Raw genomic sequence first — 54,125 nt, 5'->3', positions numbered from 1 at the left:
CGGCCATGTGCTGGGCGTCTGCAACGGCTTCCAGATCCTGTGCGAGGCCGGGCTGCTGCCGGGCGCGCTGCTGCGCAACGCCGCGCTGCGCTTCCTGTCCATGGACTGCCACATGCGGGTGGAACGCGCCGGCACGCCCTTCACCGCGCATTGGCAGCAGGGCGCGGTGTTCCGCGCCCCCATGGCGCATGGCGACGGCAATTTCTTCGCCGATGACGAGACCCTGGCACGGCTGAACGGCGAGGGCCTGGTGGCCTTCCGCTACTGCACCCCTGCGGGCGAGGTCACGCCTGCGGCCAACCGCAACGGCGCCCGCGACAACATCGCCGGCATCCTCTCCCCCAATCTGCGCCTCTGCGGCCTGATGCCGCATCCGGAGGATCTGGTGGATCCGCTGATGGGCGGGGAGGACGGGCTGCCGCTGTTTACCAGCCTTCTGGACCAGTTCGCCTCCGCCTGAGGCCCCTGCCCCGCGCGCCGTGCGGCACCTGCGGCGGGGCGAAACGATGCGACCCATGCCGCCCGGAGCCTCCGCCGCAATGCAGCTTCTGCCCGCCGACCGCGCCGCCCAGCTTGCCGCCGAGTTCGGCCTCAAACAGGACGAATACGCGCGGGTGCTCGCCATCCTCGGCCGCGCGCCGTCGCTGACCGAGCTCGGCATCTTCTCCGTCATGTGGTCGGAGCACTGCTCCTACAAATCCTCCCGCTACTGGCTGCGCACTTTGCCCACCAAGGCGCCCTGGGTGATCCATGGCCCCGGTGAGAATGCCGGCGTGATCGACATTGGCGACGGGCTGGCCGCCATCTTCAAGATGGAAAGCCACAACCACCCCTCCTTCATCGAGCCCTACCAGGGCGCCGCCACCGGCGTCGGCGGCATCCTGCGGGATGTCTTCACCATGGGGGCGCGGCCGATCGCGAACCTCAACGCGCTGCGCTTCGGCCACCCCGACGCACCGCGGATGAAGCGGGTGATCGATGGCGTGGTGCGCGGCATCGGCGGCTACGGCAATTGCGTCGGCGTGCCGACGGTGGGCGGCGAGGTGAATTTTCATTCCGCCTACAACGGCAACCCGCTGGTCAATGCCATGACAGTCGGCATCGCGCCGCGCGACCGCATCTTTCTCTCGGCGGCGGCGGGGCTGGGCAATCCGGTGGTCTATGTCGGCTCCAAGACGGGGCGGGACGGCATCCACGGCGCCACCATGGCCAGCGCCGAATTCTCCGCTGATTCCGAGGAGAAGCGCCCCACCGTCCAGATCGGCGACCCCTTCGTGGAGAAGCTGCTGATCGAGGCCTGCCTTGAGCTGATGGCCACCGACATGATCGTCGCCATCCAGGACATGGGCGCGGCCGGCCTGACCAGCAGCAGCGTGGAAATGGCCGGCAAGGGCGGCGTCGGCATCGAGCTGGTGATGGAGAACGTGCCCCAGCGCGAAGCCGGCATGACCGCCTATGAGATGATGCTCTCCGAATCCCAGGAGCGCATGCTGATGATCCTGAAGCCCGGCCGCGAGGCCGAGGCCGAGGCGATCTTCCGCAAGTGGGAACTCGATTTCGCCGTCATCGGCCACCTGACCGACACCGGCCGCATCGTCATCCGCCACCACGGCGTGCTGGAAGCCGACATCCCCCTGGCGCCCCTGGAATCCGAGGCGCCGCTGTACCAGCGCCCGACCGCGGAGACGCCGAAGCAGCCCGTGCTGGACGCGGCCGATATCGACGCCCCGATCGGGGCCCTGCCGGCGCTCGAAAAGCTGGTCGGCAGCCTCGACCTCTGTTCGCGCCGCTGGATCTGGGACCAGTATGACAGCACCGTCGGCGGCCAGACCGTGCAGCGCCCGGGCGGCGCCGATGCCGCCGTGGTGAAGCTGGAAGGCCTGCCCCGCGCCCTGGCGATGACCACGGATTGCACGCCGCGCTACTGCCAGGCGGACCCGGAGGCAGGCGGCGCCCAGGCGGTGGCGGAGGCCTGGCGCAACCTGACCGCCGTGGGCGCCCGGCCGCTGGCCATCACCGACAACATGAACTTCGGCAACCCCGAAAAGCCCGAGATCATGGGCCAGTTCGCCAGTGCCGTGCGCGGCATGGCCGCCGCCTGCCTGGCGCTGGATTTCCCGGTCGTGAGCGGCAATGTCTCGCTCTACAACGAAACCCAGGGCCGCGGCATCCTGCCCACCCCGGCCATCGGCGGCGTCGGCGTGCTGGAGGATGCGGCCCAGGCGGTCGGCCTCGCGCTGCGCCCGGGGCTGGACCTGGTGCTGGTCGGCGCCACCGCCGGCTGGCTCGGCCAGTCGCTCTGGCTGCGCGAGATCGCGGGGCGGGAGGAAGGCGCGCCGCCGCCGGTGGATCTGGCGGCGGAACGGCGGCACGGCGATTTCGTCCGCGCGCAGATCCTCTCCGGCGCCGTCGCCGCCTGCCACGACTGCGCCGATGGCGGGCTGCTGGTGACGGTGGCGGAAATGGCCATGGGCGGCGCCACCGGCGCCACCCTGGCCGCGCCGCCGGCCGGCATCGCGCCGCATGGCTGGTGGTTCGGCGAGGACCAGGGCCGCTACGTGCTGGCGGTGGCCGATGGCGCGGCGCTGCTGGCCGCCGCGGCGGCGGCCGGCGTGCCGGCCCTGGCGCTCGGCTGCAGTGGCGGCGGGGACTTGGTTCTGGCCGATGGCTCCTCCATATCCGTGGCCAGGCTGGTCGCGGCGCATGAGGCGACGCTGCCGGCGCTGATGCAGGGGGATGCGGGCTGATGGCGATGGAGCAGGCGGAGATCGCGGCGCTGATCAAGGCGGCGCTGCCCGATGCCCAGGTGACGATCGAGGACCTGGCCGGCGATGGCGACCATTACGCCGCCACCGTGGTGTCCTCCGCCTTCAAGGGCATCAGCCGCGTCAAGCAGCACCAGCTTGTCTATGCCGCCCTGCAGGGCCGGATGGGGGGTGCGCTGCACGCCCTGGCGCTGCAGACTTCAGCCCCCGAGTGAACCCGCTTCCGACCAGGGACCCGCCACGATGAGCAACCCCACCTTCGACCGTATCCAGAGCGAGATCACCGCCACCCCGGTTGTGCTGTTCATGAAGGGCACGCCGGTGTTCCCGCAATGCGGCTTCTCCGCCCGGGTGGTGCAGATCCTGTCGCACGTCGGCGTGCCCTTCAAGGGCGTGAACGTGCTGGAGGACATGGAGATCCGCGAGGGCATCAAGGCCTTCGCCAACTGGCCGACCATCCCGCAGCTCTACGTCAAGGGCGAGTTCGTCGGCGGCTGCGACATCGTGACGGAGATGTTCCAGTCCGGCGAGCTGCAGACGCTGCTGGAAGACAATGGCGTGATGCCGAAGGCGACCGCCTGAGCCTCTGCGGCGGCGGCCTTGCTGGCGGTTGAGGGGAAGGCGCTGCGGCCCTTCCTGGCCAGCCCGGACCACCTGCTGTTCGCACTGCGCCTGCCGGTCCGGCGGCTGGAATGGCGGGGCGGTGTCCTCGGCCTGGAGCTGATCCAGGCCGGGGCAGCGACGCCCCTGCCCCTGGAGGGGCTGCCGGGCGCCTCCCCGCTGCGGCACGGCCATGGCAGGGCGGTGCTGGTGGTGCGGCCCGCCGCGCCCGCCATGCCGACGGCGGAGCGCCTGATCTTCCTCAGCGGCGATTCACGCCCCAAGGACGCGGATTTCCACCATCGGCTGCGCGCCGCCCTGCCGCCCTACCTGGCCGATCGCGTCGAATCCGAGGGCGCCGAGACCGGCATCCCGCCGGAACAGGCCCTGCCGCGCAGCCTTGAGGAGCGCCTGGACTGGCTGACGCGCCTGGTGGAGGCGGCGCCGGACCCCGGGCGCCTGGTGCTGATGGGCCGCTCCTCCGGCGCCCGAATCGCCAGCCTGGTGGCGGAACGGCGGTTGGTTCGCGGCGTGGTCTGCCTCGGCTACCCCTTCCGCCACCCGCTGGGCCCGCCGGACCAGCCGGACCGCTACCGGCACCTGCCGCGGCTGCGCACGCCCCTGCTGCTGATGCAGGGCCTACGCGACCCCTATGGCGGCGCCCAGGTGCCGGAGCGCTACGGCTTGCCGGACAAGGCGCGCCTGGTGCTGCTGGACACCGACCATGGCTTCCGCGGCGAACCACCGGTCTGGGGGCGGGTGGCGCGGGAGATCCTGCTGTTCCTGGGGCACGAGGCCGGTGACGGGCAGCAACCGGCCCAGCAGGCCCTATGAAGCGCAGAGCGTCACGACGTACCAATCCTTCGTCGTGATATCGACGACATGCGTCTTCGCCTTCTGCTCGGTCTTCTTCGCCGCGCTTTTCCATTGATCCAGGATCGTGGCCTTGGACCCGGTCGAGGACACCAGGATCGCGACATGGTTGCCGGAGGAGAGGCTGGCGTATTTGCCCTCCGCATCGAAGCCGTAGCCGATGACCGTCCCGGCTGCGAGGCCGGCGATGCTGGTCTCCGTCACCTTCTCCGCCTTGCACCAGCGGGATGCCTTCGTCTTCCAGTCCTTGGTCGCACCCAGGGCTGGCACGGCCGCCTTGACGAGCGCCACGCATTGGCCGCTGCCCGCATCCGCGCCGGAACTCACGAAGCCATCTGCATCCGCCATCTTCAGGATCTCCTCGGCGGATTTCGGGGAGACATAGGGCTTGCCCGGCTGATTGATCTGCTTGGCCGTGTTCTGCTGCTGCAGCAGCCCGCAATGCCAGGCGGCGAAGCTGCCGCCATGGGCGCGGTAGACATAGCCGAGAAACGAGTTTCCACACATGACACTGTCGATCGACCAGGACATAGGGATCGCCTCGGTTCTTGAGCTGGTTTCCAGGAAACGCGACAAGGCTACCGCGAGTCTGGGGCGAGCCGATAGGCGAATCGGTACGCAACAAAAAAGCGCCGGCCCCTTGCGGGACCGGCGCTTTGCCGGGGGCCAGAGCCCGACCGATCAGCGCGAGTAGAACTCGACCACGAGGTTCGGTTCCATCTGCACCGGATAGGGCACGTCCGACAGCTTCGGCGCCCGCAGGATCCGGCCGCGCATCGCGCGGTGGTCCACCTCGATGTATTCCGGCACGTCGCGCTCGCCGGACTGCGCGGCATCCAGCACGCAGGTCAGCTGCTTGGACTTGTCCTTCACCTCGATCACATCCGTGTCCTTCACCAGGTAGGACGGGATGTTCAGGCGCTTGCCGTTGATCAGCACATGGCCGTGGTTGACGAACTGGCGCGCGGCGAAGGGCGTCACCGCCAGCTTCATGCGGTAGATGATGGTGTCCAGCCGGCGCTCCAGCAGCTCGATCAGGTTCTCCGAGGTGTCGCCCTTCCGGCGCACGGCTTCCTCGTAGTACTTGCGGAACTGCTTCTCGCCGATGTTGCCGTAGTAGCCCTTCAGCTTCTGCTTCGCCATCAGCTGCACGCCGAAGTCGGTCGGCTTCTGCTTGCGGCGCTGCCCGTGCTGGCCGGGGCCGTATTCGCGCTTGGCGATCGGGGACTTGGCGCGACCCCAGAGGTTCACGCCGAGACGGCGATTGATCTTGTACTTGCTTTCCGCGCGCTTGGTCATGCGCTGCTCCTGCCCGGCATCCTTGCGGGTCGCCGGTTCTTCCTTGTGCCGGCACCCTTGGGGGCATCGCGGCGGGTTGTCCCGGTAGGCCCGAGGCCAGCATGGCCAAGGGCGGGCGCAGGCCCCGGAGGCCTGTCCACGTTCCCGGAAGTGCGGCGCCTATAGGCGGGTGCCCGGCAACTTGTCAAACCGCCGGGCCACCCCTACTCCCCCGCCATGGTGACGCGCGAAGAGATCCTGGTGCTGGGGCTGACGGCCGGCGTGGTCGGCAGCCTGGTGGGCGGGCTGATGCTGGGTATCGGCCTGGGTCTGGTCATCGGCGGCCAGCACCTTGGCTGGCTGCTGGTGCTGCCGGCATCCCCAGTGGCGGGAATGCTCGGCTACGTGCTGGCGCGGAAGCTGGCCCGCAAGCTCAGTCGGGGGTGATTCCAGCGGTGCGGATCAGCCCGGCCTTGTAGGCCAGGTCCCGCTGCAGGAAGGCCGCCGTCGCCTCCGGCGTCGCCGCATGCACGGTATAGCCGGCAGGCACCAGATGCCGGTCGCGCACGGCGGGCGCCGCCATGGCGGTGGCGATGTCGCGCTGGATGCGGGCGCGCAGCGCCAGCGGCGTGGCGCCCGGGGCGAAGGCGCCGAACCAGGTGCGCGGATCGATATAGTCGAAGCCCGCCTCCGCCAGCGTCGGCACCTCCGGCAACGCCTCGAAGCGCGTCGGCCGGCCCACCGCCAGCGCCCGCAGCGTGCCGGCCTGGATGTGCCGGGCGCCGGAGGCGATGCCCGCCAGCGTCATCTGCACCTCGCCCGAAAGCGTCGCCAGCACCGCCGGAGTCAGCCCGCGATAGGGCACGTGCACCATTTCGATCTTCTCCCGCGCCATCAGCGCGGCGAAGCAGAGATGCGGCTGGCTGGCGATGCCGTAGGAGCCGAAGTTGAAGCGCCCCGGCGCGGCGCGCGCCGCCTGCACCAGCTCCGCCATGCTGCGCGCGCCGACGGAGGGGTGCACCAGCACCATCTGGTGCACATCCACCAGCAGGCTGACCGGCGCCAAATCCTTCATCGGGTCGTGCGGCAGGCTGCGGATCAGATGCGGGTTGGCGGTGATGGAATTGTCCGCGGTGATCAGCAGCGTGTGGCCATCCGGCGCCGCCTTGGCGACGATGTCCGTGCCCGGCACGGTGGATCCGCCGGGGCGGTTGTCCACCACCACGGCCTGGCCCCAGGCCCCTTGCAGCTGCTCCGCCAGCGCGCGCGCCAGCGCATCCAGCCCGCCGCCCGGCGGGAAGGGCACCACGATGCGCACCTGGCGGCTGGGGAAGCCATCGGCCTGCGCCCGGGCCAGCGAGGGCGGCAGGGCAGGCGCGGCGAGGGTGGCGAGCAAGGTCCGGCGGGCAAGGCGCATGGTCATTCTCCGAAGAAATGGGCCTGGAGAAGCGCCAGCGTCCGCGCCGGGGCTTCAAGCTCGGGCAGGTGGCCGATCCCCTCGGGCACCAGGAAGCGGGCGCCGGGGATGGCGGCGGCGACCGGCCTGCCCACACCCTCCGGCGGGTTCACCAAATCCTCCGCCCCGGTGATGGCGAGCGTCGGCGCGACGATGTGCGGCGCGAAATCCACCGTCACGTCCACGAGGTCCGTGCAGCGCGCCGCCTGCATCAGGCCGCGCGCATCGGTCGCGGCCACCATGCCCTGCACCAGGCCGCGCACCACGGGCCCGGCGCCGGGCGCCACCAAGCGGTCCGACCGCGTCCGCGCCAGGGCCACGCCGCCTTCCGCCACGCTGGCCTCGCGCATCGCCAGCATCGCAGCGCGATCGGCCTCATTCTTCCAGCGCTGCCCGCGGGAGGTGCCGAGCAGCGCCAGCCGCGCCACCCGCCCCGGATGCCGCGCCGCCAGGCAGGCGCCGAGCATGGAGCCGAAGGAGGATCCGGCCACCAGCACCGGCCCGGCGACGCCCAGCGCCGCCAGCAGCGCCACCGCCGCCTCCGCATAGTGCGCCGCCGCCGGCGCCGCCGCGGTGAAGCCGTCCGAGAGGAGATACCCCGGCGCGTTCCAGGCGATCACCCGCGCCCGCGGGGCGAGGCCCGCCAGCAGGAAGCGCCAGCCCATGCTGTTGGCGCCGATGCCGTGCAGCAGCAGGATGGTCGCGCCCCCCTGCCCGCCTCCATGGCCCGCCTCCATGTAGGACAGGCGCGGCCCCGCCAGCCCGAGCGCCACCGCATCCACCGCGCAGAAGCGCAGATCGGGCAAGGGCGGAACCGGGGTGCCGTCGGGGTGGATCATGAAGCCTCGTGCCAGGGCGGCAGCGGATCCTCGGCCGGGAAGCGGCCGCGCTGCATCCGGCCGCGCGACAGCTCCGTGACGATGCCGTGCAGCGTGCGCAGCTCCTGCACCGTCACCTCGCCGCGCTCGAACCAGTGGCGCAGGTTGCGCACCATGCCGGGGCGCTTCGGCGGGTTGTGCAGGAAGCCGGCGGCGTCCAGCTCATCCACCAGCCGGCCCAGGAAGTTCTCCAGCTCGCCCTTGGTGGCGATCGGCGTGCCGTTGGTCAGCAACTCGCGCTGCGGCGTCGGCTCCTCCGCCATCCACCATTCATAGGCCAGGATCATCACCGCCTGCGCCAGGTTCAACGAGCAGTGCTGCGGGTTCAGCGGGTAGCGCACCAGCGTGTCGCAGTGGGAGAGGTCCTCCGCCTCCAGCCCCGCGCGTTCCGGGCCGAACAGCACGGCGGCGCGCAGGCCGCGGCCGTTGATCTCGCGCAGATCCGCCGCCGCCGCGCGGGCGTCGCGCAGCGGCACGATGACGTGGCGCGGCCGCGGGCAGGTGCCCAGCACCCGGTGGCAGTCGGCGATGGCCGAGGGCACGTCCGGAAACGCCTGCGCCGCATCCAGGATGGTATCGGCGCCGGAGGCCGCGGCATAGGCGTTGGGCTGCGGCCAGCCATCGCGCGGCGCCACCACGCGCAGGTGGAACAGCCCGCCATTGGCCATGGCCCGCGCCGTGGTGCCGATGTTCATCGCCATCTGCGGCCGCACCAGCACGACGATCGGGCTTTCCCCCGGCGCCGGCGTCAGCAGCGCCCCGCCCTCCCCGCGCCCACCCGTCATCGTGGCGCGGTTCGGGCCAGGAAGGCGCGCAGCCGGGCGATCTCGGCCTCCTGCGCCTGGATGATCTCCTCCGCCAGGCGGCGCATCGCCGGGTCACGGCCATGGCGCAGCTGGATCTGCGCCATCTCGATCGCGCCCTGGTGGTGCGGGATCATGCCGGCGGCGAAGTCGCGGTCGGCATCGCCGGTGTAGGCAATGGCCATCTCCCGGTGCATGCGCTCCGCGGCCTCACGGAAGGCGCGGCTGCTGGCCGGCTCCTGCGCGGCGGCGGGGGCCGGGTGATGGGCGTGCTGGGCCTGGGCCGGCCCGTTCAAGGCCGGCGCGGTCAGGGCCAGGGACAGGGCGGTGGCGATGGCAAGGCGGGGCATTTCGGGTTCTCCGGGCGCGTGGCCGACGAACCCTTTGCGGCCTTCCCCGGGGGGTAAGGCAAGCCCCCGTTCGGCCGCCTCACGCACGGCGCCAGCTCGTGCCCTGCGGCCCGTCCTCCAGCAGGATGCCCTGGCGGGCGAGGTCCTGGCGGATGCGGTCGGCCTCCGCCCAGTCCTTCGCCTGGCGGGCGGCCAGCCGCGCGGCGATGGCGGCCTGGATTGCCGCCTCGTCCCCTGCGTCGCCACGGAACCAGGTCTCCGGGTCCTGGCCCATCAGGCCGAGCAGCGCGCCACAGGCCAGGATGCGCCCCTTGAGGTGCGGCAGCGGCGCGCTGGCGCCGCGGGCCAGGGCATCGTTCGCCGCCGCCACCAGGTGGTGCAGCGTGGTCAGGGCCAGCGGCGTGTTCAGGTCATCGGCCAGCGCCTGCTCGAAGGGCGGCGCCTCCAGCGGGTGCGGCGTGGCACCGTCATCGGCCACCACATCGGCCATCTTGGACAGGGCGCGGTAGATCCGGTCCAGCTCCCGTCGCGCCTCCTCCAGCCCCGCCTGCGTGAAATCCAGCGCGGAGCGGTAGTGGGTGCGCAGCAGCAGCAGGCGAAACGCCTCTCCCGCCCAGGGGCCATGCGCCAGGATGTCCTGCACGGTCAGGAAGTTGCCCACCGATTTGGACATCTTCTCGCCGTCCACCAGCAGCATGCCGTTGTGCATCCAATAGCGGGCGAAATGGCTGCCGGGATGGGCGCAGAGCGATTGCGCCACCTCGTTCTCATGGTGCGGGAACAGCAGGTCCGCGCCGCCGCCATGGATGTCGAAATCCTCGCCCAGATGCTTGGCCGACATGGCGGAGCATTCGATATGCCAGCCCGGGCGGCCGCGGCCCCAGGGGCTGTCCCAGCCCGGCTGGTCGGCGGCGGAAGGCTTCCACAGCACGAAATCCCCGGCGTCGCGCTTGTAGGGCGCCACCTCCACCCGCGCCCCGGCCAGCATCTCGTCCGGGCTGCGGCCGGCCAGCGCGCCATAGGCCGGGAAGCTGGCGACGGCGAACAGCACATGGCCCTCGGCCGCATAGGCGTGGCCGCTGGCGATCAGGCGCTCGATCATCGCCACCATCTCCGGGATGGTTTCCGTGGCGCGCGGCTCCACATCCGGCGGCAGCACGCCAAGCGCTGCCATGTCGCGGTGGAAATCGGCGGTGGTGCGGGCGGTCAGGGCCTCGATGCCCTCGCCGCTTTCGCGCGCCCGGTCGATGATCTTGTCCTCGACATCGGTGATGTTGCGGGCATAGGTCACGCGCGGGAAGGCCTGCCGCAGCAGCCGCACCAGCACGTCGAACACCACGTTGGGCCGCGCATTGCCCAGATGCGCCAGGTCATAGACGGTGGGGCCGCAGACATAGACCCGCACATGCTGCGGATCGATCGGCGCGAAGCGTTCCTTGCGGCGCGTCGCGCTGTTGTGGAGGTGCAATTCCATGATTCTGATTCTAGCCCGCGGCCCGCGCCAGGCGCCGTTGCGCCCGGTCGCGGCCGATGAAGGGAAGGAAGACCCGCAGGTCCGGACCGTGGTCCTCGCCCGTCAGGGCGCGGCGCAGCGGCAGGTACAGCGCCCGGCCCTTGCGGCCGGTGCCGGCTGACAGCGCAGAGGTCCAGGCCGGCCAGGTGGCCTCATCCCACGGCTCCTCGGGCAGGCTTTCCAGCGCCTGCCGCAGCAATTCGGCGTCGCCCGCCTCGGCCGGCGGTTCGATGTCGCCGGTGGCAATCTCCCACCAATCGCGGGCTTCGCGCAACAGATCCAGGTTGCCGCGCACCGCCAGCCAGAAATCCTCCCCCGCCCCGTCCGGCAGCCGGTCCCGCACCGCGTCGAAGGCCAGGCCATGCAGCCAGCGCCGGTTCAGCGCCAGCAGTTGCTTCGTGTCGAACCGCGCGGCGGAGCGGGAGACGCGGGAGAGGTCGAAGCCGGCGACAAGATCGGCCGGCATGGCCGGCACCGGGTCCGCCGAGGTGCCGAGCGCCGCCAGGTAGCCCACCAGGGCCGCCGGCTCCACCCCGTCGCGGCGCAACTGCCGCAGGCCGACGCTGCCGGTGCGCTTGGACAGCGGCCCGCCATCGGCGTCGGTCAGCAGCGGGATATGCGCGAAGCGCAGCCGCGCCGCGGCACCGCCCAAGGCGGTGAAGATATCCAGCTGGATGCCGGTGTTGGTGACATGGTCCTCGCCGCGGACGATGTCCGTGATCCCCATCTCCAGGTCATCGACCACCGAGGTGAAGGTGTACAGGAAGCTGCCATCGGCGCGAATCAGCACCGGGTCCGACAGGGAGGAGAGCTTGACGCCGCGGCGCCCGAGCACCCCGTCCTGCCATTCCGCCTGGCCGCCGGACAGCTTGAAGCGCCAATGCGGCACCTTGCCATTGGCCAGGGCGCGGCCGAGCTGTTCCGCCGTCATGCGCAGCGCGGCGCGGTCATACAGCGGCGGCTTGCCCTGGCGGATGCGCTGTTCGCGCTTGAAGGCCAGTTCCTCCTCCGTCTCCAGACAGGGATAGAGGTGGCCGGAGGCCTTCAGCCGCTCCGCCGCCGCGGCGTAGCTGGCCAGCCGGTCGGACTGGCGGGCGAAATCGTCCCAGTCCAGGCCGAGCCAGCGGAGGTCCTCCTCGATCGCCTGGGCGAAGTCGGGGCGGGAGCGTTCGGTGTCGGTGTCGTCCAGGCGCAGGAGGAAGCGGCCGCCACGGTGCCGGGCCAGGCACCAATTGGCGATCGCGATACGGGCATTGCCGACATGCAGCAGGCCGGTGGGGGATGGGGCGAAGCGGAGTTTCATGAGGCGGGCACAGGAACGGCAATCGGGCGCGCAAGGCAAGCGGCCTGATACAATTCAGGCCATTGTCTGGGGTCGCGGCGTGCTAATTACCGGTGATGAGGAGTCCTGTCATGGTGAAGCTCAAGCCCGCCCTCTTCGCCTTCGTCCTGGCCACCGCGGCGCTGGCCGCGCCCGCCGCGCAGGCCGATTGGCGGCACCGCGGCCACTACCATGGCTACCATCACGGGTCCGGCGCGGCGGCCGTGGTCGGCGGGGCGCTGCTGGGCCTCGGTGTCGGCGCCGCGCTGGGCGCGCTGGCCGCGCCGCCGGTGATCTACGCGCCGCCGCCCGTCCTCTACTACGCGCCACCGCCGGTCTATTACGCCCCGCCGCCGGTGGTCTACGCGCCGCCGCCGGTCTACTACGCACCGCCGCCGAGGGTCTATTACGCGCCGCGCTACGTCGCCCCCGCGCCGGTCTATGCGGCACCGGGCTATGGCTGGGTGAAGTAGGGACCGGCGGGCGGAGGCGCTATTCCTCCTCCTCCGCCTCCCCCTCCTCGCGCCGCGGGTCCAGGATGCGCCAGTTGCGCTCCTCCGGGTCCGTCGCGCGGGCGGCGGCGAATGCCGCCAGTTCATTGGCGCTGCGCCAGCCCTGCTCCTCGGCGCCCACCACCTCGGCATCCAGGCCAAACTGGCCCCAGACCTCCATCACCGCCTTCGCATCCATGCCGGGCGCGCGGCAGATATCGACCGAATCGCGCACATAGCGCCGGGCGAAGGCGTTGGCGTGGGCGATCGTCTCGAAGCCGCGCACCACCTCCACCGGTTCGGCCCCATTGGCACCGGACAGGTCCATGATCCGCACCTCCAGCCCCTCCACCCGGCCGAAGCCGGCCAGGATGGGGTCTTCGTCCTCCGCCTCGTCGCTCATGCGATCAGCCCCGAAAAACCGTTGGTCAGGGGGTAGCGCCGGTCGCGGCCGAAGGCGCGTGGCGTGATCTTCACCCCGGGCGGCGCCTGGCGGCGCTTGTATTCGGCGCGGTCCAGCATCCGCCAGATGCGCAGCACCGTCGCCCGGTCATGCCCGGCGGCGACCAGCGCGTCCACATCCATCTCCCGCTCCACCAGCCCTTCCAGGATCGCGTCCAGCACCTCATAGGGCGGCAGCGTGTCCTGGTCGGTCTGGTCCGGCTTGAGTTCGGCCGACGGCGGCTTGGTGATGACGCGGTCCGGCATCACCGGCCCCGCCGGCCCCCGCGCATCGGGCGGGAGGTTGGCGTTGCGCCAGCGCGAGAGCGCGAACACCGTCATCTTCCAGACGTCCTTCAGCACCGAATAGCCGCCGCACATGTCGCCATACAGCGTGGCGTAGCCGGTGCTCATCTCGCTCTTGTTGCCGGTGGTCAGCAGCATGTCGCCGAACTTGTTGGACAGCGCCATCAGCGTCACCCCGCGCAGGCGGGATTGCAGATTCTCCTCGGTGGTATCGGCCGGACGGTTGCCGAAGGCCGGGGCCAGCATCCCCTGCATGGCCTCCATTGCCGGGCCGATGGCGATGCTCTCGTAGCGGATGCCGAGCAGCTGCGCGCAGCCTTCCGCATCATCCAGCGATTCGCGGGAGGTGTAGGGGGAGGGCATCATCACCGCCCGCACCCGGTCCGGCCCCAGCGCATCGGCGGCGACCGCGGCGGAAAGCGCGCTGTCGATGCCACCCGACAGGCCCAGCACCACGCCGGGGAAGCGGTTCTTGTCCACATAGTCGCGCAGGCCGAGCATCATGGCGCGGTAGATCTGCTCCAGCCGCGGCACCGCCGGCGGGATCGGCTGCGGCGCGCAGGCCCAGCCGGATTCACCGCGCGTCCAGTCGGTGATCGCCACCTGCTCGGCGAACATCGGCATCTGCACCGCCAGGCTGCGGTCGGCGTTCAGCACGAAGGAGGCCCCCTCGAACACCAGCTCGTCCTGGCCGCAGACCTGGTTGAGGAAGACGAAGGGCAGCCCCGTCTCCACCACCCGGGCCACGGCAAGCTGCACGCGGGTGTCCTGCTTCGCCGCCTCGAAGGGCGACCCGTTGATGCTGATAAGGATTTCCGCCCCGCTTTCGGACAGCGTCTCGCTGACCGCGGGGAACCACCAATCCTCGCAGATCATCAGGCCGAGCCGCACGCCGCGGAAGGACACGGGGCCGGGCGCGGGGCCGGCGATGAAGACGCGCTTGTCGTCGAAGACGCCATAGTTCGGCAGCTCATGCTTGGCGCGGCGGGCCAGGATGCGCCCGCCCTCCAGCAGGAACAGCGCGTTGTGCAGCCGGTCGCCGTCCCGCCAGGGGCCGCCGACGACGAGGCCCGGGCCGCCATCCGCCGTTTCCACCGCCAGCGCCGCGATGCGGGCCTCGCAGGCTTCGACGAAGGCGGGCTTCAGCACCAGATCCTCCGGCGGGTAGCCCGCGATGGAGAATTCCGGGGTGACCAGCAGGTCCGCCCCGGCCGCGGCGGCGTCCGCCCTGGCCTGGCGGATGCGGTCCGCATTGGCGTCGAGCGCGCCCTCATGCGGATTGATCTGGGCGAGCGCGATGCGGAGGCGGTTGGTCATGATGGCTGGAAGCTAGGGACCCCCCCGCCCCGGGTCAACGCGCGGCCGCCGCCGGGCGGATCACCGCCAGGATCATGCCGGCGGACACCAGCGCCACGCCGGCCAGCCCGGCCATGCCCAGCGGCTCGTCCAGCAATGGCCAGGCGGCCAGCGCGGCCAGGCCCGGCACCAGCGCGGTGATCGCCGTGGTGGTCGGCGCGCCCAGCGCGGTGACGGCGCGGGTGAACAGCAGCCCGGCGAGGAGGGTCGCCGCCACGCCCTGGTAGGCCAACTGGTACACCACGCCGCCCGGCGGCGCGGTGGCAATGGTGGAGGGCAGCAGCAGCCACCAGACCGGCAGGTAGATCGGCGCGCTCCACAGCGCGATGGAGAGCGTGGCCTGCATGGCGCCGATGCCCCACAGCCGGATCAGCAGGGTATAGACGGCCCAGCAGCAGGACCCGGCCAGGAACAGCAGGTCGCCCCGCCAGGCGCCGGGATGGCTGCCGAAGGTGTCGCTGGCCAGCAGGCCGATCCCGGCCGCGACGACGAGCAGGGAGGCCACCCGCCGCCGCGTCCAGCGCTCACCGAGGAAGGCGGCGCCCAGCGCCACGGTCAGGAAGGGCAGCGTCCCGGGCAGCATCACGCCACCATGCGAGGCGGGCGCGAAGGTGAAGCCGTGATAGGCCAGGATGGGGAAGCCGAAGGCGGCCATGGCCAGGATGGCCAGCAGCCGCCAGGGCGGCAGGCGCGGCACCCCCAGCACCGCCACCAGCGGCAGCGCGCCGAGGAAGGCGCCGGCATAGCGCAGCGCCGCCACGTCCCAGGGCGTGATCGCCTGGCTGGCGGACAACCGCGCGGAGATCAGGAATCCGGCCCAGACGAACAGCACCGCGAAGGCGCAGGCATAGCCCACGCGGCGTTCCCGCGCCGCCAGGGTGGCGCCTTCTGTCGCGGCAATCAGGGTGGGCGCTTCGCCGGACATCACCGACACTCTAATAGGAGAGCCTCGCCTTGCCCATCCACCGGAAGGACGCGCCATGCCAGCACCCACCCCCTTCCTGCCCGGTGACCTGCTGCCGGCCCTGTCGCTGCCGGACACGGCCGGGGCGCTGTTCGACCTGCACCACCAATCCATCGCCGGGCTCCATCGCGTTCTGATCCTGGGTCGCCACCCAGGCCCCCAGAGGCTGGAGGAGGCGGAGCGTGCCGCCGCTGACCGCGCCGGGCACCTGCTTCTGGTGGCGGCGACCCCGCCGCAACCGGCGGAGGCGCCGGGCGGCCCGACACGGCTGTTCGACCCGGAGCGCAAGCTGTTCGCCGGGCTCGGCCTGCCGGATGGCGGCGTGGCGGTGATCGCCCCGCGCGGACGCCTGCATTTCGCCCAGGCCGGCGAGACGGCGCTGCAGGCGGCGCTGGCCAGCCTGCCGGAGGTGCAGCGCCCGGCCGCCCCACGCCGGTCCGGCGCGCCGGTGCTGCTGATCCCCCGGGTCCTGGAACAGGCCGACATCGATGCGCTGCTGGCGCATTGGGACAGGGGCGAGAAGCTGCAGAACCGCGTCGCCTCCCGCGCCGGGGCAACCTTCGCGCCGCAGGCCGAGATCAAGCGCCGCAGCGACGTCTTCCTGGACGACCGCGCGCTGTACGCCACCTTCCAGCAGCGGCTGGAACGCCGCGTGCTGCCGGAGATGTGGCGCGCCTTCCGCTTCCGCGCCGCGCGCTTCGAGGCGCCGCGCATCGGCTGCTACGCCGCCGAGACCGCCGGCGCCTTCGGCGCGCACCGGGACAACCGCACCCCCTTCACCGCGCATCGGCGCTTCGCGATGAGCCTGAACCTGAACACCGGCGATTATCGCGGCGGCACGCTGCGCTTTCCGGAATACGGCACCGAGGAATACGAGCCGGAGGCCGGCGGCTGCGCCATCTTCGGCTGCGACCTGCTGCACGAGGCGCTGCCCGTCACCGCCGGGCACCGCTTCGCCATCTTCACCTTCTTCACGGATGCCGAGGGCGCGCAGCAGGAACAGAAACTGATGGCGGAAGCCGCCGCGCGTGGCCAGCGCGGCGTCCAGATGCGTTGATCAGCCCTGGCCGCGGCGCCGGGCGCCGTTGCGCAGCAGGAATTCGCGGCCGACCTTCACCCGCGGCACGCCATCATAGGCGACGATGTCGGCCGTGGCGTAGGTCTCGCTCCAGGCATCGGGGATGAAGGAGCCGGTGCCGACAATGTCGATCGGCGCCCTGGCCTCCGCCATAACGCGGCATTTGCCGACGCCGAAGCCGGAGGAGGCGACGATCCGCACCTTCTCGAAGCCGGCTTCGTCCAGCACCTCCCGGATCCGCCAGATGGCGGCGGCGGAAACGCCGGTGCCGACCAGGTGGCGCAATTCCGTCTCGCTGCGGTAGCGCCGCACCGCCTGGGGCGCGTGGCGTTCCAGCACGGCATAGGATTCGCCGGGGTCCAGCCCTTCCAGGAACCGGCCGCCATGGGTGTCCAGCCGCACCGCCATCCGCCCGGCCGCAGCCAGGTCGGGGAAGCGCCGGCAGACCGCCAGGCTGTCGGTGACCTCGCGCCCGAAATAGTCCACCAGCACGGTCAGGTCCTCGGCCGGGAAGGTCTCGTGGAACATCTCCGCCGCGCGGACGGTGGACCCGGCATAGCCGATCAGGGCGTGCGGCATGGTGCCGCGCCCGCGCGCCGCGCCGAACCAATGCGCCGTGGCGTCATTGGCATTGCCGAGAAAGCCCCTGGCGCCTTCGCGCCGCGCCGCCTCGCTGCCGATGGCGGCCGCATAGGCCATCATCTCCTGCATCTCGGCGCCGGCGCAGTGCCGCGCCTCCATGGCCAGGAAAGGCACCTGCGGCAGTTCCAGGCACATCTGGTAGGCGTTGTGCGCGGCGACACAGGCCGCACCCAGCTTCTGCAGCAGGATCGTCTCGAGGTCCGCCAGCCGGGCGAAGGAGCCCGAGAGATAGAAGATCGGGTCGCCGGCGCCGACCCAGTCGCCCTCCCGGTGCATCACCTCCACCTCGAAGCTTGTGTTCCGGCGTTCCGCCACGGCGGCCAGGAAATCGGTCGCCAGCCGCGGTGCCGAGATCACCGGGCGCCGCAGGAACACCGCATAGGTCACGCGGCAATCGCCGAACTGCTCCACCACCGCGCGGGTGCGGTTGAAGTAGCTGTCGGTCCAGGCCGGTATGTCGTCCAGCGCCGGCGGCAAGGCGCGGCCGGCCGGCGGTATCGCGGTCACTGTGCCGCCCGGGCCGGCAGCGTCGCCAGGCCAGGCCGGCGCGCCTTCAACTCCTCCGCGATCAGGAAGGCCAGTTCCAGCGACTGCTCGGCGTTCAGCCGCGGGTCGCAGAAGGTGGCGTAGTTGGCGGCCAGGTCCGCCTCCGTCATCCGGTGCGCACCGCCCAGGCATTCGGTGACATTCTGGCCGGTCATCTCGACATGCACGCCGCCGGGGGTGGTGCCCTCCGCCGCGTGGCAGTCGAAGAAGCGGCGGATTTCCGACAGGATCGCGTCGAAGGACCGGGTCTTGTACGCCCCGGCCTTCACCGTGTTGCCGTGCATCGGGTCGCACAGCCACACCACGTTGCGCCCGGCGCGGCGCACCGCGGCCAGCAGGGACGGCAGCTTGGCGCCCACCTTCTCCGCCCCCATGCGCGCGATCAGGGTCAGGCGCCCCTTCTCATTCGCCGGGTTCAGGATCTCGGTCAGCCGCACCAGCTCGTCCGGCTCCATGGTCGGGCCGACCTTCATGCCGATCGGGTTGGCCACCCCGCGCAGGAATTCCACATGCGCGCCATCCGGCTGACGCGTGCGGTCGCCGATCCAGAGGAAATGCGCGGAACAGGCGAAATGCCGGCCGGGATGGGTGGAGGGCTGGCGGGTCAGCGCCTCCTCGAAGGGCAGCAGCAGCGATTCGTGGGAGGTGTAGAACTCCGTCTCCCGCACCTGGGGCAGGTCGGACATGCCGCAGGCGCCCATGAAGCGCAGCGTCTCATCGATCCGGTGCGCCAGGCCCTCATAGCGGTCGGCCAGCGGGCTGCGGGCGGCGAAGTCCAGGTTCCAGCGATGCACCTGGTGCAGGTCGGCATAGCCGCCGGTGGCGAAGGCGCGCAGCAGGTTCAGCGTCGCCGCCGATTGCAGATAGGCGAATTCCATCCGCGCCGGGTCCGGCACCCGCGCTTCCGGGGTGAAGTCCGGCCCGTTGACGATGTCGCCGCGGTAGGAGGGCAGGGTCACGCCCTCGATCGTCTCGCTGTCGCTGCTGCGCGGCTTGGCGAACTGGCCGGCCATGCGGCCCAGCTTCACCACCGGCAGGGAGGCGCCGAAGGTCAGCACCACCGCCATCTGCAGCAGCACCCGGAAGGTGTCGCGGATGGTGTTGGCGTGGAACTCGGCGAAGCTCTCCGCGCAGTCGCCGCCCTGCAGGACGAAGGCATGGCCATCCCCCGCGCGTGCCAGCTGGGCTTTCAGCCGATCCGCCTCACCGGCAAAAACCAGCGGTGGAAATCGACGGACCTTATCCTCGATGGCCCGCAGATGGGCCGGGTTGGGATAGTCCGGAACCTGCCGGATGGGCATCGCCCGCCAGCTGTCCGGGGTCCACACACGCGCGTTCATTATGGTCCGTGCTCCACTCCTGGCGCCAAGCTTAGCGCCAGGGCGGCGATTATGAAACTCTGGCTATTCGGCGGCCTCCTGCCGCGGCGGCTGGACGCCGGCTTCGCGCGCCCGGGTCCGCAGGGTGACGAATTCCTCCGCCGCTGTCGGGTGGATGCCGATGGTGCGGTCGAAATCCGCCTTGGTGGCGCCCATGCCCACCGCGATGCCGATGCCCTGCATGATCTCCGCCGCATCCTCCCCCAGCATATGCGCGCCCAGCACCCGGTTGGTGCGCTGGCAGACCACCAGCTTCATCAGGGTGCGGCGGCCCGGGCGGCCGCTGATGGTGTGGCGCATGGGGGTGAAGCGGGTGACAAAGACATCCACCGGCCCGCGCGCCGCCGCTTCCTGCTCGGAAAGCCCCACCGTGCCGATCGGCGGGTTGGTGAAGACCGCGGTGGGCACGTTGTCGTAGGAGGCCCTGCGCGGCTTGTTGCCGAACAGCGTGTCGGCCAGCGCATGGCCGGTGGCGGTGGCCATCGGCGTCAGGTTCACCCGGTCGATCACATCGCCCAGGGCATAGATGTGGGGCTGGCTGCTGCGGTGTTCCTCATCCACCACCACGGCGCCGGCGGCGTTGGTCTCCACCCCGACCTTCTCCAGGCCGAGGCCCCGGGTGTTGGGGGCGCGGCCGGTGCAGAAGAACACCGCATCGGCCTCCCGCATGAAATTGTTGGACATGCCGACCATCAAATGCCCGTTCACCTGGGTGATCCGGGTGGGGGAGACGTCCGGGTTCAGGCGGATGCCCTGCTCGGTCAGCGCCTCCACCACCGCGGCGCGGATGTCGTCGTCGAAGCCGCGCAGCGGCAGGGCGGCGCGGTACATCACATCCACCTCCGCCCCCAGGCCGCGCAGGATGCAGGCGAATTCCAGCGCGATGTAGCCGGCGCCGATCACCACCACCCGCTTCGGCAGCGTCGGCAGGGTGAAGAGGTCGTCGGAGATCAGCCCCAGCTCCGCGCCCGGGATCTCCAGCCGCAGCGCCGTGCCGCCGGTGGCCACCAGGATGCGCTCCGCCGTCACCCGCCGGTCGCCGACCTGCAACGTGTGGGCGTCGATGAAGCTGGCGCGGGCATCGAAGGTGGTGACGCCGGCGCCCATCAGCAGCTTGCCGTAGATGCCGGACAGCCGCGCCACCTCCCGGTCCCGGGCTTCTGCCAGCCGGGCCCAGTCATGGCCCTTGACCTCGACATCCCAGCCGAAGGCGGCCGCATCCGCGGACCACTGGCCGTATTCGGTGGCGTTCACCATGATCTTCTTCGGCACGCAGCCGACATTGACGCAGGTGCCGCCCCAGAACCGCTCCTCCGCCACGCCGACGCGGGCACCGTGGCCGGCGGCGATGCGCGCGCAGCGCACGCCGGCGGAGCCGCCGCCGATGACGAAAAGATCGAAGTCGTAGGTCATCGCCAATCCCCAATCCGAGGTCGAAGCAGGTACTTCGATAGCACGCGACGCGTGGCGCGGGAGCGGGCCTCGACCCTGCCGCCCCCGGCTCGGGGAGAGTCTGCTCCCTCCCCTGCGCTGGTAGGTGGTGGGGTGGTGGGGGCCTCCGGCCCTCGGTCAGCCCCCGATGCCGCCCAGCGCCAGGTACTTGATCTCGAGATAATCCTCGATCCCGTACTTCGACCCTTCGCGCCCGAGCCCGCTCTGCTTCACCCCGCCGAAGGGCGCGACCTCGGTCGAGATCAGCCCCTCGTTGATGCCGATGATCCCGGCCTCGATCGCCTCCGCCACGCGGAAGATGCGGCCGATGTCGCGGGCGTAGAAATAGGCGGCCAGGCCGAACTCGCTGTCATTGGCGAGGGCAATCGCCTCCGCCTCGGTCTTGAAGCGGAACAGCGGCGCGACCGGGCCGAAGGTCTCCTCGCGGAACACCATGGCGCCGGGCGGCACGTCGGCCAGGATGGTCGGCTCGAAGAAATTGCCGCCGCGGGCGTGGCGCTTGCCGCCGGTCAGCACTGTGGCACCCTTCGCCGTCGCATCGGCGATGTGCTCCTCCACCTTCTTCACGGCATCGGCGTTGATGAGCGGGCCCTGGGTCACGCCCGGCTCCATGCCATCGCCGACCTTCAGCGCCTCCACCGCCACCTTCAGCTTGGCGGCGAAGGCGTCGAAGACGCCGTCCTGCACCAGGATGCGGTTGGCGCAGACGCAGGTCTGGCCGGTGTTGCGGTATTTCGACGCCATGGTGCCGGCCACCGCCGCATCCAAATCGGCGTCGTCGAAGACGATGAAGGGCGCGTTGCCGCCGAGTTCCATCGAGGTCTTCTTGATGGTCGGCGCGCATTGCGCCAGCAGCGTGCGCCCCACCTCGGTGGAGCCAGTGAAGGACAGCTTGCGCACGAGCGGGTTGGCGGTCAGCTCCCCGCCCGTCTCGCCCGAAGGCCCGGTGATGACGTTGCACACGCCCGGCGGCATGCCGGCGCGTTCCGCCAGCACGGCCAGCGCCAGGGCGCTGAAGGGGGTCTGCGAGGCCGGGCGGATCACCCCGGTGCAGCCCGCGGCCCAGCCGGGGCCGGCCTTGCGGGTGATCATCGCCGCCGGGAAGTTCCAGGGCGTGATCGCGGCGAAGACGCCGATCGGCTCCTTCATCACCAGGATGCGGCGGCCCTGGGCGTTCTGCGGGATGGTGTCGCCGTAGATGCGCTTGGCTTCCTCGGCGAACCATTCGATGAAGGAGGCCGCATAGGCGATCTCGCCCTTCGCTTCCGCGAAGGGCTTGCCCTGCTCCGCCGTCATGATGGTGGCCAGGTCGTCGGCATTGGCCAGCATCAGGTCGTTCAGCCGGCGCAGGATCGCCGCGCGTTCCTTGGCCAGCATCGCGCGCCAGCCGGCGAAGGCGGCCTGCGCGGCCTCGATGGCGCGGCGGGTCTCCGCGGCGGACAGCGCCGGCACCCGGCCGACGATCTCGCCCGAGGCGGGGTTGCGGACCTCGATGGTCTTGCCGCTTGCGGCCTGCACCCAGGCGCCGCCAATGCAATTGGCCTGTCGGAACAGGTCCGGGTCCTTCAGCGGCAGCTTCGCGGTGGCGTCCAGCATGGTGGCGCTTCCTCTCCCTCGTCAGGGGCGGAAGATAGGCGCTGGCCCCGCCGCTGAACAGAACGCCCGGCCACCCCGGGGGTGCGCCGGGCGGCCCGCCTCACTCCACCGTGACGCTCTTCGCCAGGTTGCGCGGCTGGTCCACATCCGTGCCCTTCAGCACGGCGACGTGATAGGCCAGCACCTGCACCGGGATGGCGTGCAGGATCGGCGCGGCAAAGGGATGCACCGTCGGCAGAACGATCACCCGCTCCGCGAAGCCGCGCAGCGCGCGGGCGCCTACCGCATCGGTCAGCGCCATGATCCGGCCGCCGCGCGCCGCGGCCTCCTGCAGGTTGGACGCCGTCTTCTCGAACAGCGGGCCGGTCGGGCACAGCGCGATCACCGGCACGGCGCTGTCGATCAGCGCGATGGGGCCGTGCTTCATCTCCCCGGCCGGGTAGCCTTCGGCATGGATGTAGGACAGTTCCTTCAGCTTCAGCGCGCCCTCCATGGCAATCGGCATCAGCGCGCCGCGGCCGAGGAACAGCACGTCCCGCGCCTTGGCCACCTCCGCCGCCATGGCGCGGATTTCCTCGTCCTGTTCGAGGATCTGCGCGGCGTGGCCGGGCACCTCGGTCAGGGTATGCGCCAGCAGCCGGGCCTGCGCCTCGTCCAGCTTGCCGCGCGCCCGGCCGAAGCCGATGGCCAGGCAGGCCAGCAGCGCCAGCTGCGCGGTGAAGGCCTTGGTGGAGGCGACGCCGATCTCCGGCCCCGCCACCGTCAGCAGCGCGCCGTCGCTTTCCCGCGCCATGCTGCTTTCCGGCACATTGACCACGGACAGCACCTTCTGCCCGCCGGCGCGCAGCAGGCGCAGCGCCGCCATGGTGTCCGCCGTCTCCCCGGACTGGGACACCAGGATGGCGCCGCCGCCCTCCGCCAGCGGCGGCTCGCGGTAGCGCAATTCGCTCGCCACATCGGCATCCACGGGGATGCGCGCCAGCTGCTCGATCCAGTACCGCCCCACCTGCGCCGCCAGGAAGGCGCTGCCGCAGGCGGACATGGTCAGCCGCGGCACCGTCGCCGGGTCGAAGGGCAACGGCGGCAGCGACACGGCGCGGGAGCCGGGGTCGAGATACTGCTGCAGCGTATCGCCCAGCACCGCCGGGTGCTCGTGCAGCTCCTTCTCCATGAAGTGGCGGAAATTGCCCTTGCCCACCGCGGCGCCGGAGAGCGAGGTCAGCCGCACGGCGCGCTCAACCGGCCGGTCCTCGGCATCGAAGAACGCGGCCCCGCGGTCGGAGACCACCGCCCAGTCGCCTTCCTCCAGATAGGCGATGCGGCGCGTCAGCGGCGCCAGCGCCAGCGCGTCGGAGCCCACGAACATCTCGCCCTCGCCGAAGCCGATGGCCAGCGGCGCGCCCTGGCGGGCGGCGATCAGCTTGCTCGGGTGGCCGGCGAACATCATCGCCAGCGCGAAGGCGCCATGCACCCGGCGCAGCGCCAGGCTGGCCGCCTGTTCCGGCGCGGCACCCTGCTGCAGGTGCCAGTCCACCAGGCGGGCGAAGGTCTCGGTGTCGGTCTCCGTCTCGAAGCACTGGCCCTTGGCCTCAAGCTCCGCGCGCAGTTCCGCGTGGTTCTCGATGATGCCGTTGTGCACCACGCTGACGCGCGGCGTGCCATGCGGATGGGCGTTGCGCTCCACCGGCGCGCCATGGGTTGCCCAGCGGGTGTGGCCGATGCCGGTGGTCCCGGGCAGCGGGCTGCGGTCCAGCACCGTCGCCAAATTCATCAGCTTGCCCTCGGCGCGACGCCGCTCGATGTGGCCGTTCACCAGCGTGGCGACGCCGGCGCTGTCATAGCCGCGATACTCCAGGCGCCGCAGCGCCTCCAGCAGCCGCGGGGCCGCCGCTTCCCGTCCGACGACACCGACGATGCCACACATCAGGCTTTCCCCCCCTTGGCGCGGAAGCCCCGCCCCGCCTTGTTGGCCTGGCGGCCGCGGGCGATGGCCATGGCGTCGTCCGGCACGTCTTCCGTGATCACGCTGCCGGCGGCGACCAGCGCCCGGGCACCGACCTTCACCGGCGCCACCAGCGCCGTGTCGGAGCCGATGAAGGCGCCGGCGCCGATCTCGGTCCGGTGCTTGTTCACGCCGTCGTAGTTGCAGGTGATGGTGCCGGCGCCGATGTTGGCCCCTGCGCCGATGGTGGCGTCGCCCAGGTAGCTCAGGTGGTTGGCCTTCGCCCCCTCCCCCAGCACCGCGGCCTTCAGCTCCACGAAATTGCCGACATGGCCGCCGCGCTCGATCACGGTGCCGGGGCGCAGCCGGGCGAAGGGGCCGATGATGGCGCCCTGCCGCACCGTGCAGCCTTCCAGGTGGCTGAAGGCGCGGATCTCCACGCCATCCTCCACCGTCACGCCGGGGCCGAACACCACGCTGGGCCCCACGGTGACATCCTGGCCGAGGCGCGTGTCGTGGCTGAACACCACGCTGTCCGGCTGCACCAGCGTGGCGCCGCCTTCCATCGCCGCGGCGCGCAGCCGCGCCTGGGCCGTGGCCTCCGCCGCCGCCAGCTCGATGCGGCTGTTGATGCCGCGCAGCTCGGCCTCCGGCGCCTCCACCGCCACCACGCGCTGGCCGGCCCGGCGGGCCAGGGCCACCACATCGGTCAGGTAGTATTCGCCCTTGGCGTTGTCGTTGCCGATCGCCCGCAGCCAGCCCAGCAGCGCGGCCGCCGGGGCGCAGAGCACGCCGGCATTGCACAGGCCGATCGCACGCTGTTCGGCGCTGGCATCGGCCCATTCCACCACCTCCTGCACGTCACCGTCGGCATCGGTGAGGACGCGGCCGTAGCGGGCGGGGTCGTCCGGGCGCATGGCCAGCAGCGCGAGACCGGGCGGCTGGTCAGGCTCCTGCCTCGCCGCCAGCAGGCGGCGCAGCGTCTCCGGGGTGATCAGCGGGTTGTCGGCGTAGAGCACCGCGACATCGCCCTCGAAACCCTCCAGCAGGGCTGCCGCCTGCAACGCCGCATGGCCGGTGCCCAGCCGGTCCGCCTGCACGACCACCGGATGCGGCGCCGCGGCCCTGTGCAACTCCGGCATGTCCGGCCCGGCGACGACGATGGCGCCGTCGAACACCCCGGTCGCCGCGGCCAGCAGGTGCTGCAGCATCGGCCGCCCGGCGATCGGATGCAGCGCCTTGGGCAGGCGCGAGCGCATGCGGGTTCCGAGGCCGGCGGCGAGGATGACGGCGATCGTTTTCATGCCCTCCGCGTAGTCCGAGCGCCGGCCGCGCCGCAAGATGGTTGCGGGGTCACGTCCGATTGCGCGGGATGACGGGCGCCGTCTTGCCCGCCCCCTTCCGCGGCCCTATCCGGGGCCATGGACCGCATCGCCGTATTCGACCTCGACGGAACGCTGGTGGACAGCGCGCCGGATCTGCATGCCGCGCTCGACCGGCTGATGGCCGCCCGCGGCCTGCCCGGCTTCCGCCGGGCGGAGGTCGTCGGCATGATCGGCGATGGCGCCAAGGTGCTGGTGGAACGTGCCCTTGCCGCCCGCGGTGCCACCTTCGACCCGGCCGCGCTGGACAGCTTCCTGGCCGATTACGGCGCCAATGCCGCGGTGGAGACGGCGCCCTTCGACGGCATATCGGCGGCGCTGGACACTGCCATGGCGGCCGGCTGGCGGCTTGCCGTCTGCACCAACAAGCCGGTGGAGCCGGCGATCACATTGCTGCGGGCGCTGGGCCTGGCCGGGCGCTTCGCCGCCATCGGCGGGGGCGATTCCTACCCGGTGCGCAAGCCGGACCCGGCGCATCTGCTGGCGACGCTGCGCGATGCGGGGGGCACGCCGGCCGGCGCCGTGATGATCGGCGACCACCACAACGACATGGCCGCCGCCGCCGGGGCCGGGGTGAAGCCCATCTTCGCCGGCTGGGGGTATGGCCCGCGCGCCATGGCCGGCGGCGCGCCGATTGCCGAACGGCCGCGCGACCTGGCCGCCCTACTGGCGGCGATCGGCGACGGCTGAGGGCCGCGCCTCCAGCAGCACGGCGGTTGCCGTGCCGAACCAGCGGCTGGGGATCTCGATCCGCACCGGGATGGGCGGGGCACCCGGGAAGGGCGCGGCAATCCAGGCCGTGCCGCGCTGCGGTGTCGCCGCGTCGCCGCGCGCCTGGTCGCGCAGGAAGCCGGCGACCTGCCTTCCCTCGAAGGCGCAGCGCAGCGCGTCGCCATGCCAGGCGCCGCGCCAGGGGCGGATGCGTTCCCGCCCCGCCGTGCTGCTGGCGAAATCGCTGCGGCGCCGGCCGTCGAAGACCTGCGCCGCGCCTTCGCAGGCGCCGTCCCGGGCCACGTTGCGCGACAGCAGCGCCATCGCCGACAGCGCATCGATGGTGCCGCGCCGGTCCGCCACCGGCACCGCCTCCCGCTCCTCCGTCTCCTCCGGCTCCAGCGCCAGCACCTGCGGGTCGCCATCCTGCCAGGCCAGCAGGATGCGCCGCGCCCGGCCACGCCAGACCCCTTCCGAGAGATAGCGGCCCGGCGTCGCCGCCGCGCCCGACCACTGGCCCTGGACGCGGGAAACCTGCTCGCCCGGCACGAAGGTGGCGGCGATGCCACGGGTGCGGAAGCGGGTCTCCACCCGGTAGCCCTCCGCCGACACGTCGAAGGTCGCCTCCAGCTGCAGCACCGTCATGCCGGCCGCATAGACATCATAGACGGCGCGGACCGGCTGCGCGGCAGCCGGCAGGCCGGGCAGAAGCAGTGCCAGAAGGGGGAGGAGGAATCGCATGCCATGGATATCGGCCGCGCCGGGCCGCTGCCAAGGTGCGCGCCGCCCGCTTGACACACCCCTGCCCCCCGCCCTATCCCCCGCATCCCGGGATGGGCGCGTAGCTCAGCGGTAGAGCATCGCCTTCACACGGCGGGGGTCACAGGTTCAATCCCTGTCGCGCCCACCATCCCGGCCTCTCCCCCACCTTCGTCGAATTGACCGGCCGCCCTCGCCCAGGGTGCCGCCCCCGCATGCGCGAAGGGCCGGCGGGCATGGCCCGCCGGCCCAGTGGCCGTTGCGCGCGGCCTGGCCCCGCAGGGCCAGGCCCGTCGCGCCGCGTCAGTTGGACTGCGGCGCCGCCGGCGGGCCGCGACGCTCGCCGCGCTCGCCATGGTGATGGCCGCGCGGGCCGCCACGGGCGGGCCGCACTTCCTCGCGCGTCAGCGCGCCGTCGGCATTCGCATCGCGGCCGCGGAACATCGCCTCGGCGAAGGGGCGGATTTCCTCCAGCGAGACCTTGCCGTCGCTGTTCGCGTCCAGCGCCCGGAACATCGCCTGGCCATGCTGCTCGGCGCGCTGCGGCGGGCCGCGGCGGCCCATGCGGGCCTGGGCCAAGCTGCGGAATTCCTCCACCGTCACGCCGCCGTCGCGGTCGGCGTCCACCTCCTGGAACCGCGCCTGCAGCCAGGTCCAGCCCTCGTCGCGGCTGACGCTGCCATCATTGTTCGCATCGGCGCGGGCGAAGGCCTCGCCCATGGCGAAGCCGCCACGGCCATGCCCCTGGCCGCCGGGGCCGGCACCGGGGCCGGGCTGCGCCAGGGCCGGCAGGGCGCCGGCCGCCAGCGTCAGGGCGGCGCCGGCGAACAGGGCGATCTTCTTGGAGAGCATGATCATCTTCCTCGGGTTGTTCTGGCCGACGGGGCGCCGGCCACACCCGGAAGATGGTCCCCCCATGCAACAGGGGCGTGTCCGGCGGGGTGCCGCAGGGTGAGGAAGCGTAACCGCGCGTAGCAGGGCGCGATCAGCCGCGATCAGCCGCCCCGGCGTGGCGTCTCAGCCTCACCCAGGTCCCACCAGATGCCGGCGAAGGCGGCGATGCCTTCCCGCGCGGCGGCGATCAGCAGGTGCTCGTCCGGCCCATGCTGCTTGCAGCCATTGTAGCTGTGGGGAATCCACACCAGCGGCACGCCCAGATGGTCCACGAAGACATCGCCCGGCAGGCCGCCGGAACTGCTGGGGATGATCTGCACCGTCTTGCCCAGCGTCCGCGCCATGGAACGCTGCGTCCAGCCCACCCAGGGGTGGTTCGGGTCCGTTCGGCTGGCCGGCATGCGGATGAAGGCCTGTTCGATCTGCACCGCCTGCAGGCCCTGCGCGTCCAGATGCGCCCGCAGCGCCGGGGCGAAGCGCTCCGGCGCCGCATCCACCGTGTAGCGGATCTGGCAATGCGCGCGGGCGGAAGGCGCCACCGCATTCACCGGATTCTCCGGCCGGCCGGAGGTCATGGCCAGCACGATGAAGCTGTTCCAGCCATAGATCTTCTCGGCCGGGGTCAGCCCCGGCTCCCCCCACCCTGCGTCGATGGTGGCCGCCCCGTCGCCGCCGCCCACCGGGCAGCCTTCCAGCACCGCCTTCACCGGGGCCGGCACGCCGCCTTCCGGCAGCCAGTCGCGCACCAGGATGCGGCCGTCGCGGTCGATGATGGTGGCGATGGCATGCGACAGCAGCACCGCCGGGTCCCGCGTCAGCCCGCCCCAATGGCCGGAATGCACGCCGCCGTCGCGCAGGCTCACCACCAGGTCGAAATGGTAGGTGCCGCGGGTGCCGACCGCGATCGTCGGCACCGCCGGCTCCACCCGCGGCCCGTCGGAGGCGATCAGCGCATCGGCCGCCAGCTCGGCCGCATGGGCCGCGACGAATTCGCGCAGGCCCTTGGAGCCGCGTTCCTCCGCCATCTCGATCACCAGCTTGATGTTGGCGCCCAGCCGCCCGCCGCGTTCCGCCAGCACCGCCTCCAGCGCTGCCAGGTTCAGCGCGTGCTGGCCCTTGTTGTCGGCGGTGCCGCGGCCGTACCAGCGGCCGGCCTCCGGTGTCACCTGCCAGGGCGCGAGGCCCGCGCGCCACTGGTCCTCCAGCCCGCGCACCGTGTCGCCATGGCCGTAGAGCAGCACGGTCGGCCGCGCCGGATCCTCGATGCGCAGGGCGGTCAGGATGGGGCCGAAACCCTCCAGCGGGTTGGCGTGGATGGTGACGGTGAAGCCCAGCCGCTCCAGCCATGGCGTCATCGCCTGGTCCAGATAGGCGGCCAGCGCCGGCGCCGCCGCTTCCTCCTGCGAGGTGGAGGGGATGGCGACCAGCTCGCCCAGCAGCCGCTCGAAGCCGCCATCGTCGAAGAAGCCCAGGGCGCGCGAAACCGCACCCTCCCGCGTTGCCATGTCTGCTGCGTCCCGGATGAGTCGGAGGCCAGGATGCCGCAGGCGCGGGGCGGCGTCCAACCAGGCGCCTGGCGCAGGCGGGTTCAGCGGGTGCCGGCCGGTGCCCCGCCGGCGCCGCCGGAGCCCGGCAGCGTCGTCCCCAGCAGCAGCGCGGCGGCGGCCGGCAGCAGCAGCGGCAGCCCGGCCGCCAGGCCCCCGCCGGCGACCACCCCGGGCAGCAGCACCGGCAGCGGCGGAGCGGCCAGCGGTGTTCCCACCGGCGATGCGGCGGGCGGCGTCTGCACCGGCCGGGATGCGCCGGCCGCGGCGTCGCGTGGCGGCGGAAGCCCGGCAGGGCGTGGCGGCACCACCACCGCCTGCCCGTCCGGCACCGCCAGCCCCGTCAGCGGCTGCGCCCCGGCCCCCGATACCGGCGCACCGGCCGCCATCCAGGCGGGAAGCAGCAGCAGCAGCGCGGTCAGGCGGGGCATGGCGCCGAGGCTACCGCCTGCGCCGCCCCACGGGCCAATCATTTCGCTGGCGCGTCGCGGCCGAGCAGGTGCCGCGCGATGATCACGCGCATGATCTCGTTGGTGCCTTCGAGGATCCGGTGCACCCGCAGGTCGCGGACGATCTTCTCCACGCCGTAATCGGCCAGGTAGCCATAGCCGCCCAGCAATTGCAGCGCCTCATCCGCCACGCGGCTGCCGGTATCCGTCGCGAAGCGCTTGGCCATGGCGCACCAGGCGCCGGCATCCGCCGCCCCCGCATCCAGCCGGCTGCAGGCGCGCCACAGCAGGGTGCGCGCCGCCTCCAGCTCCGTCGCCATGTCGGCCAGCCGGAACTGCGTCGCCTGGAACTCCACCACCGCCCGACCGAAGGCGCGGCGGTCCCGCACATGGGCGATGGCCGTCTCCAGCGCCGCCTGGGCGCCGCCCAGGCTGCAGGCACCGATGTTCAGCCTTCCGCCATCCAGGCCGCTCATCGCGATGCGGAACCCCTCCCCCTCCGCGCCCAGCAGCGCCTCCGCCGGCACCCGCGCCGCCTCCAGGATCACCTGCCGGGTCGGCTGGGCGTTCCAGCCCATCTTCTTCTCGTTCGCGCCGAAGGACAGGCCCGGCGTTTCCTTCGGCACCAGCAGGGCGGAGATGCCGGAAGGACCCGGCCCGCCGGTCCGCACCATGGTCAGGTACAGGTCGGACGCCCCGGCGCCGCTGATGAACTGCTTGGTGCCATCCAGCACATAGCCGGCATTGTCGCGCTGCGCCCGCGTGGACAGCGCCGCGGCATCGCTGCCGGCGCCGGGCTCGGTCAGGCAGTAGCTGGCGATGGCCTCCATCGGGATCAGCCGCGGCAGCCAGGCCGCGCGCTGCGCCGGGGTGCCGTAGCGGTCGATCATCCAGGCGACCATGTTGTGGATCGACAGGAAGGCGGCGACGGTGGGGCAGCCGGTGGCCAGCGCCTCGAACACCACCGCCGCGTCCAGCCGCGTCAGCCCGGCGCCGCCGCTCTCCTCCCGCACATACAGCGCCGCCATGCCGAGGCCCGCGGCTTCCCGCATCACCGCCACCGGGAAGTGCCGCGTCTGGTCCCATTCCAGGGCGTGCGGCGCCAGCCTGTCCCGGGCAAAGGCCAGCGCCGTCTCGCGCAATTCGCGCGTCGCCTCGGGCAGTTCGAAGGCCACGGCGGTGTCGGACATGTCGGTTCCCCCCGCCGCGACTATAGGCGGGCCGCGATGGCCTGCCAGCGGGCGCGCGTCGCCGCCAGGTTGCGCGCCTTCACCGGGCCGAAGCCCTTGATGCCGGCGGCCGCCTCCGCCCATTCGCAGATCGCCGCATGGGTGGCGGGCGACAGGCGCGGCAGGAAGCCTTCCAGCGCGGCGAGGTATTCCCCCGCCAGCGCCCGCTCCCCGCGCCGTTCCTCGGTGCGGCCGAAGGGATCCAGCGGCGTGAAGCGCAGCACCTTGCCATGCCGCAGCCAGCCCATGGCGCGCAGCATCCAGGGCCCGAAGCGGTGCTTGCGCGGCAGGCCCGTGGCCGGGTCGGGGCGGGAGAGCAGCGGCGGCGCCAGGTTCATCTCCACCCGCCGCGTGCCGGCGAAGCCCTGCGCGATCTGCGCCTGCCAGTCCGGCAGGCTGTGCAGCCGCGCCACCTCATACTCGTCCTTGAAGGCCATCAGGCGGTGCAGCTGCGTCGCCACCGCGCGCGCCAGCCGCCCCTCGCCCGGCCCCTCCCCGGGCACCGCCGCCGCCTCCGCCGCCGCGATGCGCGCCACGGCGTCCCGGTATCGCCGGGCATAGGCGGCATTCTGGTAGTCGGTGAGGTCCGCGGCGCAACGTTCCACCAGCGCCGCCAGCGTCTCCGCCCCCGGCCACGCCGCCTCCGGCTCCAGCGCCGCATGCCGGCCGAGGGTGAAGGCGGCCAGATTGCGCTCCACCTGCGCGCCGTTCAGCGTGATGGCGCGTTCCAGCGCCGCCGCGCCCACTGGCACCAGCCCGCGCTGGAAGGCCAGGCCCAGCAGCCAGATGTTGAGGAAGATCGCATCCCCCAGCGCCGCGACGACGCGCGATGCCGCCGGCAGCGCGGTGACGGCGCGGCTGACGGCGGCCAGGCTCGCCAGCATCGCCTCGGGCTCGTAGCGCGTGGCGGTGTCGCGGACGAATTGCGCGGTGGGCGCCAGCTCCGCGTTCAGCACCGCCGCCGTGCGCCCCGGCGCCAGCATCGGCCGCGCCGCCCGCCCATGCGCCACCACCATGTCCGAGGCGATCAGCAGGTCCGCCTGGCCGGCGCCGATGCGCGGCGCGGGGATGCTGTCCTCCGCCATGCCGGCCCGGCCGATGCGCAGCTGCACGAAGACGCCGCCGCCCTTCTGCGCGAAGCCCAGCGTGTCCACGGACCGGCTGGGCCGGCCATCGAGATGCGCGGCCATGGCCAGGATGGCACCCAGCGCCGTCACCCCCTGCCCGCCGACGCCGGCCACCAGGATGTTCCAGGCGATGCCGTCCACCGGCTCCGGCAGCACCGGGTCCGGCAGGGGGCCGCCGGGCAGCGCCGGCTTGCCCGGCCGCGCCGGCTCCGCGCCCAGCAGCGTGACGAAGGAGGGGCAGAAGGCCTCGACGCAGGACAGGTCCTGGTTGCAGGCGGATTGGTCGATGCGGCGCTTCCGGCCCCAGGGGGTGGCCAGCGGTTCCACCGCGATGCAGTTGGAGACGCGGGAGCATTCGCCGCAATCCTCGCAGACCCGCGGGTTGATCACGGCGCGGCGCTGCGCCGCCGCGGCGGTGCCACGCTTGCGCTTGCGGCGGCGTTCCGTGGCGCATTCCTGGTCGTAGATCAGGGCCGTCACGCCCTTCACCTCGCGCAGCGCCCGCTGCACCGCATCCAGTTCGCTGCGGTGATGGAAGCCGATGCCGGGCGGCAGGGTGGGATCGCCGCGGTGCCGGTCCGGGTCGTCGGCGACGATCTCGATACGCTCCACGCCCTCCGCGCGGATCTGGGCGGCGATGCGCGGCACCGTCACCTCGCCTTCCACATGCTGGCCCCCGGTCATCGCGACCGCGGAGTTCACCAGCACCTTGAAGGTCATGGTGGCCTTGGCGGCGACCGCGGCGCGCAGCGCCAGGCTGCCGGAATGCGACCAGGTGCCGTCGCCGATATTGGCGAAGATGTGCGGCGTCTCGGTGAAGGCCATCTGGCCCAGCCAGGGCATCCCCTCCCCGCCCATCTGGGTGAAGGGCAGGCTTTCGCGCTCCGGCATCTTGGTCACCAGCCAGTGGCAGCCGATGCCGGCCAGGGCGCGGGAGCCTTCGGGCACGCGCGTCGAGGTGTTGTGCGGGCAGCCCGGGCAGAAGAAGGGATCGCGCGCGGCCAGCGGCTCCGCCGCCTGCCGCTCCAGCGCCTCCAGCTCCGCCAGCCGGGCGGCGAGTTGCGGCGTGCGCAGCGCCTCCGGCAGGCGGGGCGCCAGGGCGCGCAGGATCTGCGCGGTATCCAGCTCCGCGAGGTCCGACAGCAGCGGCGCGCCCTGCTCGTCCCGCTTGCCGAGGATGCGCGGCGGCTGGGCCTGGCCGTAGAGCGCATCGCGCAGCTGCACCTCCAGGAAGGCGCGGCGATCCTCGATCACCAGCACCGTCTCCAGCCCCCTGGCGAAGGCGCGCGCGCCTTCGGCGTCCAGCGGCCAGGCGAGGCCCACCTTCCACAGCCGCAGCCCGTGGCGGCGCGCCTGCTCCGGTGTGATGCCGGCCTCCGCCAGCACCTGGCGCAGCGCCGCGAAGGCCTTGCCGCGCACGGCGATACCAAGGCGCGCCGCCGGGCTGTCCAGCACCATCCGGTCCAGCCCATTGGCGCGGGCGAAGGCCAGCGCCGCCGGCAGCTTCACCTGGCGCAGCCGGCGTTCCTGCAGCAGCGCCGTGTCCGGCAGGCGGATGGAGACGCCCTCCGCCGGCAGGGTGAAATCCGCCGGCGCCTGGGTGGCGAAGGCCGCCATGTCGATGCGCAGCGTCTGGCTGGCATCCATGGTCTCCGCGACGCATTTCAGCCCGGCCCAGGTTCCGGCGTAGCGCGACAGGGCCAGGCCCTTCAGACCGAATTCCAGCACCTCCGCCACCTCCGCCGGGTCCAGCAGCGGGATTTCCAGATCCTGGAAGCTGAACTCGCAGCCGGAGGTGACGGTGGAGGATTTGGCGGAAGGATCGTCGCCGGACAGCGCCAGCACGCCGCCGCGCGGCGCGGTGCCGGCGGAATTGGCGTGGCGCAGCACGTCGCCGCTGCGATCCAGCCCCGGCCCCTTGCCGTACCAGATGCCGAAGACGCCATCATGCCGCGCGCCCGGGGCGAGGCCCAGCTGCTGCGAACCCCAGATGGCGGTCGCCGCCAGATCCTCGTTCAGCCCGGGCTGGAACACCACCTGCGCATCCGCCAGCCGGGCCGCCTGCCGGCCCAGTTCCAGGTCGTAGCCGCCGAGCGGGGAGCCGCGATAGCCGCTGATATAGCCCGCCGTGTTCCAGCCCTGGGCGGTGTCCAGTTGCCGGCGCAGCAGCGGCAGACGCACCAGCGCCTGGATGCCGGACAGCACCACCGGCTCCCCGGCCAGGTTCCACCGGTCCTCAAGGCTGGCTTCCGGGCGTTGCAGGCTGCCCATGAGACGTCTCCCGCTGCAGGTTGCAGACCTTGGAAAGGATGGCCCGGATGCACAAGGGAGCTTTTCCGAATTCTGTTGTGCATCGCCGAAAGAACGGAAGAAACTGCCGCCATGGACGCGATCGACAAACGGATCCTCCGCACCCTGGCGCGCAAGGGGCGGCTGACCAATGCGGAACTGGCGGAGGAGGTGGGGCTTTCCGCCTCCCCCTGCTGGACGCGGGTGAAGCGGCTGGAACAGGCCGGAATCATCCAGGGCTATGCCGCCATCCTGGACCAGGCGGCGCTCGGCCTGCCGGACACGGTGTTCATCGAGGTGATGATGGAACGCCACGACGAGGACAGCCTGCGCCGGTTCGAGGAGGCGGTGCAGGCCATTCCGGAGGTGCTGGAATGCCACCTGGTGACGGGCGAGTACGACTACATGATCAAGGCCGCGGTCGGCGGCACGCTGGGCTATGAACGCCTGCTGCGCGACCGCCTGTACCGCCTGCCCGGCATCCGCCACACCCGCAGCAGCTTCGCGCTGCGGCGGCTGAAGCAGGAATTGTCGCCGGTCCCGGCGTGACGCCGGGCCGGTTGTCTCAGTGCCGCGCCGCGTCCCGCGCGTCGAAATGCTGCTTCACCAGGAACAGGCCGAACAGCACGCCGAAGCCGAACAGCGCCAGGCCGAAGGTGGACAGCACCGGGTCCTGCGCCGCGGCGGCGGCGGCCAGGCCAATGAGGGCGATGAGGGCCGAGAGGCCGGTGAAATAGATCATGGGTGCTTTCCCTTTCCAGGCAGGCCGTGTTTGGGTGGGTCGTCGAACAGGATCCGGGCGGCGGCGCCGTCCAGATCCTCGTATTGGCGGCTGCGCAGCGTCCACAGGAACAGCGCCAGCCCCAGCAGGCCGAGCAGCAGGGCCATCGGCACCAGCACGATCAGCGCATTCATGATGCAGCCTCCTTCCCCGCACGCAGGGCGTTGAGGATGACGATGATGGAACTGCTGGCCATCACCACCGCGGCGATCAGCGGCGTCACCAGCCCGAGCACCGCGGCCGGCACGGCGACGATGTTGTAGGCCAGGCTGAAGGCGATGTTCTGCCGCGCCAGCCGCTGCGCCCGCCGCGCCACGGTGATGGCATAGGGCAGGGCCGAAAGCCCGTCGCCGCGCAGCACGATGTCGGAGGTGGCCTGGGCGATGTCCGTGCCGTTGGCCGGGCTGGCGGAGACATGCGCCAGCGCCAGCGCCGCGGCGTCGTTGATGCCATCCCCCACCATCAGCGGCCGGCTGCCGGCGGCGCGCAGCGCCTCCACCCGCGCCGCCTTGTCCGCCGGCGTGGCGCGGGCCTGCCAGGGGCCGATCCGGGTGGCCAGCGCCGCCGCCTCCACGCTGCCGGGCGCATCGCCGGAGAGCAGCTCCGTCTCCAGGCCCAGCGCCTGCAGCCCGGCCACCACCGCCGCGGCGTCCGCCCGCAGGCGATCGGTGAAGTGGAAGGCGACGGGCGCCTCCCCCGGGCGGGCCAGGTACAGGCTCATGCCCGAATCGAGCGGCTCCGCCACCTCGCAGAACACCGCGCTGCCCAGGCGCAGCGCGCCCTTGCGCAGGCCGTAGCCGGCCACCTCCTCCACCCCGTCCTCAACCGGCGCATCCGGGCAGGCGCGCAGCAGCGCCTGGGCGAGCGGGTGCCGGCTGCCGCGCGCCATCCCCGCCGCCTGGCGCAGCAGCGCCGGGTCGCGCAGCGGGTTCGGCACCAGCTCCGGATGGCCTTCGGACAGGGTGCCGGTCTTGTCCAGCACCACATGGTCCGCGCTGGCCAGCCGCTCCAGCGCCGTGGAGGAGGCCACCAGCACGCCGCGCCGGAACAGCGCGCCGACGGCCGCCACCTGCACCGCCGGCACGGCGATGGCCAGGCCGCAGGGGCAGGTGACGATCAGCGCGGCTACCGCCGGCACCAGCGCCACCTGCCATTCCACGCCGACGCCCAGCCACCAGCCGAGGAAGGTCGCCACCGCCACCGCATGCACCACCGGCACATAGAGCCGGGCGGCGCGGTCGGCGATGGAGACGAAGCGCCCCTTGCCCTGCTCCGCCCGTTCCAGCAGCCGCCCCAGCGCGGCCAGCGAGCCGTCGCGCAGCGCCGCGGTCACCTGCAGCGTGAAGGCCGGGCCCATGTTCACCGCGCCGGCCGGCAGCACCTCCCCCGCCGGCAAATGGCGCGGCACGGATTCGCCCGTGGTGGCGCTGAGGTCGAGCACCACCGGCTCCGCCGACCGCCCGTCCAGCCGCAGGCGTTCGCCGGCTGCCAGCAGGATGCGGTCGCCGGCCTGCACGCTTTCGGCCGGCACGGCGCGGGTGGTGCCATCCGCGCAGAGCAGCGCCACGCTGCCCTCCTGCAGCGCCAGCAGCTCCGCCACCGCCTGGCGCGCGCGGCGCCGCATGCCGCGGTCCAGCACCCTTCCGGCCAGCAGCAGCGCCAGCAGCGCGGTCGCGCCGTCGAACCAGGTGTAGGGGCCGTTGCGGAACGCCTCGCTCAGGCTCATCGCCGTGGTCGCCACCACGCCGAGCGACACGGCGAGATCCATGTTCGCCCGCCCTGCCCGCACCGCCTGCCAGGCGGAACGGTAGAAGGGCATGCCGGCGACCAGCACGGTGGGCAGGCCGATCAGCGCCGCCAGCCAGTGCATCAGGGCGCGCGTCTGCTCCCCCATGTCGCCGCCGACCCAGACGGCGACGGAGACCAGCATCACGTTCATCGCGCCGAAGGCGGCGATGCCCAGGGCACGAACCAGCGCCTGGCCTTCCGCATCCTCCGCCGCGCGCAGGCAGGCCGGGGACCAGGGGGCGACGCGGAAGCCCAGCCGGGCGACCAGCGCCGCGAGGTCGCGCCCCCGCGCCGCCGGCCCGCGCCAGACGATGGTCAGCCGGCGGGCGGAGAGGCTGGCGCGGGCGCGCAGCACATCGGATTCCGCCGCCAGGGCCTGTTCCACCAGCCAGACGCAGGCGCCGCAGCTCAGCCCGCTCAGCATCAGTTCCAGCCGGTGCGTGCCGTCCGGCAGCGCCACCGCCAGGGATTCGGCATCGAAGGCGGGCGGGCTTTCCGGCGGGCGCAGCGTGCCGGCCGCCATGTCGCGGCGGCGGTAGAAGGCATCCAGCCCCAGGCCGCGCACCAGCGCATGCGCGCCGGCGCAGCCATGGCAGCAGAAGGCGCCCTGGCCCGGCGCCAGGCCCGCGCCGCAATGCGCGCATTCGGCGCGCGACAGGCCGACGGGCTCCGGCACGAAGCGCGCGGGCGCGGCGGCCTGGCTGGTCATGGCGCCTGGACCCGCTGGCGGAGGTCGAACACCGCGCCGCCCGCGGCTGTCAGGCGCAGCCGCGCCTCCCACTGCCCGGGCAAAGGCGGCGCGGCCTGGGCCTCGAAATGGCCCGGGCCGGTGGCGCGGAACACCAGCGGCAGTTCCGTGCCCTGCAGCGGGCGCAGCAGCAGGCCGGTCATCTGCCCGGCCACCGGCGCGCCGGCGCGGTCCACCACCTGCACGTCCAGCACGCCGTCGCGCAGCGTGACGCGCCCCTGCCAGCCCAGTGCCGCCTGCCGCGCGGCGGCATCCAGCACATGGTTGTAGGTGCGGCCCCGGTCGTAGGAATGGCCCACGGTGACCCCGGTGAAGGTGGAGATGGAGGCGAAGATCAGCCCCGCATTCACCACCACCACCAGCGCCATCCCGCCGACGAAGACCCAGGGGATCCACCGGCTGCGCCGCGCCGCCTCGTTCGCCAGAATGTCGCTCATCGCCTTGGCCCCAGGAAGACGCTGTGTTCGGTGACCACCACCCTGCCCTGCGCGTCCAGCAGGCGGAAGGTGATGTCCATGGTCTCGCGCGGGGCCGCATCCGCCGGCCGGGTCGCCAGCACCCGCCATTGCGTGATGCCGTCGGCGCGCGTGGTGACGCGGAAGCGGTTCCCGCCCAGCGGCGCGGCCTCCTGCACCTGCACCTGCAGGGGCTGGGGAGAGACCAGGTCCAGCACCAGCGCCGGGCTCTCGCGGTCCTTGTTGGCGATCTTCAGCGTGAAGGCGTTGCGCACCGCGCCATCGGACAGCGCGACGAACAGCGGCGCGCGGTCGCGCAGCACGGACAGCGTCACGGTCTGCCGCAGCACCATCGCCCCCAGCATCACCCCGGCCACTGCCGTCAGCATCGCCGCGTAGAGCAGCGTGCGCGGGCGGATGAAGCGCGGCGTGCGGCGCACCGCCATGCCGGCACCACAGCGCGTGGGCGCCGGCGGCAGCGCGCGCGTGGCGGCGGTGGAAGCCGCCAGGTTGGCCAGCGTCTCGAAGGCGATCAGCCCCTTCGGGCGATCCAGCCGCTTCATGATGTCGTCGCAGGCATCGATGCAGAGGCCGCAGCCGATGCATTCCAGCTGCTGGCCATCGCGGATGTCGATCCCGGTCGGGCAGACATTGACGCAGGCATGGCAGTCGACGCAGTCGCCGACGCCATCTTCCTTGGCCTTGCCCCGCGGCTCCCCGCGCCAGTCGCGATAGGTGACGACAAGCGAGTTCTCATCCAGCATCGCGGCCTGAAAGCGCGGCCAGGGGCACATGTAGGTGCAGACCTGTTCCCGCGCCCAGCCGGCCAGCAGATAGGTGGTGCCGGAGAACAGGGCGAAGAAGAAATACACCTCGGTGGAGGCGCCACCGGTCAGCAAGTCCACCGTCACCGTCGGCGCGTCGTTGAAATACATGATCCAGGCGCCGCCGGTGGCCGCCGCGATCAGCAGCCAGGCGGCATGGGTCAGCCCCTTCTTGCGCGCCTTCGCCCAGGACCACGGCGCCTTGTCGAGCCGCATGCGCTCGTTCCGGTCGCCCTGGATCAGCCGTTCCACCCACATGAACAGGTCGGTCCAGACCGTCTGCGGGCAGGCGAAGCCGCACCAGACGCGGCCGAAGAGGCTGGTGGCCACGAACAGCCCGATGGCGCCCAGCACCAGCAGGCCAGTCAGGAAGTACACCTCCTGCGGCCAGATCTCGATGAAGAAGAAGAACAGCCGGCCATGCGCCAGATCCACCAGCACCGCCTGGTCCGGCGCCCCCGGCCCGCGGTCCCAGCGCAGCCAGGGCACGATGTAGTAGGCCGCCAGGCACAGGATGAGCACCGCCCATTTGGCACGGCGCACCGTGCCGCCCACCGCCTTCGGATAGACCTTCTGGCGGCTGGCGTAGAGCGGCTGGGCCGCAGCCGGCGCCGCGGGGGCGGGGCGCAGGCGGTTGGGGGGCTGGATGGTGCTCATGACCCGGCTTTCACTCCGTCGCCGTCAGTTCTCGCCGCCGCCGAGGGCGTGGACGTAGATGGTCAGCATGTTGACCACGGCGGGATCCAGGCGCGGGCCCCAGGCCGGCATCACGCCGCCGCGGCTGTAGGAGACACTGCGCATGATGTCGCGCTTCTCGCCGCCATACAGCCAGATGCGGTCGGACAGGTTGGGCGCGCCGACATCCCGGTTGCCCTCGCCCCGCTCGCCATGGCAGGCGGCGCAGTTCTCGGCGAACAGCTCCACGCCGCGCGCGGCGGACGCCGCATCGGTGGCGCGGCCGGACAGCGACAGCACGTGTTCCGCCACGTCGCCCACCTGCGCCGCGGTCAGCACGCCGTCCGCCAGGAAGCGCGGCATCATGCTGACGCGCTCCTCCTCGCTTTCGCCGGCGCGGATGCCGTGGGTGATGGTGGCGCGGATCGCGTCATGCGTGCCGCCCCAGATCCATTCGTCATCGGCCAGCGAGGGGAAGCCGCCCACCGCGCCCTGGCCGCCCGCGCCATGGCAAGCGGCGCAGTTGTTGGCGAAGGCGATGCGCCCGCCGGCCACCGCGAAGGCGCGCAGTTCCGGGTCTGCCGCGATCTGCTCCGGCGTCGCCTCCCGCACGCGGTCCATCATCGGCGCCATGCGCGCCTGCGCCGCCTGCTGCTGTTCCACCACCGCTTCGCGGGCGATCCAGCCGGACAGGCCGGTGGCGCCCTGGAACGGGAAGGCGGGATAGATGACGACCCAGACGGCGGCGAAGGCGATGCAGGCATAGAAGGTGTACAGCCACCACTTCGGCAGCGGCGTGTTCAGCTCCTTCAGCCCGTCCCACTCATGCCCGGTGGTCTCCTGGCCGGTGAGGCTGTCCTTCTCGATCTTGGTAGGCATTTGCTGGGACTCCTCAGCGCCGGCGGGCGGGTAGGTCTTCACGGAACGGGATCTGCCCGGCCTGCTCGAATTCCTGGCGCCGCCTGGGCGCCAGGACACGCAGCAGGATTCCGATGAAGAGAACGAAGAACCAGACCACCCAGAGGGTGGAGAAGACAGGTTGCAGAGAGACCAGGTCCATCACCGTGCTCCTCACTGCTGACGCAGCTGTTCGGGCGTCACGTCGCTGAAGCGGACGAGCGTGCCGAGCATCTGCAGATAGGCGACCAGCGCATCCATCTCCGTCACCACGCCCGCATCGCCGTCGAAGGCGCCCTGGCGGGCACGGGCGTAGCGGCCGGCGAAGCCGGTGGGGTCCGCCTCCGGCCGCGCCTGGGCTTCCAGGTCGGCGCGCGCATGGGCGATCATCTCCGGCGTGTAGGGCACGCCGACCGCCGCCTGCGCCCGCAGCCGCTCGGCGATGTCCGTGTAGTTCAGCGGCCGGTCGAGGAAGGCGTAGGGCGGCATGACGCTTTCCGGCACCACGGCGCGCGGGCTGCGCAGATGCGCCGCCTGCCAGTCATCCGAGTAGCGGCCGCCGACGCGCGCCAGATCCGGCCCGGTGCGCTTCGAGCCCCACTGGAACGGGTGGTCGTACATGCTCTCCGCCGCCAGGCTGTAGTGGCCGTAGCGTTCCAGCTCGTCGCGGAAGGGCCGCACCATCTGGCTGTGGCACAGGTAGCAGCCTTCGCGGACATAGATGTCGCGCCCGCTGAGCTCGAGCGGCGTGTAGGGCCGCACGCCCTCCACGCGCTCGATCGTGCTTTCCACCGTGAACAGCGGCACGATCTGCGCCAGGCCGCCGATGGAGACGGTGATGAGCGTGAGCACGCCCATCAGGATCAGGTTTCGCTCGATCGTTCCGTGATTGAACCAGCGCATCGTGGCTCTCCTTACTCGGCCGGGGCGGGGATGGGGGCGGCGCCGCCCTGGGCCGGCACCGGCAGCGCATCCGCCGCTTCGGTGCGGGTCACCGTCATCCACAGGTTGAAGACCATGATCAGCGCACCGGTCAGGTAAAGCACGCCGCCCATCATGCGGATCACGTAGTAGGGGTGCATCGCCGCCACGCTCTCGATGAAGGCGTATTGCAGGAAGCCCAGCTCGTCATAGGCGCGCCACATCAGGCCCTGCAGGATGCCCGAGACCCACATCGCGGTGATGTAGAGCACGATGCCCATGGTCGCGATCCAGAAGTGCCAGGACACCAGCTTCTGGCTGTACAGCGCCCGCTTGTTCCACAGCTTCGGGAACAGCCAGTACAGCGCGCCGAAGGTGATGAAGCCGACCCAGCCCATGGCGCCGGAATGCACATGGCCGATGGTCCAGTCGGTGTAGTGCGACAGGCCGTTCACGGCCTTGATCGACATCACCGGCCCTTCGAAGGTGGACATGCCGTAGAAGCCGACGGCGGTGACGGAGAAGCGCAGGCCGGGGTCGGTGCGCAGCTTGTCCCAGGCGCCGGACAGCGTCATCAGCCCGTTGATCATGCCGCCCCAGGACGGCATCCACAGCATCACGCTGAACACCATGCCGAGCGTCTGCGCCCAGTCGGGCAGCGCGGTGTAGTGCAGGTGGTGCGGGCCGGCCCAGATGTAGAGGAAGATCAGCGACCAGAAGTGCACGATGGACAGCCGGTAGGAATAGACCGGCCGGTCCGCCTGCTTCGGGATGAAGTAGTACATCATGCCGAGGAAGCCGGCGGTCAGGAAGAAGCCCACCGCGTTGTGGCCGTACCACCACTGGATCATCGCATCCTGCACGCCGGAGGCGAGGCCGTAGCTCTTCGCATGGCCCAGCGTGACCGGCAGCGCCAGGTTGTTGACGATGTGCAGCATCGCCACGGTGACGATGAAGGCGAGGTAGAACCAGTTCGCCACATAGATGTGCGGCTCCTCGCGCTTCAGGATCGTGCCGCCGAAGGCCACCAGGTAGTGCACCCAGACCACGGTCAGCCACAGGTCCACGAACCACTCGGGCTCGGCATATTCCTTGCCCTGCGTCACGCCGAAGACGTAGCCCAGCGCGGCCGCGACGATGAAGAACTGGTAGCCCCAGAACAGGAACCAGCCCATCTGGTCGCCGCCGAACAGGCGCGCCCGGCAGGTGCGCTGCACCACGTAGAGGCTGGTGCAGATCAGCGCATTGCCGCCGAAGGCGAAGATCACGGCGGAGGTGTGCACCGGCCGCAGCCGGCCGAAGGTCGTCCATTCGAGATCGAGGTTGAGCAGCGGCCAGGCGAGCTGCGATGCGATCAGCACGCCCACCAGGAATCCGGCCACCCCCCAGAAGACGGTTGCGATCGCGAAGGCCCTGACAGGGGCCTCCACATAGGGCTCGGACCGCGGCACCACGGCCGGTCCGGCCAGGTTCGCGGCGTAGCCTGCTGCAGCCATGGCAATACTCTCCCCTCGCCACACCGGGGTCGCGGAATCTGGCCGGTGTGCAGGCCGCAGATGACGCGCTTGGAGGCTTCGCGTCCTTGATGCGGATCAATTGCCGCGGTCGCCGCCGCGCGTATTCTGGCCCGAGGAAACACCCCGGAAACGAAGCGAAGCCGCATGCAAGACGTGTCCGCATCCCCCGTGCCTGCGACGAGCCCGGCGCTGGTGGGCCCCGTCCCGCCGGACCGGCCCTGGGTCTGGCTGGCGGCCGGCTGGCTGGACCTGATGGCGCTGCCGCATATCGGCTTCCTCTACGGTGCCGCCGTGGTCGCCGCCGGCTGGCTGCTGACCGGCCTGCTGCTGTCGGCCGGCGTGGCCTGGGCGGTGCTGCCGGCCACCGCCGGGTTCTTTCTGGTGGCCCCCCTGATCGGCGCCGGGCTGTACGAGGCCAGCCGGCGGCGTGAGGCCGGGGAGCCGGTGAGCTTCCTGCTGTGCCTGGGCGGCTTCCGCCGCAACGGCGCCCAGCTTGCCCTGATGGGGGCGGCGCTGCTGCTGCTGCACCTGTTCTGGGTGCGCATTGCCGGGCTGCTCTTCGCCGTCTTCTTCGGCCTGGGCTTCTCCCCGGCGATCGAGATGCTGCCCATGGCCCTGCTGCGGTCGGACCAGCTGCTGCCCTTCCTGATCGTCGGCACCGGCTTCGGCTTCGCGCTTGCCTGCGTCGCCTTCGCCATGTCCGTCGTCGCCATCCCGATGATCGTGGACCGCGACATCTCGGTGGTGGAGGCGATCGTCACCTCCTTCCGCGTCACGCTGCTGAACTGGCGGGCGATGGCGCTGTGGGCCGGGCTGATCGTGGTGTTCACTGCCATGGCGCTGGTTCCCTTCTTCCTGGGCCTGGCGCTGGTGCTGCCGCTGGTGGGCCATGCCACCTGGCATGCCTATCGCGACCTGGTGCGCTGATCAGAACAGGTCGAAATCGCTCGCCCGGAAGGCCGCGGGGTCCAGGCCGGGCAGCACCACGCCACCACTGCCCAGCGGCAGGAAGCTGCCCACCGAGACAGCCCGCAGCGCCGCCAGGGCGTCCGCCCGGCCGGGGAAGCCCGTGGCCGGCACCAGAAGGCGGTCCAGCCCGGGGGTGAAGTCCAGCACCGTGTCGATGCCGGCGCTGGAATCCAGGATGAAGCGGTCCGCGCCCGCCCCGCCGCCCAGCGTATCGTCGCCCAGGCCGCCCTGCAGCGTATCGGACCCCGCCTCCCCCAGCAGCAGATTGTCCTGCCCGTTGCCGGTGAGCCGGTTGCCCAGCCCGTTGCCGCGGCCGAACAGGGCGGCGCCCATCAGCACCAGGTCCTCCACCTGCGCCGGCAGCTCGGTGCCGCCGCCGCTGAGGATCGCCCAGACCGTGTCCTGGCCGGACCCCGCCGCCTCCACCACCTGGTCGGCGCGGGAATCGATCCAGAACAGGTCGTCCCCCGGCCCGCCGAGCAGCAGGGCGGGCAGGCGGTCGCCGGCCGCGCCGTCCAGCGTGTCCGCGCCGTCGTCGCCGCGCAGCACGTCGCCCGTGCCGCCGCCGCCGCGCAGCAGGTCGTCCCCCGCGCCGCCCTGCAGGCGGTCCGTGCCCGGCCCGCCCTCCAGCGTGTCCGCCCCCGCCCCGCCCTCCAGCAGGTCCGCCCCGGTGCCGCCCTGCAGCAGGTCCGAACCCTCCCCGCCCAGCAGCGTGTCGGCCCCGGCATCGCCGGCAAGGCGGTCGGCGCCTGCGCCGCCGGTCAGCAGGTCGTTGCCCTCCGCCCCGGAGAGCCTGTCATCGCCCTCCCCGCCGGCCAGCAGATCGTCCTCGGCGCCGCCGTCCAGGCTGTCGGCCGCGGCGGCGCCCAGCAGCACATCGGCGCCGGCGCCGCCCAGCAGCGTGTCCGCCCCCGCCCCGCCCTCCAGCCTGTCGTGCCCCGCCTCGCCGGACAGGTAGCCGGCCTCCGCGCCCTCACCGCCGTGCAGCGTGTCGTTGCCGTCGCCGCCCAGCAGCGAGTCGGCGCCCGCCTCGCCCAGCAGCAGGTCATGGCCGGGTCCGCCTTCCAGCCGGTCCACCCCCGCCCCGCCGCTCAGCGTGTTGTGGCCGTCATTGCCCAGGATGGTGTCGGCGCCCGCGCCGCCCACGCCCACCAGGTCGCCGGCCCCGTAGCGGAAGCGGATACGCTCCACCGCCGCCGGCATGGCCAGGCTCCAGCTCACCACCACCTCGTCGATCCCATGGCCCGGCTGCTCGATCGCCACCTGGCCGGCGCTGCGCAGCAGATAGACGTCGTCGCCCCGCCAGCCGATGAGCCAGTCATTGCCGGCGCCGCCATCCAGCGTATCCGCGCCTTCCCCGCCATCGACGCGGTCATCGCCCTCCCCGCCGGTCAGCCAGTCGTCGCCAGCGTCGCCATACAGCCGGTCCGCGCCGGCGGCGCCCTGCAGCCGGTCGCGGCCGTCCTGGCCCCGGAGGGTGTCGGCACCCTCCCCGCCCTCCATCGTGTCGTCGCCGGCGCCGGCGGAAAGGCTGTCCGCCCCCGCCAGGCCCAGGACCAGATCCGCCCCGGCATGGGCGAAGATCGCATCCGCCGCGGCGCTGCCGGTCAGCGTATCGGCAAGGATGCTGCCATCCTGCACCGCATAGGGCGCGGCCGGCCCGGGCTGCAGGATGGTGACCGGCAGCAGGAAGGCGGCGTCGTTGCGGCCGTCCGAGACCTCGATCGCCACCTCCCGCACCCCGGCCTGGCCCTGCAGGTCCACGCCCTGGCGCAGGCGCAGCGTCCGGCCCGCCACCTCGAAGAAGGCGGAATCCGGCCAGGCGACGCGGAAGGTCAGCGGCCCCGGGCTGTCCGGGTCCTCCGCCGCCAGCTCGCCGATCTCCCCCCCCACATCATTGGCCAGCACCACGCCGCCGGCGGCGAAGCGCAGATCCTGCGGCGGCGTGTCATCCAGGTCGAGGAGGGTGATCGGGTAGGCGGTCTTCAGCACGCTCCAGCTGCTGCCGACGCGGACGATCAGGTCCAGCCGGAAGGTGTGGCCGGGCGGGAAGGCCTCGGCGTCGAAGACGATGGCCGGACGGATGGTCAGGATGCGCAGCGCGAAGTTGAAGCTGGCGGTGAAATAGGCGGAATCCGGCCCGGCGATGCCGGCGCCCAGCACGCCCACCGGAAAGGCGACATGGCCGACCCAGTCGCCCGGTGCCGCATTCTCGAAGATCGTGTCCGGGACCGTGCCGCTGACCGACACAGACATGCGCATTGCCCATCCTGGTGCGGCGACAGCAGGCGCAGGTCCCGGTTGAGATCGCGTCAATGCCGGCGCGGTTCGGTGCCCGGCCTTTCCGGCCTCTCCTGCTGCTGGCGCGCGATCGCCACCGGAACCGCCCGGCGACGCCGGGGCAGGAAGGCGAAACCGTCCGGCGCATCGCCTCAGGCGGCCAGGCGCACCGCCATCGCCGCCAGCAGGGCTGCGTTCACCAGGAACAGCACGCCGCCCACCGCCTGGGTCATCGGGCCGCGGCCGCGCAGGAACAGCCGGCCCAGCAGCGCCACGCCGACCAGCGCCGGCACCGTGCCGAGCGTGAAGGCCAGCATGGCCAGGCCACCGGCCAGGGCGCTGCCGGTCGCCCCCGCCCCGGCCAGCGCGGCATAAAGGAGCCCGCAGGGCAGGCCGGAGAGCAGCAGCCCCAGCCCGACGCCATTCCAGCCGCCCGGCCGCGCCAGCAGCCGGGCCACCGACCGCATGAGGAGCGAGGGTTCCGCCGGGGGCCGTGGCCGGGCCGGGTCGCCGCGCCCGGCCCAGGGCAGCCGGGCGCGCCAGCCCGCCGGCAGCCGGGCCAGCGCCTGGCGGGCCATCAGCAGCGCCGCCAGCAGCAGCAGCGCCGCCAGCACCTGGCGCAGGCCCGTGACCTGGCTGATCGCCCCCGCGCTGGCGCCCGCCACCGCGCCCAGCAGCCCGTAGCCCAGCATCCGCCCGGCCTGGTAGGGCAGCAGCGCCGCCCCGGCCAGCCGCGCCACCATGCCCGCCCCGGCACCGACCCCGGTGCTGGCCTGGGCCATGACGAAGGGGGCGCACATGCCGGCGCAATGGGTCAGCCCGCCGGCCAGCCCGGCCAGCAGCATGGTGAGCATCATGGCGCCGAGCCCGTCCGGGCCCAGCGCCGTCAGGTCGTGCAGACAATTCGCGAGCATGTCCCGGCCTGTAGCGCCCCCGCCCCCCGCCGTCCTTGCGCCAGGTCAAGCCGGCGCGTCACAGGCTGGTCCGCACCGACCACAGTTCCGGGAAGAAGCGGCGCTCCAGCACCCCCTTGAGGTAGGAGACGCCGGCACTGCCGCCGGTGCCGGCGCGGTGGCCGATGATGCGCTCCACCGTCCGCATGTGGCGGAAGCGCCAAGTCTGGAAGGCATCCTCCAGGTCCACCAGCTCCTCGGCCAGCTCGTACAGGTCGAAATGCGCCGCCGCGTCGCGGTAGACCCTGGCCCAGGCCGCCTCCACCGCCGGGTCCGCCACATGCGCCGCCTGAACGTCCCGCGCCACCACCGCCGCCGGCACCGGCAGGCCGCGCCGGTGCAGCAGACGCAGCGCCTCGTCATACAGGGAAGGCGCCTCGAAGGCCGCGCGGAGCGTCGCCATGATCTCGGGCCGATGCGCGTGCGGGCGCATCATGAAGCCCTCCCGGCTGCCCAGCCGGTACTCGATCAGCCGGTACTGCCAGGATTGGAAGCCGGAGGAAGCGCCGAGGCTCTCCCGGAACGCCAGGTAGTCATGCGGCGTCAGCGTGGTCAGCACGTCCCACGCCTCCACCAGCTGGCGCTGGATGCGGCTGATCCGGGCCATGGCCTTGAAGGCAGGGGCGAGGTCGTCGGCGCGGAGATGCGCCATCGCCAGGTCCAGCTCATGCGCCATCAGCTTCAGCCACAGCTCCTGCACCTGGTGGATGACGATGAACAGCATCTCGTCATGCTGGCCGCTGCGCGGGTTCTGCGCCGCCAGCAGGCGATCCAGCCCGAGATAGTCGGCGTAGCTCATCTTCCGGCTGAAATCCGTCTCCGCGCCCTCGACCATCCCGACCTCCGATCCGGCGCGCCAGTCTAGACGGCGGCCCGGCGCCGGCCACATGAAAGCGCATGCTCGACCTGCGCCCGCATTTCGCCCGTTTCCTGGGCGCCGACCCGCACCGCCTGCATTTCGCGGCGCACAGCCACCACCCCTGGCCGGATGTGAGCCGGGACGCGCAGCTGGCCGCCTGGGACGAGGCCGCCCGCCTGCAGGACGACAAGTGGGACGCGGTGCTGGGCCAGCTGCTGGAACGCTGCCGCGGCCATGTGGCGCGGCATCTCGGCCTGCCGGACCCGGCCAGCATCGTCTTCGCCGGCAACACGCATGACTTCATCCTGCGCATCCTCTCGGCCCTGCCCACCGGGCGGCCGCCGCGCATCCTGACCACGGATGGCGAATTCCACTCCCTGGCCCGCCAATTGGCCCGGCTGGAGGAGGAGGGGCTGGTGGCGGTGACCCGGGTGCCCAGCGAACCGGGGGCCGCCTGCCTGCCCCGGCTGGTGGCGGCCGCCACGGCAGGGTTCGACCTGATCTGGGTCAGCGAGGTGTTCTTCGCCTCCGGCCAGGCGCTGGAAGGCCTGGTCGCGCTCGCCGAAGCGGCCGGGGAGGCCGCGCTGGTGATCGATGGCTACCACGCCTTCATGGCCCGCCCCGTCGATCTCGGCCCGCTGGCCGGGCGCGCCTTCTACACCGCCGGGGGCTACAAATACGCCATGGCCGGCGAGGGCGCGGCCTTCCTGCACTGCCCGCCCGGCTGGCTGCCGCGGCCGCGCGCCACCGGCTGGTATGCCGCCTTCGGCAGCCTGGCCGGCCCGCAGGGCGGCGTGCCCTACGCGGCGGATGGCTGGCGCTTCATGGGTGCCACCTTCGACCCTTCCGGCCTGTACCGGCTGGCGGCGGTGATGCGCTGGCTGGAGGGGCTGGGCATCGGCCCGGCCGAGATCCACCGCCACGCCCTGGCGCTGCAACAGCGTTTCGTGGCAGGGCTGGCCGGCACCGCGCTGCCGGCGGACCGCCTGGTGGTGCCGCTGGAGGATCCGCGCCGCGGCAACTTCCTGGTCTTCGACTTGGCGGATGCGGAAGCCTGGCAGCGCCGCCTGGCGGAGGCCGGCATCGTGACGGACCGCCGCGGCAGCCGCCTGCGCTTCGGCTTCGGCCTTTACCACACGGCGGCGGAGGTGGATCTGCTGCTGGGCCGCCTGCGGCGGCTCCCCGCCGGCCTCGCCGCCTGACGCGTCGGTTGCCGAAATTTCAGCCGGCGCGGGCCATACCGCCCCGCGCCGAAATGCTCTAATCGTGGGAATAGTGCTGCCTGGAAGCCGAGGCCCGATGTTGATCCGCGACGCCACCGCTGCCGATCTGCCGGCCATCACGGCGATCTACGCCCATCATGTGCAGGTGGGCACCGGCACCTTCGAGGAGGTGCCGCCCGACACAGCGGAGATGGCCGCGCGCATGGCGCGGGTGCAGGATGCCGGCTGGTCCTGGCTGGTGGCGGAGCAGGAGGGGAAGGTCATCGGCTACGCCTATTTCGCCCAGTTCCGCGACCGCTCCGCCTACCGCTTCTGTGCCGAGAACGCGATCTATGTGCGCGACGACGTGCGCGGCCAGGGCGTCGGCAAGGCGCTGGTGGAGGTGCTTCTGCAGCGCGCCACAGCCTGCGGCTTCCGGCAGATGCTGGCGGTGATCGGCGATTCCGAGAATGTGGGTTCCATCGGCCTGCACGTTTCGCTCGGCTTCCGCCAGGCGGGCGTGCTGAAGGCCGCGGGCATGAAGTTCGGCCGCTGGGTGGATGTGGTGTTCATGCAGCGCGCGCTGGGCGAGGGCGACCGCACCACGCCGGCCTGAAGCGCGCCCCCGGCAGGCCGCCCTGGCTTCAGCCGTTGACCAGCGCCAGCAGCATGGCCACCACCCACAGCGCCAGCGCCACGCGGCCCACGGAATCCGCGTGCCAGACCAGGCGCTGGCGCAGCGTCGACGACATCAGGCGCTGCGCCTCGGCCGCCGGCAGGCTGCGGGCCAGCGGCGCGGCATGTTCCAGCAGCAGCGACCACAACTCGCTGCGCCGCAGGTTGCGGCGCGGCGCCCGCCAGGCGGCGAACAGCAGGCCCAGGCAGACCAGGGCCAGAAGGTTGCCGCCGGTGCGCAGCGCCAGCGGCAGGTCGTAGGAAAGCGCCAGCATCAGCGTGACCACGCCCAGGCCGGCGAAGCTCAGCGCCCGGCGGATCGAATGGTCCGCCAGGGTCCGCATCATATCCATGCACATCTCCTTGCGCTGTCCGCCATGGCGGGCGGGCATCCTGCCCGAAGTTCAACGGGGGGCGGAAGTTTCCTGTGCCCGCCACGCTTGTAGCTTGCGATAGATGGTCGAAGGGTTGATCCCGAGCAGCGCCGCGGCGCGCGGCACGTCCTGCGCCACATGGTCCAGCGCCGCCAGGATGTAGCGCTTCTCGATCTCGGCCAGCGGCTGGAAGGCCTCTGCCTCCTGCGGCGGGGCCCAGGGGGAGGCCCCGGGCGAGGCCCCAGGGGAGGCCCAAGGGGAGGCCCAAGGGGAGGCCAAGGGCGGCGGCGGCGCAGGCTCCGCCGCCGCAGCGGGCGGCTGGGCGACCGGCGCCGGGTCCGGCCAGGGCAGCGCAGCCTCGGCCGGCCAGGGCGGGGCGGGCGCGGGCCCGTGCGTGGGCTGGGGCGTCACCTCGGGCGGGACGGGCTCGGCCGGCGGCGGGCGGGGGGCCGCGCCGCGCAGCAGCATCGGCGGCAGCATGAAGCGCTCCACCCGCTCCCCGTCATGCAGCACGACGATGTTGCGCACCACATTCTGCAATTGCCGCACATTGCCGGGCCAGCCATAGGCCGCCAGCGCCTGCTCCGCCTCCCGCGCGAAGCCGCGGAAGCGCTTGCCTTCCTCCTGCGCATAGGCGGCCAGGAAATGGCGCGCGATCAGCAGCGCGTCGGGGCCGCGATCGCGCAGCGGCGGCAGGTCCAGCGGCACGACATACAGCCGGTAGTACAGATCCTCGCGGAACCGACCGGCCTCCACCTCGGCCCAGGGGTCGCGGTTGGTGGCGGAGACGATGCGCACATCCACCTTCTCGGGCCGCGAGGCGCCGACCGGCTGGAAGGCGCCGGTCTGCACGAAGCGCAGCAGCTTCACCTGCATCTCGAGTGGCATCTCACCGATCTCGTCGAGGAACAGCGTGCCGCCATCGGCCAGCTTCGCCGCGCCCAGGCGGGTGTCCGTGGCGCCGGTGAAGGCGCCCTTCACATGGCCGAAGATTTCCGATTCCAGCAGGTCGCGCGGGATGGCGCCGCAGTTCAGCGCGACGAAGGGCCGCGCCCGGCGCGGGCTGGCGCGGTGCACGGCATCCGCCGCCAATTCCTTGCCCGTGCCGCTTTCGCCGGTGATGAACACATTCGCCTTGCTCGCCGCCACGCTTTCGATGGTGCGGTAGACCGCCTGCATGGCCGGCGAGGCACCGATGAAGCTGAAGAAGCGGTCGCGGCTGAGCTGCGCCTTCACCTCGCGCAGTTCGGTCGCCAGGGCGCGCTTCTCCAGCGCGTTCTCCAGCGTCACGGTCAGCCGGGTCTTGGCGAAGGGCTTGACGATGAAGTCGACGGCGCCCTCGCGCATCGCCTCCACCGCATGGTTCACGCTGCCATGCACGGTGACGACGATGATCGCCGCCTCCACCCCCTGGGCGCGCAGCCGGCGCATGGTCTCGAAGCCGGAGAAATCCGGCAGTTCCAGGTCCATCAGGATGGCGTCGGGCCGCCAGGCGAGGCCGATTTCCAGCGCCGCGCCGCCGGTCTCCGCGATGCGGATCTCGTGGCCGAGGTCGCGCAGCAGGGCACGGGCCACCTCGGCCTGGGTCGGCGTGTCCTCGACGATCAGGACCCGCGCCGCCGGCCCTGCCATGCGACCCTAGTGGGACCCGGGCGGGTCGGCCGCGAGGGCGGAAAGTTCCGCCAGCGCCGCTCCGGCCTCGTGACGGACCTGCACCGCCAGGGCGCGCGGATCGGCATTGCTGCGGTGATCCATCGCCACCCGCGCCACCTGTTCCAGCCGGCGCGCACCGACCGCGGCGGCGGCCCCCGCCAGGCTGTGCGCGGCGCGGCGATAGCCATCCTGGTCGCCCGCCGCGACCGCAGCCTCCAGCATCCGCGCCAGCCGCCCGAGGTCATCCTCGAAGGTGCGCAGAATACGCACGAAATCCTCGCGCGGCAGATCCGACGCCAGCTGTCCGGCGATCTCTGGGTCGATGGCACTCACCTTGCACCTCTCGCATTGCAGGGCCACGGGGTCAACGCATCCGAACGGCCATCGACCGGTCGCCGCATCGGCAGCTTCGGGCTGCCCGATCATGGGGCGCGGAACGGCAGTTCGGCGACCCGGGGGGAGGCCATTTCGGCCGCCGGGCGGCCACGCATGCCGAACAGGTCCCAGGCGGCGGCGCGCACCATGGTGCGGCTGGGCTGCTGGGCGAAGGCGGACAGCCGCAGCATCGCCGCGCGCACCCGCCGCCCGGCCAGCGCCGCGCCATCGGCTTCCAGCGCCAGCTGGCTGGTGCGGCACAGCCGCAGCGCCTCCTCGTCCAGCAGGCTGACGGACGGCGCATAGGCTTCCGCCACCCGGCGCCGCGCGGCACGCCGGGCCAGGCCTTCCGGCCCCTCCGGCGCCACGGCCCGCACCAGGCGGTCGGTCAGCGGCTTCGGCAGGCAGCCCACCGGCGCGCAGGCGGCCAGATGCAGCCACAGATCCCAATCCTCGGACCGGTCGAGCTGCTGGTTGAAGCCGCCCACCGCCCGCAGCAGGGCGGTCCGTGCCATGACGGTGGAGGTGGCGACCACCGGCTCGGCATAGATCGCCGCCTGGGCGTCCGCTTCCAGCACGAAGCCTTCCCGGCGCATGACGTGGCGTGCGGCGAACTGGCCGCAGCGGGCGAAGCCCTGCGCCAGCTCCGCGCCGTCTTCCGAGAAGCGGCGGTGGTCGGTGAAGGAGAAGCCGATCTCGGGGAACAGCCGGTGCAGTTCCATCTGCGCCGCCAGCTTGCCGCGCCGCCAGCGGTCATCGGCGTCCAGGAAGGCCACCAGCGGCGCCTGCGCCACGGCCAGGCCGGCATTGCGCGCCGCTGCCGGGCCGATGCGCGCGGTGGAAAGCGGGCGGATGCGGCGGTCGCCGGCGGCGATGCCGCGCAGGTAGTCGGCCGTGCCATCCTCCGACCCGTCATCGACCACCAGCACCTCCATCGCCGCCATGGAGCCGATGGAAGCGATGGCACCGGGCAGCCACCGCAGCGCGTTGCGGGCCGGAATGACGACGCTGAGCCTGGGTTGGGGTGACACGGAATGCCTCTCGATCTGCAACCTGCGGCCCCGGGGGAAGCCGCCCCCGCTCCTCTGCATGCGGCGGGCCGGCAATCCGCCTCGCATTCTGCAAGAGCGCGGTGAAGGAATTGCCCCGTGCCGGCCTGAATGGCAGGCGGATGCGGCCGGGATGGGGCGGCGCATGCCGCATTCGTCGCAGAATGCCGCCGCATGGCTGGCACAGCGGATGCGTTGTGGCGGCCGGGTGCCCCCGCACCCGGGAGACCGGACCATGCCGTTCGACGCCACGACCCCCGCCGCATTCCCCGCGCTGCAGCCAGGCGCCCCGCCGCTGCTGCTGCTGGCCATGGCCGGCGAAGACCGCTTCCCGCCGCCCGGCGCCGCGGCGCAGGAGGAAGCCGAGGCGCTGCGCGGCCTGGGCCGCCCGGTGCTCCGCCTGCTGCTCGCAACGGAGGCGGCGCGGCTCGACCTGCCCGATGGCCCGCTGCCCCCCAGCCTGGCCCCGATCCGGCCGCCGGCCCGTCAATCGGCCGCCCGCCGCGCGCTGGGCGAGGCACGGGCGGCACGGCTGGCCCTGGCGCAGGGCGCCCTGCCCGCCCGGCTGGTGCTGCGGCTCGGCCGGCAGGTGGCGGCGATTGCGCACCGCCACGGCTGCGACGCGATCCACGCCACCTCGGCCGATTCCGCCGCCCTCGTCGCGCTGGCCGCGGGGCGCCTTGCGGGCTGCGCCGTCTCGCGCGCCGGGGACGGCG

General features: G+C 72.2%; 52 protein-coding genes, 1 tRNA gene and 1 pseudogene (1 of these 54 running past the window's edge). 15 read left to right on the top strand and 39 right to left on the bottom strand.

The features are described 5' to 3' along the window. The 5 genes from purQ to HEQ75_RS01755 all read left to right on the top strand — a co-directional run. Positions 1-460, top strand: partial view of a phosphoribosylformylglycinamidine synthase subunit PurQ gene (gene purQ / locus HEQ75_RS01775; RefSeq protein WP_168027203.1) — the 3' portion only. Its footprint begins 239 nt before the window's first position; 460 of the gene's 699 nt are visible here — the last part of the coding sequence; its start codon lies beyond the left edge, outside the window; the stop codon is at positions 458-460. Between the two features lie 79 nt (positions 461-539). Continuing rightward, on the top strand, positions 540-2,747 hold the full coding sequence (gene purL / locus HEQ75_RS01770) for a phosphoribosylformylglycinamidine synthase subunit PurL (protein WP_168027202.1): 2,208 nt from the start codon (positions 540-542) through the stop codon (positions 2,745-2,747). Next, positions 2,747-2,980: a BolA family protein gene (locus HEQ75_RS01765; RefSeq protein WP_168027201.1), complete on the top strand. Its 234-nt coding sequence runs from the start codon at positions 2,747-2,749 to the stop codon at positions 2,978-2,980. The genes purL and HEQ75_RS01765 overlap by 1 nt, the downstream gene beginning before the upstream one ends. Before the next feature lie 28 nt (positions 2,981-3,008). Beyond that, positions 3,009-3,347: a Grx4 family monothiol glutaredoxin gene (gene grxD, locus HEQ75_RS01760; protein WP_168027200.1), complete on the top strand. Its 339-nt coding sequence runs from the start codon at positions 3,009-3,011 to the stop codon at positions 3,345-3,347. Between the two features lie 18 nt (positions 3,348-3,365). Continuing rightward, complete coding sequence (locus HEQ75_RS01755) at positions 3,366-4,199, top strand: alpha/beta family hydrolase (protein WP_168027199.1); 834 nt, start codon at positions 3,366-3,368, stop codon at positions 4,197-4,199. Here HEQ75_RS01755 and HEQ75_RS01750 read toward each other — a convergent pair. Beyond that, positions 4,194-4,769: a BPSL0067 family protein gene (locus tag HEQ75_RS01750; protein WP_168027198.1), complete on the bottom strand. Its 576-nt coding sequence runs from the start codon at positions 4,767-4,769 to the stop codon at positions 4,194-4,196. The two genes, HEQ75_RS01755 and HEQ75_RS01750, sit on opposite strands and share 6 nt — an antisense overlap. A 150-nt stretch (positions 4,770-4,919) precedes the next feature. Further along, on the bottom strand, positions 4,920-5,537 hold the full coding sequence (gene rpsD, locus HEQ75_RS01745) for a 30S ribosomal protein S4 (RefSeq protein WP_168027197.1): 618 nt from the start codon (positions 5,535-5,537) through the stop codon (positions 4,920-4,922). A gap of 216 nt (positions 5,538-5,753) precedes the next feature. Here rpsD and HEQ75_RS01740 point away from each other — a divergent pair, with 216 nt between their 5' ends. Then, a complete protein-coding gene (locus tag HEQ75_RS01740; protein ID WP_168027196.1) occupies positions 5,754-5,963 on the top strand; it encodes a hypothetical protein in 210 nt (69 codons plus the stop codon). Here HEQ75_RS01740 and HEQ75_RS01735 read toward each other — a convergent pair. The 6 genes from HEQ75_RS01735 to gltX form a co-directional block, all read right to left on the bottom strand. Beyond that, positions 5,950-6,939, bottom strand: coding sequence for a Bug family tripartite tricarboxylate transporter substrate binding protein (locus HEQ75_RS01735; protein WP_209318296.1), 990 nt, complete (start codon positions 6,937-6,939; stop codon positions 5,950-5,952). The genes HEQ75_RS01740 and HEQ75_RS01735 overlap by 14 nt on opposite strands. Continuing rightward, positions 6,936-7,811, bottom strand: coding sequence for an alpha/beta fold hydrolase (locus HEQ75_RS01730; protein WP_168027195.1), 876 nt, complete (start codon positions 7,809-7,811; stop codon positions 6,936-6,938). The genes HEQ75_RS01735 and HEQ75_RS01730 overlap by 4 nt, the downstream gene beginning before the upstream one ends. After that, entirely contained in the window at positions 7,808-8,635 is an 828-nt protein-coding gene (locus HEQ75_RS01725; RefSeq protein ID WP_168027194.1) for an RNA methyltransferase, read from the bottom strand. Before HEQ75_RS01725 ends, HEQ75_RS01730 begins: the two co-directional genes overlap by 4 nt. Then, positions 8,632-9,003, bottom strand: a complete 372-nt coding sequence (gene copM / locus HEQ75_RS01720; protein WP_168027193.1) for a CopM family metallochaperone — start codon at positions 9,001-9,003, stop codon at positions 8,632-8,634. Before copM ends, HEQ75_RS01725 begins: the two co-directional genes overlap by 4 nt. A gap of 79 nt (positions 9,004-9,082) precedes the next feature. Then, positions 9,083-10,477, bottom strand: a complete 1,395-nt coding sequence (gene cysS, locus HEQ75_RS01715) for a cysteine--tRNA ligase (RefSeq protein ID WP_209318295.1) — start codon at positions 10,475-10,477, stop codon at positions 9,083-9,085. 10 nt (positions 10,478-10,487) lie between these two features. Then, complete coding sequence (gltX, locus tag HEQ75_RS01710) at positions 10,488-11,819, bottom strand: glutamate--tRNA ligase (protein WP_168027192.1); 1,332 nt, start codon at positions 11,817-11,819, stop codon at positions 10,488-10,490. A gap of 110 nt (positions 11,820-11,929) precedes the next feature. Here gltX and HEQ75_RS27775 point away from each other — a divergent pair, with 110 nt between their 5' ends. Then, positions 11,930-12,310, top strand: coding sequence for a hypothetical protein (locus HEQ75_RS27775; protein WP_209318294.1), 381 nt, complete (start codon positions 11,930-11,932; stop codon positions 12,308-12,310). Positions 12,311-12,329: 19 nt separating this feature from the next. Here the strand turns inward: HEQ75_RS27775 and HEQ75_RS01700 are convergent, their stop codons facing one another. From HEQ75_RS01700 to HEQ75_RS01690, 3 genes are read right to left on the bottom strand one after another with little or no spacing between them, the layout of a single operon-like run. Beyond that, complete coding sequence (locus tag HEQ75_RS01700) at positions 12,330-12,731, bottom strand: hypothetical protein (RefSeq protein ID WP_235961185.1); 402 nt, start codon at positions 12,729-12,731, stop codon at positions 12,330-12,332. Further along, on the bottom strand, positions 12,728-14,392 hold the full coding sequence (locus HEQ75_RS01695) for an NAD+ synthase (protein WP_168027191.1): 1,665 nt from the start codon (positions 14,390-14,392) through the stop codon (positions 12,728-12,730). The genes HEQ75_RS01700 and HEQ75_RS01695 overlap by 4 nt, the downstream gene beginning before the upstream one ends. 34 nt (positions 14,393-14,426) lie before the next feature. After that, entirely contained in the window at positions 14,427-15,356 is a 930-nt protein-coding gene (locus tag HEQ75_RS01690; protein ID WP_168027190.1) for a DMT family transporter, read from the bottom strand. Between the two features lie 55 nt (positions 15,357-15,411). Here HEQ75_RS01690 and HEQ75_RS01685 point away from each other — a divergent pair, with 55 nt between their 5' ends. After that, the gene (locus HEQ75_RS01685) at positions 15,412-16,452 is read left to right on the top strand and encodes a 2OG-Fe(II) oxygenase family protein (protein WP_168027189.1); all 1,041 of its coding nucleotides are present in this window, start codon (positions 15,412-15,414) and stop codon (positions 16,450-16,452) included. Here HEQ75_RS01685 and HEQ75_RS01680 read toward each other — a convergent pair whose 3' ends face one another. From HEQ75_RS01680 to glmU, 6 genes are all read right to left on the bottom strand, one after another. Further along, positions 16,453-17,622 carry a beta/alpha barrel domain-containing protein gene (locus tag HEQ75_RS01680; RefSeq protein ID WP_407925865.1) on the bottom strand — a complete coding sequence of 390 codons (1,170 nt, stop codon included), beginning with the start codon at positions 17,620-17,622 and terminating at the stop codon, positions 16,453-16,455. Next, the gene (locus HEQ75_RS01675; protein ID WP_168027188.1) at positions 17,619-19,001 is read right to left on the bottom strand and encodes a class II 3-deoxy-7-phosphoheptulonate synthase; all 1,383 of its coding nucleotides are present in this window, start codon (positions 18,999-19,001) and stop codon (positions 17,619-17,621) included. The genes HEQ75_RS01680 and HEQ75_RS01675 overlap by 4 nt, the downstream gene beginning before the upstream one ends. Positions 19,002-19,064: 63 nt before the next feature. Next, entirely contained in the window at positions 19,065-20,453 is a 1,389-nt protein-coding gene (gorA, locus tag HEQ75_RS01670; protein WP_168027187.1) for a glutathione-disulfide reductase, read from the bottom strand. A 156-nt stretch (positions 20,454-20,609) separates the two neighbouring features. Next, positions 20,610-22,088, bottom strand: coding sequence for an NAD-dependent succinate-semialdehyde dehydrogenase (locus HEQ75_RS01665; RefSeq protein WP_168027186.1), 1,479 nt, complete (start codon positions 22,086-22,088; stop codon positions 20,610-20,612). A 100-nt stretch (positions 22,089-22,188) separates the two neighbouring features. Next, positions 22,189-24,012: a glutamine--fructose-6-phosphate transaminase (isomerizing) gene (gene glmS, locus HEQ75_RS01660; protein ID WP_168027185.1), complete on the bottom strand. Its 1,824-nt coding sequence runs from the start codon at positions 24,010-24,012 to the stop codon at positions 22,189-22,191. Continuing rightward, entirely contained in the window at positions 24,012-25,334 is a 1,323-nt protein-coding gene (glmU, locus tag HEQ75_RS01655) for a bifunctional UDP-N-acetylglucosamine diphosphorylase/glucosamine-1-phosphate N-acetyltransferase GlmU (RefSeq protein ID WP_168027184.1), read from the bottom strand. The genes glmS and glmU overlap by 1 nt, the downstream gene beginning before the upstream one ends. A 117-nt stretch (positions 25,335-25,451) precedes the next feature. Here glmU and HEQ75_RS01650 point away from each other — a divergent pair, with 117 nt between their 5' ends. Beyond that, on the top strand, positions 25,452-26,102 hold the full coding sequence (locus tag HEQ75_RS01650) for an HAD-IA family hydrolase (RefSeq protein WP_168027183.1): 651 nt from the start codon (positions 25,452-25,454) through the stop codon (positions 26,100-26,102). Here HEQ75_RS01650 and HEQ75_RS01645 read toward each other — a convergent pair. After that, the gene (locus HEQ75_RS01645) at positions 26,076-26,864 is read right to left on the bottom strand and encodes a DUF3108 domain-containing protein (RefSeq protein ID WP_168027182.1); all 789 of its coding nucleotides are present in this window, start codon (positions 26,862-26,864) and stop codon (positions 26,076-26,078) included. The genes HEQ75_RS01650 and HEQ75_RS01645 overlap by 27 nt on opposite strands. Positions 26,865-26,958: 94 nt before the next feature. Here HEQ75_RS01645 and HEQ75_RS01640 point away from each other — a divergent pair. Continuing rightward, positions 26,959-27,033: transfer RNA gene (locus tag HEQ75_RS01640), tRNA-Val, on the top strand. Between the two features lie 152 nt (positions 27,034-27,185). On the opposite strand, the gene HEQ75_RS01635 is transcribed toward HEQ75_RS01640, so the two are convergent. From HEQ75_RS01635 to HEQ75_RS01615, 5 genes are all read right to left on the bottom strand, one after another. After that, complete coding sequence (locus tag HEQ75_RS01635; protein ID WP_168027181.1) at positions 27,186-27,734, bottom strand: EF-hand domain-containing protein; 549 nt, start codon at positions 27,732-27,734, stop codon at positions 27,186-27,188. A 143-nt stretch (positions 27,735-27,877) separates the two neighbouring features. Next, on the bottom strand, positions 27,878-29,281 hold the full coding sequence (locus HEQ75_RS01630) for a M20/M25/M40 family metallo-hydrolase (protein ID WP_168027180.1): 1,404 nt from the start codon (positions 29,279-29,281) through the stop codon (positions 27,878-27,880). A gap of 83 nt (positions 29,282-29,364) precedes the next feature. Next, positions 29,365-29,751 carry a hypothetical protein gene (locus HEQ75_RS01625; protein ID WP_168027179.1) on the bottom strand — a complete coding sequence of 129 codons (387 nt, stop codon included), beginning with the start codon at positions 29,749-29,751 and terminating at the stop codon, positions 29,365-29,367. A gap of 38 nt (positions 29,752-29,789) precedes the next feature. Further along, the gene (locus tag HEQ75_RS01620) at positions 29,790-30,959 is read right to left on the bottom strand and encodes an acyl-CoA dehydrogenase family protein (protein WP_168027178.1); all 1,170 of its coding nucleotides are present in this window, start codon (positions 30,957-30,959) and stop codon (positions 29,790-29,792) included. A gap of 20 nt (positions 30,960-30,979) precedes the next feature. Beyond that, the gene (locus HEQ75_RS01615) at positions 30,980-34,396 is read right to left on the bottom strand and encodes an indolepyruvate ferredoxin oxidoreductase family protein (RefSeq protein WP_168027177.1); all 3,417 of its coding nucleotides are present in this window, start codon (positions 34,394-34,396) and stop codon (positions 30,980-30,982) included. Positions 34,397-34,507: 111 nt separating this feature from the next. On the opposite strand from HEQ75_RS01615, the gene HEQ75_RS01610 reads away from it, so the two are divergent. Then, positions 34,508-34,963 carry an Lrp/AsnC family transcriptional regulator gene (locus tag HEQ75_RS01610; protein WP_168027176.1) on the top strand — a complete coding sequence of 152 codons (456 nt, stop codon included), beginning with the start codon at positions 34,508-34,510 and terminating at the stop codon, positions 34,961-34,963. Positions 34,964-34,979: 16 nt separating this feature from the next. Here HEQ75_RS01610 and HEQ75_RS01605 read toward each other — a convergent pair whose 3' ends face one another. Genes HEQ75_RS01605 through ccoN form a run of 9 tightly spaced genes read right to left on the bottom strand, consistent with a single transcriptional unit; the run spans position 34,980 to position 42,999 of the window. Further along, positions 34,980-35,156, bottom strand: coding sequence for a hypothetical protein (locus tag HEQ75_RS01605; RefSeq protein WP_168027175.1), 177 nt, complete (start codon positions 35,154-35,156; stop codon positions 34,980-34,982). Beyond that, positions 35,153-35,329 carry a cbb3-type cytochrome oxidase assembly protein CcoS gene (ccoS, locus tag HEQ75_RS01600; protein ID WP_168027174.1) on the bottom strand — a complete coding sequence of 59 codons (177 nt, stop codon included), beginning with the start codon at positions 35,327-35,329 and terminating at the stop codon, positions 35,153-35,155. Before ccoS ends, HEQ75_RS01605 begins: the two co-directional genes overlap by 4 nt. After that, positions 35,326-37,692, bottom strand: coding sequence for a heavy metal translocating P-type ATPase (locus HEQ75_RS01595; protein WP_168027173.1), 2,367 nt, complete (start codon positions 37,690-37,692; stop codon positions 35,326-35,328). The genes ccoS and HEQ75_RS01595 overlap by 4 nt, the downstream gene beginning before the upstream one ends. Beyond that, entirely contained in the window at positions 37,689-38,168 is a 480-nt protein-coding gene (locus HEQ75_RS01590) for a FixH family protein (protein ID WP_168027172.1), read from the bottom strand. Before HEQ75_RS01590 ends, HEQ75_RS01595 begins: the two co-directional genes overlap by 4 nt. After that, positions 38,165-39,667 (bottom strand): cytochrome c oxidase accessory protein CcoG, encoded by a 1,503-nt coding sequence (gene ccoG / locus HEQ75_RS01585; protein WP_168027171.1) that lies wholly within the window; start codon positions 39,665-39,667, stop codon positions 38,165-38,167. The genes HEQ75_RS01590 and ccoG overlap by 4 nt, the downstream gene beginning before the upstream one ends. 24 nt (positions 39,668-39,691) lie before the next feature. Further along, entirely contained in the window at positions 39,692-40,564 is an 873-nt protein-coding gene (gene ccoP / locus HEQ75_RS01580; RefSeq protein WP_168027170.1) for a cytochrome-c oxidase, cbb3-type subunit III, read from the bottom strand. A gap of 13 nt (positions 40,565-40,577) precedes the next feature. Continuing rightward, complete coding sequence (locus HEQ75_RS01575) at positions 40,578-40,745, bottom strand: cbb3-type cytochrome oxidase subunit 3 (protein WP_168027169.1); 168 nt, start codon at positions 40,743-40,745, stop codon at positions 40,578-40,580. A gap of 11 nt (positions 40,746-40,756) precedes the next feature. Continuing rightward, on the bottom strand, positions 40,757-41,485 hold the full coding sequence (ccoO, locus tag HEQ75_RS01570) for a cytochrome-c oxidase, cbb3-type subunit II (RefSeq protein ID WP_168027168.1): 729 nt from the start codon (positions 41,483-41,485) through the stop codon (positions 40,757-40,759). Between the two features lie 11 nt (positions 41,486-41,496). Further along, positions 41,497-42,999 (bottom strand): cytochrome-c oxidase, cbb3-type subunit I, encoded by a 1,503-nt coding sequence (gene ccoN, locus HEQ75_RS01565; protein WP_168027167.1) that lies wholly within the window; start codon positions 42,997-42,999, stop codon positions 41,497-41,499. A gap of 174 nt (positions 43,000-43,173) precedes the next feature. Here ccoN and HEQ75_RS01560 point away from each other — a divergent pair, with 174 nt between their 5' ends. Then, positions 43,174-43,947: a DUF2189 domain-containing protein gene (locus HEQ75_RS01560; RefSeq protein WP_328733242.1), complete on the top strand. Its 774-nt coding sequence runs from the start codon at positions 43,174-43,176 to the stop codon at positions 43,945-43,947. On the opposite strand, the gene HEQ75_RS01555 is transcribed toward HEQ75_RS01560, so the two are convergent. The 3 genes from HEQ75_RS01555 to kynA form a co-directional block, all read right to left on the bottom strand. After that, complete coding sequence (locus HEQ75_RS01555; protein ID WP_168027165.1) at positions 43,948-46,245, bottom strand: calcium-binding protein; 2,298 nt, start codon at positions 46,243-46,245, stop codon at positions 43,948-43,950. Between the two features lie 176 nt (positions 46,246-46,421). Continuing rightward, positions 46,422-47,183, bottom strand: coding sequence for an urease accessory protein UreH domain-containing protein (locus HEQ75_RS01550; RefSeq protein WP_168027164.1), 762 nt, complete (start codon positions 47,181-47,183; stop codon positions 46,422-46,424). A gap of 58 nt (positions 47,184-47,241) precedes the next feature. Beyond that, the gene (gene kynA, locus HEQ75_RS01545; protein ID WP_235961184.1) at positions 47,242-48,057 is read right to left on the bottom strand and encodes a tryptophan 2,3-dioxygenase; all 816 of its coding nucleotides are present in this window, start codon (positions 48,055-48,057) and stop codon (positions 47,242-47,244) included. A gap of 62 nt (positions 48,058-48,119) precedes the next feature. Between kynA and HEQ75_RS01540 the strand changes: the two genes are divergently transcribed. Beyond that, positions 48,120-49,283 (top strand): aminotransferase class V-fold PLP-dependent enzyme, encoded by a 1,164-nt coding sequence (locus HEQ75_RS01540; RefSeq protein ID WP_168027162.1) that lies wholly within the window; start codon positions 48,120-48,122, stop codon positions 49,281-49,283. A gap of 97 nt (positions 49,284-49,380) precedes the next feature. Next, positions 49,381-49,899, top strand: coding sequence for a GNAT family N-acetyltransferase (locus HEQ75_RS01535; RefSeq protein WP_168027161.1), 519 nt, complete (start codon positions 49,381-49,383; stop codon positions 49,897-49,899). A gap of 28 nt (positions 49,900-49,927) precedes the next feature. Here the strand turns inward: HEQ75_RS01535 and HEQ75_RS01530 are convergent, their stop codons facing one another. The 4 genes from HEQ75_RS01530 to HEQ75_RS01515 form a co-directional block, all read right to left on the bottom strand. Continuing rightward, on the bottom strand, positions 49,928-50,311 hold the full coding sequence (locus HEQ75_RS01530; RefSeq protein WP_168027160.1) for a hypothetical protein: 384 nt from the start codon (positions 50,309-50,311) through the stop codon (positions 49,928-49,930). Between the two features lie 51 nt (positions 50,312-50,362). Beyond that, positions 50,363-51,964: a sigma-54-dependent transcriptional regulator gene (locus tag HEQ75_RS01525; RefSeq protein ID WP_168027159.1), complete on the bottom strand. Its 1,602-nt coding sequence runs from the start codon at positions 51,962-51,964 to the stop codon at positions 50,363-50,365. A 6-nt stretch (positions 51,965-51,970) separates the two neighbouring features. Further along, the gene (locus tag HEQ75_RS28675; RefSeq protein ID WP_168027158.1) at positions 51,971-52,318 is read right to left on the bottom strand and encodes an Hpt domain-containing protein; all 348 of its coding nucleotides are present in this window, start codon (positions 52,316-52,318) and stop codon (positions 51,971-51,973) included. 89 nt (positions 52,319-52,407) lie between these two features. Continuing rightward, positions 52,408-53,391 (bottom strand): glycosyltransferase family 2 protein, encoded by a 984-nt coding sequence (locus HEQ75_RS01515; RefSeq protein WP_168027157.1) that lies wholly within the window; start codon positions 53,389-53,391, stop codon positions 52,408-52,410. A 253-nt stretch (positions 53,392-53,644) separates the two neighbouring features. Here HEQ75_RS01515 and HEQ75_RS01510 point away from each other — a divergent pair. Further along, positions 53,645-54,125, top strand: a pseudogene (locus HEQ75_RS01510) (hypothetical protein); the annotation flags it as partial.

The sequence above is a fragment of the Falsiroseomonas selenitidurans genome, assembly GCF_012103215.1.
In the GTDB taxonomy this organism is placed as follows: domain Bacteria; phylum Pseudomonadota; class Alphaproteobacteria; order Acetobacterales; family Acetobacteraceae; genus Falsiroseomonas; species Falsiroseomonas selenitidurans.
This window is presented reverse-complemented; position numbering and strand designations above follow the sequence as displayed.

Bases quoted from the DNA above. Each gene is read 5' to 3' on its own strand.
- gltX (WP_168027192.1), bottom strand. From the start codon at position 11,819: ATGAAACTCCGCTTCGCCCCATCCCCCACCGGCCTGCTGCATGTCGGC.
- ccoP (WP_168027170.1), bottom strand. From the start codon at position 40,564: ATGCCTACCAAGATCGAGAAGGACAGCCTCACCGGCCAGGAGACCACC.
- purL (WP_168027202.1), top strand. From the start codon at position 540: ATGCAGCTTCTGCCCGCCGACCGCGCCGCCCAGCTTGCCGCCGAGTTC.
- ccoO (WP_168027168.1), bottom strand. From the start codon at position 41,485: ATGCGCTGGTTCAATCACGGAACGATCGAGCGAAACCTGATCCTGATG.
- HEQ75_RS01615 (WP_168027177.1), bottom strand. From the start codon at position 34,396: ATGGGCAGCCTGCAACGCCCGGAAGCCAGCCTTGAGGACCGGTGGAAC.
- glmU (WP_168027184.1), bottom strand. From the start codon at position 25,334: ATGAAAACGATCGCCGTCATCCTCGCCGCCGGCCTCGGAACCCGCATG.
- ccoS (WP_168027174.1), bottom strand. From the start codon at position 35,329: ATGAATGCGCTGATCGTGCTGGTGCCGATGGCCCTGCTGCTCGGCCTG.
- HEQ75_RS01735 (WP_209318296.1), bottom strand. From the start codon at position 6,939: ATGACCATGCGCCTTGCCCGCCGGACCTTGCTCGCCACCCTCGCCGCG.
- HEQ75_RS01675 (WP_168027188.1), bottom strand. From the start codon at position 19,001: ATGAACGCGCGTGTGTGGACCCCGGACAGCTGGCGGGCGATGCCCATC.
- HEQ75_RS01650 (WP_168027183.1), top strand. From the start codon at position 25,452: ATGGACCGCATCGCCGTATTCGACCTCGACGGAACGCTGGTGGACAGC.
- HEQ75_RS01685 (WP_168027189.1), top strand. From the start codon at position 15,412: ATGCCAGCACCCACCCCCTTCCTGCCCGGTGACCTGCTGCCGGCCCTG.
- HEQ75_RS01645 (WP_168027182.1), bottom strand. From the start codon at position 26,864: ATGCGATTCCTCCTCCCCCTTCTGGCACTGCTTCTGCCCGGCCTGCCG.
- HEQ75_RS01535 (WP_168027161.1), top strand. From the start codon at position 49,381: ATGTTGATCCGCGACGCCACCGCTGCCGATCTGCCGGCCATCACGGCG.
- HEQ75_RS01550 (WP_168027164.1), bottom strand. From the start codon at position 47,183: ATGCTCGCGAATTGTCTGCACGACCTGACGGCGCTGGGCCCGGACGGG.
- HEQ75_RS01530 (WP_168027160.1), bottom strand. From the start codon at position 50,311: ATGGATATGATGCGGACCCTGGCGGACCATTCGATCCGCCGGGCGCTG.
- HEQ75_RS01525 (WP_168027159.1), bottom strand. From the start codon at position 51,964: ATGGCAGGGCCGGCGGCGCGGGTCCTGATCGTCGAGGACACGCCGACC.
- HEQ75_RS01695 (WP_168027191.1), bottom strand. From the start codon at position 14,392: ATGACCAACCGCCTCCGCATCGCGCTCGCCCAGATCAATCCGCATGAG.
- HEQ75_RS01610 (WP_168027176.1), top strand. From the start codon at position 34,508: ATGGACGCGATCGACAAACGGATCCTCCGCACCCTGGCGCGCAAGGGG.
- HEQ75_RS01690 (WP_168027190.1), bottom strand. From the start codon at position 15,356: ATGTCCGGCGAAGCGCCCACCCTGATTGCCGCGACAGAAGGCGCCACC.
- HEQ75_RS01540 (WP_168027162.1), top strand. From the start codon at position 48,120: ATGCTCGACCTGCGCCCGCATTTCGCCCGTTTCCTGGGCGCCGACCCG.
- grxD (WP_168027200.1), top strand. From the start codon at position 3,009: ATGAGCAACCCCACCTTCGACCGTATCCAGAGCGAGATCACCGCCACC.
- ccoN (WP_168027167.1), bottom strand. From the start codon at position 42,999: ATGGCTGCAGCAGGCTACGCCGCGAACCTGGCCGGACCGGCCGTGGTG.
- ccoG (WP_168027171.1), bottom strand. From the start codon at position 39,667: ATGAGCACCATCCAGCCCCCCAACCGCCTGCGCCCCGCCCCCGCGGCG.
- HEQ75_RS01635 (WP_168027181.1), bottom strand. From the start codon at position 27,734: ATGCTCTCCAAGAAGATCGCCCTGTTCGCCGGCGCCGCCCTGACGCTG.
- HEQ75_RS01730 (WP_168027195.1), bottom strand. From the start codon at position 7,811: ATGATCCACCCCGACGGCACCCCGGTTCCGCCCTTGCCCGATCTGCGC.
- HEQ75_RS01700 (WP_235961185.1), bottom strand. From the start codon at position 12,731: ATGAGCGACGAGGCGGAGGACGAAGACCCCATCCTGGCCGGCTTCGGC.
- cysS (WP_209318295.1), bottom strand. From the start codon at position 10,477: ATGGAATTGCACCTCCACAACAGCGCGACGCGCCGCAAGGAACGCTTC.
- copM (WP_168027193.1), bottom strand. From the start codon at position 9,003: ATGCCCCGCCTTGCCATCGCCACCGCCCTGTCCCTGGCCCTGACCGCG.
- HEQ75_RS01555 (WP_168027165.1), bottom strand. From the start codon at position 46,245: ATGTCTGTGTCGGTCAGCGGCACGGTCCCGGACACGATCTTCGAGAAT.
- HEQ75_RS01575 (WP_168027169.1), bottom strand. From the start codon at position 40,745: ATGGACCTGGTCTCTCTGCAACCTGTCTTCTCCACCCTCTGGGTGGTC.
- HEQ75_RS01590 (WP_168027172.1), bottom strand. From the start codon at position 38,168: ATGAGCGACATTCTGGCGAACGAGGCGGCGCGGCGCAGCCGGTGGATC.
- glmS (WP_168027185.1), bottom strand. From the start codon at position 24,012: ATGTGTGGCATCGTCGGTGTCGTCGGACGGGAAGCGGCGGCCCCGCGG.
- HEQ75_RS01765 (WP_168027201.1), top strand. From the start codon at position 2,747: ATGGCGATGGAGCAGGCGGAGATCGCGGCGCTGATCAAGGCGGCGCTG.
- HEQ75_RS27775 (WP_209318294.1), top strand. From the start codon at position 11,930: ATGGTGAAGCTCAAGCCCGCCCTCTTCGCCTTCGTCCTGGCCACCGCG.
- HEQ75_RS01620 (WP_168027178.1), bottom strand. From the start codon at position 30,959: ATGTCCGACACCGCCGTGGCCTTCGAACTGCCCGAGGCGACGCGCGAA.
- HEQ75_RS01625 (WP_168027179.1), bottom strand. From the start codon at position 29,751: ATGCCCCGCCTGACCGCGCTGCTGCTGCTGCTTCCCGCCTGGATGGCG.
- kynA (WP_235961184.1), bottom strand. From the start codon at position 48,057: ATGGTCGAGGGCGCGGAGACGGATTTCAGCCGGAAGATGAGCTACGCC.
- HEQ75_RS01605 (WP_168027175.1), bottom strand. From the start codon at position 35,156: ATGATCTATTTCACCGGCCTCTCGGCCCTCATCGCCCTCATTGGCCTG.
- gorA (WP_168027187.1), bottom strand. From the start codon at position 20,453: ATGACCTACGACTTCGATCTTTTCGTCATCGGCGGCGGCTCCGCCGGC.
- HEQ75_RS01725 (WP_168027194.1), bottom strand. From the start codon at position 8,635: ATGACGGGTGGGCGCGGGGAGGGCGGGGCGCTGCTGACGCCGGCGCCG.
- HEQ75_RS01665 (WP_168027186.1), bottom strand. From the start codon at position 22,088: ATGCTGGACGCCACCGCGAAGCTGCCGCTGAAGGACCCGGACCTGTTC.
- HEQ75_RS01595 (WP_168027173.1), bottom strand. From the start codon at position 37,692: ATGACCAGCCAGGCCGCCGCGCCCGCGCGCTTCGTGCCGGAGCCCGTC.
- HEQ75_RS01750 (WP_168027198.1), bottom strand. From the start codon at position 4,769: ATGTCCTGGTCGATCGACAGTGTCATGTGTGGAAACTCGTTTCTCGGC.
- HEQ75_RS01630 (WP_168027180.1), bottom strand. From the start codon at position 29,281: ATGGCAACGCGGGAGGGTGCGGTTTCGCGCGCCCTGGGCTTCTTCGAC.
- HEQ75_RS01740 (WP_168027196.1), top strand. From the start codon at position 5,754: ATGGTGACGCGCGAAGAGATCCTGGTGCTGGGGCTGACGGCCGGCGTG.
- rpsD (WP_168027197.1), bottom strand. From the start codon at position 5,537: ATGACCAAGCGCGCGGAAAGCAAGTACAAGATCAATCGCCGTCTCGGC.